This is a genomic window from Methylosinus sp. (assembly GCF_036560965.1).
In the GTDB taxonomy this organism is placed as follows: domain Bacteria; phylum Pseudomonadota; class Alphaproteobacteria; order Rhizobiales; family Beijerinckiaceae; genus Methylosinus.
In genome coordinates this window covers 55,206-110,672 of record NZ_DATBQF010000011.1, presented here as the reverse complement: position 1 = coordinate 110,672, position 55,467 = coordinate 55,206, and the positions used below count along the sequence as shown (strand labels likewise).

At 65.7% G+C, this 55,467-nt stretch carries 52 protein-coding genes, 1 tRNA gene and 1 pseudogene (2 of these 54 running past the window's edge); 17 read left to right on the top strand and 37 right to left on the bottom strand.

What is annotated here, in order from left to right:
* Positions 1–117, bottom strand: the start of a protein-coding gene (gene xth, locus VIF40_RS03040; RefSeq protein ID WP_331936043.1) for an exodeoxyribonuclease III. It extends 660 nt beyond the left edge of the window; the window shows 117 of its 777 coding nt (coding positions 1–117); it begins with the start codon at positions 115–117; the stop codon falls past the left edge of the window.
* A 186-nt stretch (positions 118–303) separates the two neighbouring features.
* Between xth and VIF40_RS03035 the strand changes: the two genes are divergently transcribed.
* Positions 304–921, top strand: a complete 618-nt coding sequence (locus VIF40_RS03035) for an HAD family phosphatase (RefSeq protein ID WP_331936042.1) — start codon at positions 304–306, stop codon at positions 919–921.
* A gap of 28 nt (positions 922–949) precedes the next feature.
* On the opposite strand, the gene pyrF is transcribed toward VIF40_RS03035, so the two are convergent.
* The 5 genes from pyrF to dnaK form a co-directional block, all read right to left on the bottom strand.
* The gene (pyrF, locus tag VIF40_RS03030; RefSeq protein ID WP_331936041.1) at positions 950–1,660 is read right to left on the bottom strand and encodes an orotidine-5'-phosphate decarboxylase; all 711 of its coding nucleotides are present in this window, start codon (positions 1,658–1,660) and stop codon (positions 950–952) included.
* A gap of 103 nt (positions 1,661–1,763) precedes the next feature.
* Entirely contained in the window at positions 1,764–2,372 is a 609-nt protein-coding gene (locus VIF40_RS03025) for a class I SAM-dependent methyltransferase (protein WP_331936040.1), read from the bottom strand.
* Between the two features lie 100 nt (positions 2,373–2,472).
* Positions 2,473–3,594, bottom strand: coding sequence for a molecular chaperone DnaJ (gene dnaJ / locus VIF40_RS03020; RefSeq protein WP_331936039.1), 1,122 nt, complete (start codon positions 3,592–3,594; stop codon positions 2,473–2,475).
* 151 nt (positions 3,595–3,745) lie between these two features.
* Positions 3,746–4,465, bottom strand: coding sequence for a flagellin (locus VIF40_RS03015; RefSeq protein ID WP_331936038.1), 720 nt, complete (start codon positions 4,463–4,465; stop codon positions 3,746–3,748).
* A 276-nt stretch (positions 4,466–4,741) separates the two neighbouring features.
* The gene (dnaK, locus tag VIF40_RS03010) at positions 4,742–6,649 is read right to left on the bottom strand and encodes a molecular chaperone DnaK (protein WP_331936037.1); all 1,908 of its coding nucleotides are present in this window, start codon (positions 6,647–6,649) and stop codon (positions 4,742–4,744) included.
* A gap of 366 nt (positions 6,650–7,015) precedes the next feature.
* Here dnaK and VIF40_RS03005 point away from each other — a divergent pair, with 366 nt between their 5' ends.
* The 4 genes from VIF40_RS03005 to VIF40_RS02990 all read left to right on the top strand — a co-directional run bounded on the left by VIF40_RS03005 (position 7,016) and on the right by VIF40_RS02990 (position 12,602).
* Entirely contained in the window at positions 7,016–7,606 is a 591-nt protein-coding gene (locus tag VIF40_RS03005) for a phosphatase PAP2 family protein (RefSeq protein ID WP_331936036.1), read from the top strand.
* Positions 7,607–7,756: 150 nt separating this feature from the next.
* On the top strand, positions 7,757–8,848 hold the full coding sequence (locus VIF40_RS03000) for an efflux RND transporter periplasmic adaptor subunit (RefSeq protein ID WP_331936035.1): 1,092 nt from the start codon (positions 7,757–7,759) through the stop codon (positions 8,846–8,848).
* 11 nt (positions 8,849–8,859) lie between these two features.
* Complete coding sequence (locus VIF40_RS02995; RefSeq protein ID WP_331936034.1) at positions 8,860–11,997, top strand: efflux RND transporter permease subunit; 3,138 nt, start codon at positions 8,860–8,862, stop codon at positions 11,995–11,997.
* Positions 11,994–12,602 carry a TetR/AcrR family transcriptional regulator gene (locus VIF40_RS02990; RefSeq protein ID WP_331936033.1) on the top strand — a complete coding sequence of 203 codons (609 nt, stop codon included), beginning with the start codon at positions 11,994–11,996 and terminating at the stop codon, positions 12,600–12,602. The genes VIF40_RS02995 and VIF40_RS02990 overlap by 4 nt, the downstream gene beginning before the upstream one ends.
* A gap of 120 nt (positions 12,603–12,722) precedes the next feature.
* Here the strand turns inward: VIF40_RS02990 and VIF40_RS02985 are convergent, their stop codons facing one another.
* From VIF40_RS02985 to VIF40_RS02960, 6 genes are all read right to left on the bottom strand, one after another.
* Complete coding sequence (locus tag VIF40_RS02985; protein ID WP_331936032.1) at positions 12,723–14,600, bottom strand: tetratricopeptide repeat protein; 1,878 nt, start codon at positions 14,598–14,600, stop codon at positions 12,723–12,725.
* 161 nt (positions 14,601–14,761) lie between these two features.
* Positions 14,762–15,961: an ADP-forming succinate--CoA ligase subunit beta gene (sucC, locus tag VIF40_RS02980; protein WP_331936031.1), complete on the bottom strand. Its 1,200-nt coding sequence runs from the start codon at positions 15,959–15,961 to the stop codon at positions 14,762–14,764.
* Between the two features lie 86 nt (positions 15,962–16,047).
* Positions 16,048–17,010 carry a malate dehydrogenase gene (mdh, locus tag VIF40_RS02975; RefSeq protein WP_331936030.1) on the bottom strand — a complete coding sequence of 321 codons (963 nt, stop codon included), beginning with the start codon at positions 17,008–17,010 and terminating at the stop codon, positions 16,048–16,050.
* A gap of 145 nt (positions 17,011–17,155) precedes the next feature.
* Positions 17,156–17,578, bottom strand: a complete 423-nt coding sequence (locus tag VIF40_RS02970) for an EVE domain-containing protein (protein ID WP_331936029.1) — start codon at positions 17,576–17,578, stop codon at positions 17,156–17,158.
* Positions 17,578–17,865 carry a YciI family protein gene (locus VIF40_RS02965; RefSeq protein WP_331936028.1) on the bottom strand — a complete coding sequence of 96 codons (288 nt, stop codon included), beginning with the start codon at positions 17,863–17,865 and terminating at the stop codon, positions 17,578–17,580. Before VIF40_RS02965 ends, VIF40_RS02970 begins: the two co-directional genes overlap by 1 nt.
* Positions 17,866–18,044: 179 nt before the next feature.
* A complete protein-coding gene (locus tag VIF40_RS02960; protein ID WP_331936027.1) occupies positions 18,045–18,911 on the bottom strand; it encodes a hypothetical protein in 867 nt (288 codons plus the stop codon).
* Positions 18,912–19,268: 357 nt separating this feature from the next.
* On the opposite strand from VIF40_RS02960, the gene VIF40_RS02955 reads away from it, so the two are divergent.
* Complete coding sequence (locus tag VIF40_RS02955; RefSeq protein ID WP_331936026.1) at positions 19,269–20,324, top strand: 30S ribosomal protein S2; 1,056 nt, start codon at positions 19,269–19,271, stop codon at positions 20,322–20,324.
* Between the two features lie 188 nt (positions 20,325–20,512).
* Positions 20,513–21,436, top strand: a complete 924-nt coding sequence (gene tsf, locus VIF40_RS02950; protein WP_331936025.1) for a translation elongation factor Ts — start codon at positions 20,513–20,515, stop codon at positions 21,434–21,436.
* 170 nt (positions 21,437–21,606) lie between these two features.
* Here the strand turns inward: tsf and VIF40_RS02945 are convergent, their stop codons facing one another.
* Positions 21,607–22,233, bottom strand: coding sequence for an outer membrane protein (locus VIF40_RS02945; RefSeq protein WP_331936024.1), 627 nt, complete (start codon positions 22,231–22,233; stop codon positions 21,607–21,609).
* 334 nt (positions 22,234–22,567) lie between these two features.
* Here VIF40_RS02945 and VIF40_RS02940 point away from each other — a divergent pair, with 334 nt between their 5' ends.
* Positions 22,568–23,155, top strand: coding sequence for a TetR family transcriptional regulator (locus VIF40_RS02940; protein ID WP_331936023.1), 588 nt, complete (start codon positions 22,568–22,570; stop codon positions 23,153–23,155).
* Here the strand turns inward: VIF40_RS02940 and VIF40_RS02935 are convergent.
* From VIF40_RS02935 to VIF40_RS02920, 4 genes are all read right to left on the bottom strand, one after another.
* The gene (locus VIF40_RS02935; protein ID WP_331936022.1) at positions 23,131–25,125 is read right to left on the bottom strand and encodes a methyl-accepting chemotaxis protein; all 1,995 of its coding nucleotides are present in this window, start codon (positions 25,123–25,125) and stop codon (positions 23,131–23,133) included. The two genes, VIF40_RS02940 and VIF40_RS02935, sit on opposite strands and share 25 nt — an antisense overlap.
* 200 nt (positions 25,126–25,325) lie before the next feature.
* Complete coding sequence (locus tag VIF40_RS02930; RefSeq protein ID WP_331936021.1) at positions 25,326–26,771, bottom strand: hypothetical protein; 1,446 nt, start codon at positions 26,769–26,771, stop codon at positions 25,326–25,328.
* Between the two features lie 42 nt (positions 26,772–26,813).
* Positions 26,814–27,461, bottom strand: a complete 648-nt coding sequence (locus VIF40_RS02925) for a class I SAM-dependent methyltransferase (protein WP_331936020.1) — start codon at positions 27,459–27,461, stop codon at positions 26,814–26,816.
* A 159-nt stretch (positions 27,462–27,620) separates the two neighbouring features.
* A complete protein-coding gene (locus VIF40_RS02920; protein WP_331936019.1) occupies positions 27,621–29,819 on the bottom strand; it encodes a glycosyltransferase family 2 protein in 2,199 nt (732 codons plus the stop codon).
* Positions 29,820–30,058: 239 nt separating this feature from the next.
* Between VIF40_RS02920 and VIF40_RS02915 the strand changes: the two genes are divergently transcribed.
* On the top strand, positions 30,059–30,712 hold the full coding sequence (locus VIF40_RS02915) for an ABC transporter ATP-binding protein (RefSeq protein ID WP_331936018.1): 654 nt from the start codon (positions 30,059–30,061) through the stop codon (positions 30,710–30,712).
* A gap of 8 nt (positions 30,713–30,720) precedes the next feature.
* Positions 30,721–31,995 carry a lipopolysaccharide biosynthesis protein gene (locus VIF40_RS02910; RefSeq protein WP_331936017.1) on the top strand — a complete coding sequence of 425 codons (1,275 nt, stop codon included), beginning with the start codon at positions 30,721–30,723 and terminating at the stop codon, positions 31,993–31,995.
* A gap of 7 nt (positions 31,996–32,002) precedes the next feature.
* Here the strand turns inward: VIF40_RS02910 and rfbA are convergent, their stop codons facing one another.
* The 4 genes from rfbA to rfbB are packed head-to-tail and all read right to left on the bottom strand — an operon-like array spanning position 32,003 to position 35,444.
* Positions 32,003–32,869, bottom strand: coding sequence for a glucose-1-phosphate thymidylyltransferase RfbA (rfbA, locus tag VIF40_RS02905; RefSeq protein WP_331936016.1), 867 nt, complete (start codon positions 32,867–32,869; stop codon positions 32,003–32,005).
* A gap of 25 nt (positions 32,870–32,894) precedes the next feature.
* Positions 32,895–33,803 carry a dTDP-4-dehydrorhamnose reductase gene (gene rfbD, locus VIF40_RS02900; protein ID WP_331936084.1) on the bottom strand — a complete coding sequence of 303 codons (909 nt, stop codon included), beginning with the start codon at positions 33,801–33,803 and terminating at the stop codon, positions 32,895–32,897.
* 7 nt (positions 33,804–33,810) lie between these two features.
* The gene (gene rfbC, locus VIF40_RS02895; RefSeq protein WP_331936083.1) at positions 33,811–34,368 is read right to left on the bottom strand and encodes a dTDP-4-dehydrorhamnose 3,5-epimerase; all 558 of its coding nucleotides are present in this window, start codon (positions 34,366–34,368) and stop codon (positions 33,811–33,813) included.
* A 23-nt stretch (positions 34,369–34,391) separates the two neighbouring features.
* A complete protein-coding gene (rfbB, locus tag VIF40_RS02890) occupies positions 34,392–35,444 on the bottom strand; it encodes a dTDP-glucose 4,6-dehydratase (protein WP_331936015.1) in 1,053 nt (350 codons plus the stop codon).
* Positions 35,445–35,851: 407 nt separating this feature from the next.
* Between rfbB and VIF40_RS02885 the strand changes: the two genes are divergently transcribed.
* Together VIF40_RS02885 and VIF40_RS02880 are read left to right on the top strand one after the other, a co-directional pair.
* The gene (locus tag VIF40_RS02885) at positions 35,852–37,078 is read left to right on the top strand and encodes a TCR/Tet family MFS transporter (RefSeq protein WP_331936014.1); all 1,227 of its coding nucleotides are present in this window, start codon (positions 35,852–35,854) and stop codon (positions 37,076–37,078) included.
* A gap of 75 nt (positions 37,079–37,153) precedes the next feature.
* Positions 37,154–38,392 carry a M48 family metallopeptidase gene (locus tag VIF40_RS02880; RefSeq protein ID WP_331936013.1) on the top strand — a complete coding sequence of 413 codons (1,239 nt, stop codon included), beginning with the start codon at positions 37,154–37,156 and terminating at the stop codon, positions 38,390–38,392.
* A 3-nt stretch (positions 38,393–38,395) separates the two neighbouring features.
* Here VIF40_RS02880 and phhA read toward each other — a convergent pair whose 3' ends face one another.
* Together phhA and VIF40_RS02870 are read right to left on the bottom strand one after the other, a co-directional pair.
* Positions 38,396–39,262 (bottom strand): phenylalanine 4-monooxygenase, encoded by an 867-nt coding sequence (gene phhA / locus VIF40_RS02875; RefSeq protein ID WP_331936012.1) that lies wholly within the window; start codon positions 39,260–39,262, stop codon positions 38,396–38,398.
* Between the two features lie 71 nt (positions 39,263–39,333).
* Positions 39,334–40,701 (bottom strand): tryptophanase, encoded by a 1,368-nt coding sequence (locus VIF40_RS02870; RefSeq protein WP_331936011.1) that lies wholly within the window; start codon positions 40,699–40,701, stop codon positions 39,334–39,336.
* A gap of 101 nt (positions 40,702–40,802) precedes the next feature.
* Between VIF40_RS02870 and VIF40_RS02865 the strand changes: the two genes are divergently transcribed.
* Both VIF40_RS02865 and VIF40_RS02860 read left to right on the top strand, forming a co-directional pair.
* Complete coding sequence (locus VIF40_RS02865) at positions 40,803–41,534, top strand: cytochrome c biogenesis CcdA family protein (RefSeq protein WP_331936010.1); 732 nt, start codon at positions 40,803–40,805, stop codon at positions 41,532–41,534.
* Between the two features lie 5 nt (positions 41,535–41,539).
* Positions 41,540–42,265, top strand: a complete 726-nt coding sequence (locus VIF40_RS02860; protein WP_331936009.1) for a class I SAM-dependent methyltransferase — start codon at positions 41,540–41,542, stop codon at positions 42,263–42,265.
* Between the two features lie 185 nt (positions 42,266–42,450).
* On the opposite strand, the gene VIF40_RS02855 is transcribed toward VIF40_RS02860, so the two are convergent.
* Together VIF40_RS02855 and VIF40_RS02850 are read right to left on the bottom strand one after the other, a co-directional pair.
* Entirely contained in the window at positions 42,451–42,756 is a 306-nt protein-coding gene (locus VIF40_RS02855; RefSeq protein ID WP_331936008.1) for a hypothetical protein, read from the bottom strand.
* 195 nt (positions 42,757–42,951) lie between these two features.
* Positions 42,952–43,416: a hypothetical protein gene (locus VIF40_RS02850; protein ID WP_331936007.1), complete on the bottom strand. Its 465-nt coding sequence runs from the start codon at positions 43,414–43,416 to the stop codon at positions 42,952–42,954.
* A 194-nt stretch (positions 43,417–43,610) separates the two neighbouring features.
* Between VIF40_RS02850 and VIF40_RS02845 the strand changes: the two genes are divergently transcribed.
* The gene (locus tag VIF40_RS02845; protein WP_331936006.1) at positions 43,611–43,880 is read left to right on the top strand and encodes a hypothetical protein; all 270 of its coding nucleotides are present in this window, start codon (positions 43,611–43,613) and stop codon (positions 43,878–43,880) included.
* 136 nt (positions 43,881–44,016) lie between these two features.
* Here the strand turns inward: VIF40_RS02845 and VIF40_RS02840 are convergent, their stop codons facing one another.
* Together VIF40_RS02840 and VIF40_RS02835 are read right to left on the bottom strand one after the other, a co-directional pair.
* On the bottom strand, positions 44,017–44,226 hold the full coding sequence (locus VIF40_RS02840; protein WP_331936005.1) for a cold-shock protein: 210 nt from the start codon (positions 44,224–44,226) through the stop codon (positions 44,017–44,019).
* Positions 44,227–44,479: 253 nt separating this feature from the next.
* A complete protein-coding gene (locus VIF40_RS02835; RefSeq protein WP_331936004.1) occupies positions 44,480–46,183 on the bottom strand; it encodes a DEAD/DEAH box helicase in 1,704 nt (567 codons plus the stop codon).
* Between the two features lie 264 nt (positions 46,184–46,447).
* Here VIF40_RS02835 and VIF40_RS02830 point away from each other — a divergent pair.
* Positions 46,448–46,622: pseudogene (locus VIF40_RS02830) on the top strand (helix-turn-helix transcriptional regulator); the annotation flags it as partial.
* Between the two features lie 239 nt (positions 46,623–46,861).
* On the opposite strand, the gene VIF40_RS02825 reads toward VIF40_RS02830, so the two are convergent.
* The 6 genes from VIF40_RS02825 to VIF40_RS02800 all read right to left on the bottom strand — a co-directional run bounded on the left by VIF40_RS02825 (position 46,862) and on the right by VIF40_RS02800 (position 50,304).
* Positions 46,862–46,937: transfer RNA gene (locus tag VIF40_RS02825), tRNA-Lys, on the bottom strand.
* A 112-nt stretch (positions 46,938–47,049) separates the two neighbouring features.
* Positions 47,050–48,117, bottom strand: coding sequence for a GTPase ObgE (obgE, locus tag VIF40_RS02820; protein ID WP_331936003.1), 1,068 nt, complete (start codon positions 48,115–48,117; stop codon positions 47,050–47,052).
* Positions 48,118–48,130: 13 nt separating this feature from the next.
* Positions 48,131–48,733 carry a GNAT family N-acetyltransferase gene (locus tag VIF40_RS02815; protein WP_331936002.1) on the bottom strand — a complete coding sequence of 201 codons (603 nt, stop codon included), beginning with the start codon at positions 48,731–48,733 and terminating at the stop codon, positions 48,131–48,133.
* 195 nt (positions 48,734–48,928) lie between these two features.
* Positions 48,929–49,198, bottom strand: a complete 270-nt coding sequence (rpmA, locus tag VIF40_RS02810) for a 50S ribosomal protein L27 (protein WP_331936001.1) — start codon at positions 49,196–49,198, stop codon at positions 48,929–48,931.
* A 150-nt stretch (positions 49,199–49,348) separates the two neighbouring features.
* Positions 49,349–49,666, bottom strand: a complete 318-nt coding sequence (gene rplU / locus VIF40_RS02805; protein ID WP_331936000.1) for a 50S ribosomal protein L21 — start codon at positions 49,664–49,666, stop codon at positions 49,349–49,351.
* A 239-nt stretch (positions 49,667–49,905) separates the two neighbouring features.
* A complete protein-coding gene (locus VIF40_RS02800) occupies positions 49,906–50,304 on the bottom strand; it encodes an ArsR/SmtB family transcription factor (protein ID WP_331935999.1) in 399 nt (132 codons plus the stop codon).
* A gap of 82 nt (positions 50,305–50,386) precedes the next feature.
* On the opposite strand from VIF40_RS02800, the gene VIF40_RS02795 reads away from it, so the two are divergent.
* Entirely contained in the window at positions 50,387–51,136 is a 750-nt protein-coding gene (locus VIF40_RS02795) for a glucose 1-dehydrogenase (protein WP_331935998.1), read from the top strand.
* A gap of 103 nt (positions 51,137–51,239) precedes the next feature.
* Here the strand turns inward: VIF40_RS02795 and VIF40_RS02790 are convergent, their stop codons facing one another.
* The 4 genes from VIF40_RS02790 to rfbF form a co-directional block, all read right to left on the bottom strand.
* Complete coding sequence (locus VIF40_RS02790) at positions 51,240–51,734, bottom strand: sigma-70 family RNA polymerase sigma factor (RefSeq protein WP_331935997.1); 495 nt, start codon at positions 51,732–51,734, stop codon at positions 51,240–51,242.
* 834 nt (positions 51,735–52,568) lie between these two features.
* Complete coding sequence (rfbH, locus tag VIF40_RS02785; protein WP_331935996.1) at positions 52,569–53,939, bottom strand: lipopolysaccharide biosynthesis protein RfbH; 1,371 nt, start codon at positions 53,937–53,939, stop codon at positions 52,569–52,571.
* Positions 53,936–55,051 carry a CDP-glucose 4,6-dehydratase gene (gene rfbG / locus VIF40_RS02780; RefSeq protein ID WP_414684745.1) on the bottom strand — a complete coding sequence of 372 codons (1,116 nt, stop codon included), beginning with the start codon at positions 55,049–55,051 and terminating at the stop codon, positions 53,936–53,938. The genes rfbH and rfbG overlap by 4 nt, the downstream gene beginning before the upstream one ends.
* Positions 55,033–55,467: the 3' portion of a glucose-1-phosphate cytidylyltransferase gene (rfbF, locus tag VIF40_RS02775; RefSeq protein ID WP_331935994.1), read on the bottom strand. It continues 339 nt past the right edge of the window; only the last 435 of its 774 coding nucleotides appear in the window; its start codon lies beyond the right edge, outside the window; it ends in the stop codon at positions 55,033–55,035. Before rfbF ends, rfbG begins: the two co-directional genes overlap by 19 nt.

Genomic DNA, 55,467 nt, shown 5'->3' with positions numbered 1-55,467 from the left:
GTCCTCGCATTTGATCTCTTGCAGGCACAGCACGTCCGGCGCGACCTCGCGCAGATAGGCGGTGAGCGGCTCCAGCCGCTGGCGGACGGAATTGACGTTCCAAGTGGCGATGCGCAAGGCGGGCTCCCGGTCATGGACCGGACCTCGTCATAGCGCGCGCGCCGATGGAATGGAACGCTCCTCGCCGAAAGCGTTTGGGCGATCGGGTGAACGAGAAGCGGCGCCCGGCCGAAAGCGCGGCGCATCATCGAATTGCTGACACAGGCCTTCGCTATAGGCGCGCGGTGAGCCCGGAGCCCCCGAATGTTCGTGAAATCTCGCGTCACCACCGTCGTCTTCGACATCGGCAATGTGCTCGTCGATTGGAATCCGCGCTATCTCTATCGCAAGCTGTTCGACGACGCCGAGGCGATGGAGCGCTTTCTCGGCGAGATCTGCACGTCGGATTGGAATCTCGAATTGGACCGCGGGCTGCCTTTCGCCGAGGCGGTCGCCGAGCGTGTCGCGCTCTATCCCGAGTTCGCCGATCTCATCCGCGCCTATGACGCGCGCTGGAGCGAGATGATCGCCGGACCCATCGCCGGGACGGTCGCTCTGCTGGAGCGGCTCGCCGAGCGCGCGACGCCGCTCTATGCGCTCACCAATTTCTCGGATGAGAAATATGGGGAAACCTATGAGCGCTTCGGCTTTTTCCGGCGCTTCGCCGGCGTCGTCGTCTCGGGCCGGGTCAGGCTGCTGAAGCCCGATCCCGCCATCTATCGTCTATTGCTCGAGAGCCATGGGCTCGATCCGGCGGCCTGTCTGTTCATCGACGATTCGCTCGCCAATGTGGAGGGCGCGCGCGCTGTGGGAATGCATGCTGCGCATTTCGAGAGCCCGGACCAGGTCGAGCGGACGCTGATGGAGCTGGCGCTGCTGTGAAGGACGGCGAGCCTTCGGGCTCGCACCGTCACGCCTCGAGAGTGGCGGCGATTTCCGCGATGATTTGCTCCGCGGCGGCGCGCGGATCGTCGGCCTGCGTCACCGGCCGGCCGACGACGAGATGGTCGGCCCCGGCGGCGATCGCCTCTCCCGGCGTCATGACGCGCTTCTGGTCGCCGAGCGCGGCGCCGGCGGGACGCACGCCCGGCGTCACCAGCGCCATCTGCGGCCCGACCAGCGCGCGAATCGGCGCGACCTCCTGCGGCGACAGGATCAGCCCGTCGATCCCGGCCGCTTTCGCCTGGGTCGCCCGCCGCGCGACGAGCTCGGCGACGCCGATCGAATAGCCGGCCTCGGCGAGATCGGAATCGTCATAGGAGGTCATCACCGTGACCGCGAGCAGCCGCAGGCCGGCGCCCTCCGCGCCCTGGCGGGCGGCGCGCATTGTCTGTGGAAAACCGTGAATGGTGAGGAAATCCGCGCCGAGCCGGGCGATCTGCCGCGTCGCCCGCTCGACCGTCTGGCCGATGTCGTGGAGCTTCAGATCGACGAAGACCTTTTTGTCCTTCGCCGTCAGCTCCTCGACCAACGGCAGGCCGCCGCCATAGGCGAGCTCCATGCCGATCTTGTAGAAGGCGACCGAATCGCCCAGCCGCGCGACCAGCGCGCGCGCCGCCTCCACGCTGTCGACGTCGAGCGCGACGATCAGCCGATCGCGGGACGACGATTCGCTGGTCATTTTCGTCTCCTCCTGGCCGTCGTCGCGAGAAGCCCAGCGGCGACGCGATCCAGGGGGCGCCTCGCGGAGCCGGATTGCTTCGCCGCGCTCGCGAGGACGCTGTTCAGCGCGCCCGCTTATAGACCCACACGCGCGCCGGCGGCAGGTTCAGCCAGATCGGGGCGAGGCCATCGGCCGTATAGGCCGCGCGATTGGCGTGGCGCTTCAACGGCATGGGCGAGACCCATAGGCTATAGGTGAATTGGACGAACACGCCCCCGGGCGCGATCATCTCGAAGGCTTCGTCGAACAGCCGCAGACGGTCGGCCTCCGGCTGGTTGAGCAGCGGCAGGCTGGAGATGATGGAGGCGATCGGCCCCTCGATCTTGCCCGCGAGCGTCTTTTTCAGCCCATAGGCGTCGCCCTGCACGACATTCACGCCCGGAAAGCGCTTGCGCAGCAGATCGCAGAACTTCGTCTCATATTCGACGAGGATGAGCCGCTCCGGCGCGACGCCGCGCTCGAGCAGCGCCTGCGTCACCGGGCCTGTGCCCGGCCCCAGCTCGACGATGGGCGCGTCGCCGGAAATGTCGACATGGCTGGCCATGGTCTTGGCCAGAACCGGGCCCGAGGGCGAGACCGCGCCGACGAGGCGCGGATTCTCGATCAGGGAGCGAATGAAACGCGCATTATCGGCAAAGGCGTTTTTCGGGGGCTCGAGATTCTGTAGCACGCTCGGATTGCCTCTCAATCGTTTCGGCGGCGCGACCTTGGTATAACAAGGCCGATCGGTCAATGGCGCGCATCGCTCGCCCGCTTGCTCTCGTGGTCGCTTATTTGCCGAACAGCTCTTTCATCCGAGCGAAAAAGCCGGTCGCCTCGGGGTGGGTGTGGTGGGAGGACTCCTCCTCGAACTCGGTGAGCAGCTCGCGTTGGCGCTTGGTCAGGCTCTGCGGCGTCTCGACGCTGATCTGCACATAGAGATCGCCCGATTCGCGCCCGCGCAGCAAGGGCATGCCCTTGGCTTTCACCTTGATCTGCTTGCCGGTCTGGGCGCCCTCGGGAATTTTGATCTCGGTCTCGCCGCCGTCGATCGTATGCACGGTGATCTTGCCGCCGAGCGCGGCTCGCACCATGGAGATGGGCACGCGGCAATAGAGATCGGCGCCGTCGCGCTGGAAGAAGCTGTGCGGCTTCACCGACAGGAAAATATAGAGATCGCCGGCCGGCCCGCCGCGCATCCCGGCCTCGCCCTCGCCGGCGAGGCGGATGCGCGTGCCGTCCTCGACGCCGGGCGGCACATTGACGGAGAGCGTGCGCTCGATCGTCGCGCGGCCGGTCCCCGCGCAGACGGAGCAGGGGTTGTCGATGACCTCGCCGCGGCCCTGGCAGGTGGGGCAGGTGCGCTCTATGGCGAAGAAGCCCTGCTGGGCGCGCACCCGGCCATGACCGGCGCAGGTGGGGCAGGTTTTGGGCTTGGAGCCCTTTTTGGCCCCGGTGCCGCCGCAGGCCTCGCAGGAGATGGAGGTCGGCAGCTTCAGCGTCGCCGCCTTGCCGTGGAAGGCCTCCTCCAGCGAGATTTCCATATTGTAGCGCAGGTCCGAGCCGCGCTCGCGGGCGCTGCCGCGGCCGCCGCCGCGCCGCCCCATCACCTCGCCGAAGAGATCGTCGAAAATATCGGCCATGGAGGCGGCGAAGCCGTCGCCCGCGCCGAAGCCGCCGCCGCCCTGCTCGAAGGCGGCGTGGCCGAAACGGTCATAGGCGGCGCGCTTCTGCGTGTCGGAGAGGCATTGATAGGCCTCGTTGACCTCCTTGAAGCGCGCCTCGGCGTCGGCGTCGCCGGGATTGCGGTCCGGATGATATTGCATCGCGGCCTTGCGAAAGGCGATTTTCAGCTCGACCTCGGTCGAGGTCTTGGCAACGCCGAGAGTTTCGTAGAAGTCGCGTTTGGACATGGGTCAGTCGATAGGTCTTGGGGAAGGCGTCCTGCCGGCGGGATGCGCCGAGGATCGCAGACTGCGGATATAGGAACTCGGGAAATTTGTTACCACGGTTTTGCGGGCGGTCCAAAGTCGAGTTGTGGCCCCTCGGCTCTTTCGCGGCCGCTCACGCGGTCTGGAACAGCTGCAGAACGATCTGGCTGTTCTGATTGGCGATGGACATGGACTGAGCGGCGAGCTGCTCGCGCGTCTGCATGGCCCGCAGGCGCGTCGACTCCTCATTGGCGTCGGCGTCGACGAGCGAGCCCACGCCCTGGTCGAGCGCCTCGCCCAGCGAGCGCATGAACGCGCGCTGAGAATCCACCATGTTCTTTGTCGAGCCGAGCCGGGTCGCATAGTCGGTGAGATTGGAGATCGCGAGATCGGCCGCGGTCAACGTATTCGTATAATGGCCGCTCGCCAGCATTTCCGCATAATGCGAGCTATTGGCGTCCACTATATTCGCGAAGCCATAATAGAGCGAGGCGTTGCCGCCGCCGGTGGCGATGCTGTAGCCGACGGCGTCCGGCAAATAAGAAAACGATCCCGCGCCCGCCGGATCGTTTTCGGTGGTCCAGGTGAACGTGTTGAAAATATCGTTGTCGGTCGCGGCGAGAATGCCGGTGTCATAGCTATTGTGGAAGGTTCCGCCCGTTCTGGTCGTCCCGCTCACCTCTTTCACCGCGAAGAGCTTCGTCGGCGTGAAATCGAGGCCCGCCAGCGTCGAGCCGGCGCCCTTGCCATCGGCATAGCCGGTCGTGAATTGAACATCGGACTGCGATCCATCGAGCAGATTGACGCCGTCGAAGGAAGACGCCGAGACGATCGACCGGATCTGCGCGCTCAATCCGATGAGGGACGTGGCGATCTTGCTGGTGTCGGCTCGAGGCGCCGGGCGAGCAAGCGGGAGAGGGTTGTCTTGCCCGATCCGGGAAGGCCGCTGAAAACGACGAGCATGAGACGCCCACCCGGAAAATCGACGCTCACCCGCCAGCGTGGGTCGGATGAGGGGCGCCGCGAGAGCTCAGCGCGTCGTCGAATGTGGGCGGGACCCTCATCCGATCCCGCTTCGCGGGGCCGCCTTCTCCCGCGAGCGGAGAAGGCGGCGCCCTTTTCTGCAACCTTACTTCTTCTTCTCGTCGCCGCCGACTTCCTTGAAGTCCGCGTCGATGACGTCGTCCTGCGCATGCGTCTCGCCGCCGGCGCCGGGCGCGGCGCCTTCGGCCTGCTGGGTCTTGTACATCGCCTCGCCGAGCTTCATCGAGGCCTGCATCAGCTCATTGCTCTTGGCCTTGATGGTCTCGACATCCTCGCCCTCGAGAGCGGTCTTCAGGGCGGCGATGGCCGCCTCGATCGCGCTCTTGTCGGCCGCGGACACCTTGTCGCCGAATTCGGCGAGCGACTTCTCGGCCGAATGCACGGCCGCCTCGCCATGGTTCTTCACATCGACGAGCTCGCGGCGCGTCTTGTCCTCCGCCGCATGCGCCTCGGCGTCCTTCACCATTTTGTCGATGTCGGCGTCCGACAGGCCGCCGGAGGCCTGGATGCGGATCTGCTGCTCCTTGTTGGTGGCCTTGTCCTTCGCCGTCACATTGACGATGCCGTTGGCGTCGATGTCGAAGGTCACCTCGACCTGCGGCAGGCCGCGCGGCGCCGGCGGAATTCCGACGAGGTCGAACTGGCCGAGCAGCTTATTGTCCTGCGCCATCTCGCGCTCGCCCTGGAAGACGCGAATGGTGACGGCGGTCTGATTGTCCTCGGCCGTGGAGAACACCTGGCTCTTCTTGGTCGGGATGGTCGTGTTGCGGTCGATGAGGCGCGTGAACACGCCGCCCAGCGTCTCGATGCCGAGCGAGAGAGGCGTCACGTCGAGCAGCAGAACGTCCTTCACATCGCCCTGCAGAACGCCGGCCTGCACCGCCGCGCCGATGGCGACCACCTCGTCCGGGTTGACGCCCTTGTGCGGCTCCTTGCCGAAGAACTGCTTCACCACCTCCTGCACCTTCGGCATGCGGGTCATGCCGCCGACGAGCACCACCTCGCCGATCTCGGCCGCCGAGAGGCCGGCGTCCTTGAGCGCCTTGCGGCAGGGCTCGATGGTGCGCTGGATGAGATCGTCGACCAGCGCCTCGAATTTGGCGCGGGTGAGCTTCAGCGTCAGATGCTTCGGGCCCGCGGAGTCGGCGGTGATGTAGGGCAGGTTGATCTCGGTCTGCGTCGCCGAGGAGAGCTCGATCTTCGCCTTCTCGGATGCTTCCTTGAGGCGCTGAAGGGCGAGCTTGTCCTTCGTCAGGTCGATGCCCTGCTCCTTCTTGAACTCGCCGGCGAGATATTCGACGAGACGGCTGTCGAAGTCCTCGCCGCCGAGGAACGTGTCGCCATTGGTCGACTTCACCTCGAACACGCCGTCGCCGATCTCGAGGATGGAGACGTCGAACGTGCCGCCGCCGAGGTCATAGACCGCGATCGTGCCGGCGCCCTTCTTGTCGAGGCCATAGGCGAGCGCCGCCGCGGTCGGCTCGTTGATGATGCGCAGCACCTCGAGACCGGCGATCTTGCCGGCGTCCTTGGTGGCCTGGCGCTGGGCGTCGTTGAAGTAGGCGGGAACGGTGATGACCGCCTGCGTGACGGTCTGGCCGAGATAGGCCTCGGCCGTCTCCTTCATCTTCTGCAGGATGAAGGCGGAAATCTGCGAGGGCGAAAACTGCTTGCCGTCCGACTGCACCCAGGCGTCGCCATTGGGGGCCTTGACGATCTTATAGGGGACGAGGCCCATATCCTTCTTGGTCATCGGATCGTCGAAGGAACGACCGATGAGTCGCTTGATGGCGAAGAAGGTGCGTTCCGGATTGGTCACCGCCTGACGCTTGGCGGGTTGGCCGACGAGACGCTCTCCGTCCTCTGTGAAAGCGACGATGGACGGCGTCGTGCGCGCGCCTTCCGCGTTCTCGATGACCTTGGGGCTCGACCCTTCCATCACGGCCACGCAGGAATTGGTCGTGCCGAGGTCGATGCCGATGATTTTAGCCATATCGCCGTTCCTTTCGTTCATTCGAAATCGCCGGGTCCCGAAGCGGCCCGTATGTCGCCGATCCTTCGGCGGCTCGCATTTTCAGCCCGCCGCGCATCGGCTGTTCACCGTCCCTTCAGATCGTAATCGGCCTGCATCGGCGCAAGTGCGTGGGGCGTAGAGAGTGCGCGGGGCATATAGAATGAAGCCTCCGGCGGCGGCAAGCTCCGTCGCGGCCGGGATTTTCCGCCGTCATGCCGCCGTTTTATCGTTCGGGCCCGCTTTCGCTTATTCTCCTGCGAGCGATTCGCGAAGCGAAGGCCGGCCGCCGCCGGCGCGGCCTCGCTCGCGTTCCATTGCGAACTCTCGCTCCGAGCAGGCCGACGCGTGCAGCTGCAGTCGATCGAACCAATCCTCCGCGCGATCGTCGTCTTCGGCGACGCCGGCTTCGTCTTGCCGGCGAGCGGGGGGCTCGCCGCGGCTCTTTGGGCCGCCGGCGACCGCCGCGCCGCGGTCGCTTTCCTCGCAGGCGTAGCGGTCTGCGGCGTGGCGGCGACGCTCGCCAAGATTTTCTCCATGGCCTTCGGACCTCCGCCGCTGCACAGCCCCAGCGGCCACGCCGCGCTCGCGGCGGCCTTCTTCCTGCCGCTCTCCGCAATTTTCATGCGCGTTCGCGAAAAGTGGATCGGAATCGTCGCCGCGGCGCTCTGCGCGGCCGCGGCCGTGCTCGTCGCCATCGGCCGGGTGGTGCAGGGCGCGCATACGGAGGCGGAGGCTTTTGCTGGGTTTTTCATAGGCTTGGCTGCGTTCGGCGTGTTTCTCTGCGGTGCGCCAGCGCGGCTTTCGATCAGCGCTCCGGCGCTCGTCATTCTGTTTGCCGCCGCGGTCGCGCTCCAAGCCTATACGGGCCTCAGCATCGAGGTGGAGGGGCCGCTCGAGCGCATAGCGACACGCCTCGCGCAAATGTTGTCGCTCTAGCTCCATCTCTCCTGTCTGTTTCCCTTGGGCTTTCGAAAAGAGCCGCCGCGCCGCGCGAGAATGACGGCTGACGATATTTGATTTTCGTCACGAACCATGCGATTCGACTTAGTCATATCGGACTGGCGCCTTTGGCGGAGAAACGCCGCAATGCAGAAGAGTCGAGCGTTATTGCGGTCCGCATCGGCCTTATGCGTTCTTCTGAGTCTTTCCGCCTGTAACAATTCCGGCGGCGGCAAGGACGAGCGCCCGGCGCGTGTCGTGCTCGTCGCGCCGGTGCATTTCGCCCCGCGCGCGCAGACGCGCCAATTCGTCGCCGCCATCCGCCCGCGCGTCGAGACCGACCAATCCTTCCGCGTCGCCGGCAAGGTCGTGCGCCGGCTCGTCGAGAATGGGCAGAGCGTCAAGGCCGGCGATCTGCTCGCCATTCTGGACGAGGCCGATCTGCGCCTGCAGAAGGAGCAGGCCGAGGCGGAGCTCTCCGCCGCCCGCATGGCGCTGGAGCAGGCCGCCGCCGACGAGCGCCGCGCGCAGACGCTGCGCAAGGACGGCTGGACCGCTCAGGCGGCGCTCGACAGGCAGAAAGCCGCCGCCGAGGAGGCGCGCGGACGCCAGCAGCGGGCGCTCAGAGCCGTCGAGCTCGCCAAGAACGCGTTGGACTACGCCTCGCTGCGCGCCGATTCGGACGGCGTCGTGACCGCGACCTTCGTCGAGCCCGGGCAGGTGGTCGGCGCCGGGCAGGCGGTGATGCGCGTCGCCCGCGCCGGCGCGCTCGAGGCGGTGGTTTCGCTTCCCGAGGCTTTCGCCTCGCTCGCCGGGGCGGGGGAGGCGAGCCTCTTTCTGTGGTCCGAGCCCGCCAAGCTCTATCGCGCGACATTGCGCGAGCTCGGCGCCTCCGCCGACGCCGCGACCCGCACCTTCTCGGCGCGCTATTCGATCGCCGGAGCGGACGCCAAGGTCGGCATCGGCATGAGCGCGACCTTGACGCTGGCGAGCAAGGAGCAGGGCGCCGCCGCCGCTCTGCCGCTGGCCGCGCTCTTCGACCAGGGCTCCGGCCCCAGCGTCTGGAAGGTGGAGGAGGGCGGCAAGCTCACGCTCGCGCCGGTCTCCGTGCTGCGCTACGAGGCCAAGACGGCGCTGGTCTCCGCCGGCGTCGCGGAAGGGGACCGCGTGGTCGTGCTCGGCGCCCATAAGCTCGATTCCGGCCAGCGCGTGCGTCCGGTCGACGCCGAGACGCTGTGAGGCGCGCGGAAATGAGCTTCAACCTTTCGCTCTGGGCCGTCAAACGTCAGACTCTCACGCTGGCGCTGATCATCGCGGTCGCCATCGCCGGCGTCTACTCCTACCTCCACCTCGGCCGCGCCGAGGATCCGTCCTTCACCATCAAGGTCGCCAATCTCACGGCGATCTGGCCCGGCGTCACCGCGCTGGAGATGCGCGATCAGGTCGCCGACCGCCTGGAGAAGAAGCTTCAGGAGCTTCCCTATCTCGAGAAGATCGAGACCTATGTGAAGCCGAGCTTCCTCGCCATGCAGGTGACCTTCAAGGACACGACGCCGCCCGCGCAGGTGCCGAGCCTGTTCTATCAATTGCGCAAGAAGCTCCACGACATTCAGCCGGAGCTGCCGCAAGGCGTCATCGGCCCCGACGTCAATGACGAATTCGGCGATGTCGACGCGGTCCTCTACGCCGTTCACGGCGAGGAGGCCGATTATCACCAGCTCGACCGCGTGGTGGAGATGTTCCGCCAGCGCCTGCTGGAGACGCCGGACATCGTCAAGGTCAATGTCTATGGCGTGCAGGATCGCAAAATTTTCGTCGAGTTCAGCCAGGCCAAGCTCGCCAATCTCGGCGTCACGCCGCAGGCGCTGTTCGAATCGCTCGCCAAGCAGAATGCGGTGAACGCCGCCGGCGTCTTCGAGACGCCCGCCAATCGCGTGCCCTTGCGCGTCACCGGCGCGCTGAAGGGCGCCGAGGCCATCGCCGCGACGCCGGTCGAGGCGAACGGCCGTGTGTTTCGCCTGGGCGACGTCGCCGATGTCGTGTCCGGCTTCGAGGACCCGCCGAATTTTCTGGCGCGCTACAAGGGCGAGCCGACGATCGTCGTCGGCGCGGTGATGGCGAAGGGCGGCAATGTCCTGACGCTCGGCAAGAACCTCGAGACCACCATGGCCGAGGTCCGCGCCGAGACGCCGGTCGGCATGGAGATCACGCAGATCGCCGATCAGCCGAATGTCGTCTCCCATGCGGTCGGCGAGTTCACGCGCTCCTTCGTCGAGGCGCTGGTCATCGTGCTCTTCGTGAGCTTCGTCTCGCTCGGCTTTCGCACCGGAGTCATCGTCGCTCTGTCCGCGCCGCTGGTGCTCGCGGTCGTCTTCGTCTTCATGAACGCCTTCGGGGTCGATCTTCAGCGCATCTCGCTCGGCGCGCTGATCATCGCGCTCGGCCTGCTGGTCGACGACGCCATCATCGCCGTCGAGATGATGACGGTGAAGATGGAGCAGGGCGAAGATCGCATCAGCGCGGCGACCTTCGCCTGGAGCTCCACGGCCTTTCCCATGCTCACCGGCACTCTGGTGACGGTGGCGGGCTTCATGCCGGTCGGCTTCGCCGCCTCCTCGACCGGCGAATATACGGGCTCGCTGTTCTTCGTGCTGGCCGTGGCGCTCATCGCCTCCTGGTTCGTCGCCGTTCTGTTCACGCCCTATCTCGGCGTGAAGCTGCTGCCGGATTTCTCGCGCCATTTATCGAGCCATGCGCATCACGATCCGGACGCCATTTATTCGACGCCCTTCTATCGCGGCCTGCGCCGGCTGGTGACCTGGGCCGTCGACAATCGCCTCCTCGTCGTCGGCGCGACGGCCGGCGTCTTCGCGGCGGCGCTGATCGGCTTCACCCATGTGCAGAAGCAGTTCTTCCCCGTCTCCGAGCGGCCGGAGCTGTTCTTTCAGCTGCGCATGCCGGAGGGCTCGTCGATTCTCGCCACGGCCGCGGCGGTCGAGCAGGCCGAGACGCTGCTGAAGGGTGACGAGGACGCGGTCCATTACACGAGCTATATCGGGCGCGGCCCGCCGCGCTTCTGGCTCGGCCTCAGCCCCGCTCTGCCGAACGAGGCCTATGCGGAGATCGTCGTCGTCGCCAAGGATCTCGAGGCGCGCGAGCATTTGAAGCAGAAATTGACGAAGGCGCTGGACGAGGGCGCCGTCTCGCAGGCGCGGGCGCGCGTCGATCGTTTCAATTTCGGTCCGCCGGTCGGCTTTCCGGTGCAGTTTCGCGTCATCGGGCGGGACCCGATGGAAACGCGCGCCATCGCCTATCGCCTGCGCGATCTGATGCGCGAGGACAAGGCCATCGTCGAGCCGCATCTGCAATGGAACGAGCAGACGCCCGCCGTCCGCCTCGTCATCGATCAGGACCGCGCGCGGGCCCTGGGCCTGACGCCGCAGGAGGTCGCGGGCCGCTTGCAGATGCTGGTCTCGGGCGTGACGATCACCAGCCTGCGCGACGGCATCGATCGCGTCGACGTCGTCGCGCGCGCCACGCCCGCCGAGCGCGGCGATCTGGGGCGGCTCGAGGATATGGTGATCGTGACGCGCTCCGGCGCGCCAGTGCCCGTCTCGCAGATCGCCAAGATCGTCTATGAGCATGAGGAGCCGATCATCTGGCGGCGCAATCGCAACATGCTCGTCACCGTGCGCGCCGATGTGAAGGACGGCGTTCAGGCGCCGGATGTGACCAATCGCATATGGGCGCGCCTCGGCGAGCTGCGCGAGCATCTGCCGCCGGGCTATCGGATCGAGATCGGCGGCGCGATCGAAGAGTCGGCCAAGGCCAATGCCTCGATCGCCGCCGTGGCCCCGGTGATGATTCTCGTCATGCTGGTCATCGTGATGTTCCAGCTGCAGGATTTCACCCGGCTCGGCCTGGTGATGATGAGCGCGCCGCTCGGGCTCATCGGCGCGTCGCTGGCGCTCAATCTGGCGGGCGCGCCTTTCGGCTTCGTCGCTCTGCTCGGCCTCATCGCTCTGTCGGGCATGGACATGCGCAATTCGATCATCTTGGTCGATCAGGTGCGCCAGGACCTCGAGAAGGGCGCCAATTATCGCGAGGCCATCATCGGCGCCACCGTGCGCCGCTCGCGGCCGGTGGCGCTGACGGCGCTGGCCGCCATTCTCGGCATGATCCCGCTGACGCATTCGCTGTTCTGGGGGCCGATGGCGCTCACCATCATGGGCGGGCTGTTCGTCGCGACCTTCTTGACCGTGCTGTTCCTGCCGGCGCTCTATGCGCTGTGGTTCCGCCGCCGGCTCGGCGATGTGCTGGTCGAGACGCCGCCGCCCGCCCCCGCCGAATTCGCCTACGCCGATCTCGCCGAGAGGGCGGCGGAATGAGCGGGAGCGTCGCGCCGGCCGTTGCGCGCAGCGCAGAGCAGCGCGCCCGCATCGTCGCGACGGCGGAGCGCCTGTTCCGGCTGATGGGCTTTCAGAAGACGACGGTCGCCGACATAGCGCGAGAGCTCGGCATGTCGCCGGCCAATGTCTATCGCTTCTTCAGCGCCAAATCGGAGATCAACGCCGCCGTCGCGCGCCTGCTGACGGGAGAGGTGGAGGCGGTCATCGACGCTATCGCCGATGGGCCGGGCACGGCCGCCGAGCGGCTGCTGTGGCTGGTCGAGACCAATGAGGCGATGAATCGCGAGCGCTATGTCGATGATCGCAAGCTGCACGACATCGTCGAGGCGGCGATGGCCGAGCAATGGCCGATCATCGGCGAGCACATCGCCCATATCGACGCGGCGATCGAGCGGGTCATCGCCTCCGGCATGGAGGCTGGCGAATTTCGGCGCGGCGACGCGCATCTCACAGCGCGGCTCGTCTATTCGGCCTGCATCCGCTATTGCCATCCGCGCATGCAGGTGGAATGCGCCGACCCCAGCGCGCCGAGCGCGGCGCAGATGATGGCTTTCTGCCTGACGGCGCTGCGCGCCGGGCGGTGAAGCGGGGCTTCTCGCGCAAAGCTGGATATGAGCGAGCCTCTAAGGCTCGCGGTCCAAAGCGCGCCCTGGACCGCGAGCCTTAGAGGCTCGCATCACGAGAGTCGGCCGAGCTGAAAAAGCTCAGCCGCCGTTCTTCTTCTTGGTCAGATCGCTGGCGATGGGCGAGGCGTCGCTCAGCCCTTTGTCGATCTTCTCGAGGATCTTCGGCAGATCATCGGGATCGGGGCTCATGTCGCGCGCATGGTTCCATTGGAAGCGCGCCTCGAGCTTGCGATTGACGCGCCAATAGGCGTCGCCGAGATGATCGTTGATCACCGGATCGGAGGGCTTGAGATCGACCGCCTTCTCGAGCTCGCGCACCGCCTCCTCATAGCGGCCGAGCCGATAATAGGCCCAGCCGAGACTGTCGACGACATAGCCGTCGCGGGCGCGCAGATCGACGGCGCGGCGCAGCATCTTGAACGCCTCGTCGAGATTGACGCCCTGATCCACCCAGGAGTAGCCGAGATAATTCAAAACCAAAGGCTGGTCCGGATAGAGCTCCAGCGCCTTTTTGAGGTCGGCCTCGGCGGTCGGCCAGTTCTTGCGGCGCTCATTGGCGATGCCGCGATAATAATAGAGCAGCCACTGGCTCTTGTCGGCCTGCGGCTGGAGGTCGAGCACCTTTGTGTAGGTGGTGACCGAATCGGCGAACAGCTTGCGCGAGCGCTGAATATTGCCGAGCGCGGTCAGCGCCTCCTGATCCTTTGGATTGTCGGCGATGACGGACTGAAGGTGGTCGGTCGCCTCCTTGGTCTTGCCGAGCGTCTCCAGCAGCAGCGCCGCCTGCACATCGGCGTTGACGCGCAGCGGGTTCTCCTTCGGCACGCTGTCGTAGAGATCGATGGCGATCTCCTCCTGCTTCATGCGCTCGTATATGTCGGCGAGCGTGATCGTCGCCAGCGCATTGTCGGGCGCGAGGAAGAGCGAGAGGCGCAGATAGATCAGCGAGGCGAGCTCGTCGCCCTGCCGTCCGCCGATCGCGCCCAGACCATAGAGCACTTCCGCCGCGCCGGCGTCGGCGTCGCGCACGAAGGGGGCGAGCGGCTTGCCGGCGTCGATATCGGCGATCGCCGCGGTGACGATCGGATGGCGCGGGGCGAGATCGTCGAAGGCGCGATAGACGCGGCGCGCCTCCTCGCGGCTGCCATGCGCGACGAGGAAGCGCGCATAGGCGTCGACGAGCCGCAGCGTGTTGCGCTCGGAGCCATAGGCGGCCTTGAAGCGCTTCGTCGCCTCGGCCTTGTCGCCATTCTTCGCGGCATCGACGATCAGCGCCGCGTGATAGTCGCGGAAGACGGCGAAAGCGTCTTCCTTCAACTTGTCCGCCGTGGCCAGCGCCTGCTTGGTCTCGCCGGCGCCGGCATAGGCCCAGGCGGTGAGCAGGGTGGAGGTGACGTCGTGCTTGCGGTCGAGTCCGCCCTTGGCGAGAACCGTGCGGGCGCGGGCGAATTTCCGGGCCTTTATCGCCTCGACGCCGAGCGTCAGATTGGCGAGGCCATTGGTCTTGTCGAAGGCGGCGACGCGGGCGGCGAGAGTGAAGGCCTCCTGCATGTTGCCATTGGCGAGAGCGGCGACGAAGGCGCGCTCGGTCAGCTCGCGATTGCGCGGATCATTGCGCAGCGCCTCGCGGAAAAATGTGGAGGCGGCGAGCGTGTCGCGCTCCGCCCCGGCGACGATCGCGGCGAGATAATTGCCGGACGCGCTCTCGCCGACCTCGAAGGGCGTGGCGATGGAGAGGCTGGTCTCGCGGGCGTGGGCCAAGCCTTTGCCGACAAAACCGCCTTTGCCGACAAAACCGCCCTTGCCGACGAAGCCCCCGTTGACGAGGCCCTTGCCGACAAAATCATCGGCTCCGAGCGAAAGTGCGCAAAACGCCGCCGCGGCGCAGGCCGCGCGGGTCGCGAAAGAGCGAACGCGGCGCCGTTTCGGCGTATCGGACGAGAAAATTCTGTTCACGTGCTGTTTCCCGCAATCGGCCGCAGCGGCGCGGCGCCGGATCACCTCGAAAGAGGTCGCCGAGCGCCACCATCATGCGGGAAGATGGCTGTTTTGAGCCGCCCCCGCAAGTGCGAATTATCCCAGCAGGGACGGCCGCCGCATCACTCGAAAGCGCCGCGTCAGCTTCGTCCGCGCACGGCGGCCACGATTTTCTGCGCGGCGTCGTCGAGGTCGTCGGCCGAAATCACGTCGAGGCCCGAATTGGAGACGATCTCCTTGCCGAGCTCGACATTGGTGCCCTCGAGCCGCACCACCAGCGGCACGGCGAGGCCCACCTCCTTCACCGCGGCGATGACGCCCTCGGCGATGACGTCGCAGCGCATGATGCCGCCGAAGATGTTGACGAGAATGCCCTTCACCTTGGGGTCGGCGGTGATGATCTTGAACGCCGCGGTGACTTTTTCCTTGGTCGCGCCGCCGCCGACATCGAGGAAGTTGGCGGGGTTCTCGCCATAGAGCTTGATGATGTCCATCGTCGCCATGGCGAGGCCGGCGCCGTTCACCATGCAGCCGATGGTGCCGTCGAGCGCGATATAGGCGAGCTCGTATTTCGAGGCCTCGATCTCCTTCTCGTCCTCCTCGGTCTTGTCGCGCAGCGCGACGACGTCCGGGTGGCGGTAGAGAGCGTTGTCGTCGAAGGACACCTTGGCGTCGAGGCAGCGCAGGCGCCCGTCCTTGGTGACGATCAGCGGATTGATCTCGAGCAGCTCCATATCCTTGGCCACGAAGGCCGTGAAGAGCCGCTCGGTGAGCGAGACCGCCTCTTTGACGAGCGGGCCGGTGAGGCCGAGAGCGTCGGCGACGCGGCGGCCATGATGCGGCAGCACGCCGGTCGCCGGATCGACGGAGAAGGTCACGATCTTCTCGGGCGTCGCATGGGCGACGGCCTCGATATCCGTGCCGCCTTCGGTCGAGACGACGAAGGAGACGCGCGAGGTGGCGCGGTCGATCAGCAAGGAGAGGTAGAATTCCTTGTCGATGTCGGCGCCGTCCTCGATATAGAGGCGGCTCACCTGCTTGCCGGCCTCGCCCGTCTGCACGGTGACCAGCGTCGCGCCCAGCATTTCCTTGGCGTAGGTCTCGACCTCGTCGAGCGAGCGGGCGAGGCGCACGCCGCCCTTGTCGCCGGCGGAGGCCTCCTTGAACTTGCCCTTGCCGCGGCCGCCGGCGTGGATCTGCGCCTTCACCACATAGACGGGGCCGGGCAGGCCGCTCGCCGCCTGGCGCGCTTCGGCCGCCGCCAGCGCCGGGGCGCCTTCGGCGACCGGAGCGCCGAACTCGCGCAGAATGGCTTTGGCCTGATATTCGTGGATGTTCATCGTTCGTCGATCCTGATGGTTGCAGCGCCACGACGCCCCCCGAAAGGGGCGGAACAACGGCCCCTTCGCGTGGGTTGCGCGGCGGGTTACGCGAAGGCCGGGTCGAGCGCCTTGCTGGCGGCGATCAGCGTTTGCACCGAGGCCACCGATTTGTCGAACATTTGCCGCTCGGCCGCGTCGAGCGATATTTCGAGGACGCGCTCCACGCCATTCGCGCCGATGACCACCGGCACGCCGACATAGAGTCCGCTGACGCCGTATTGGCCGTCGAGATAGGCGGCGCAGGGCAGCACGCGGCGCTTGTCCTTCAGATAGCTCTCGGCCATGGCGATGGCCGCGGAGGCGGGCGCGTAATAGGCCGAGCCGGTCTTGAGCAGGCCGACGATCTCGCCGCCGCCCTTGCGCGTGCGGTCGACGATGGCGTCGATCCTCGCCTGCGTCGTCCAGCCCATGGCGACGAGATCGGGCAGCGGAACGCCCGCCACTGTCGAGTAGCGCACCGAGGGGACCATGTCATCGCCATGCCCGCCGAGCACGAAGGCGCTGACGTCCTCGACCGAGACGTTCAGCTCCTCGGCCAAAAAGAAGCGGAAGCGGGCCGAATCGAGCACGCCGGCCATGCCGACGACCTTATTGGTCGGCAGTCCGCTCGCCTTCTGCAGCGCCCAGACCATGACGTCGAGCGGATTGGTGATGCAGATGACGAAAGCGTCCGGCGCATAGGTCTTGATGCCGGCGCCGACCTTGGAGACGACGCCGAGATTGATGGTGAGCAGATCGTCGCGGCTCATGCCCGGCTGGCGGGGCACGCCGGCTGTCACGATGACGACGTCGGCGCCGGCGATCGCCGCATAGTCGGTGGCGCCGGCGATGCGCGCGTCGAACCCCTCGATCGGCGAGGATTGGGAGAGGTCGAGCGCCTTGCCCTCGGGAACGCCGCTCGCAATATCGAACAATACGACATCGCCGAGCTCCTTGAGGCCGATGAGATGAGCCAGCGTGCCGCCGATATGGCCGGCGCCGATCAGGGCGATTTTCTTGCGCGCCATCGTTTCTCCTATGGGCGTGCCTGGAATTAAACTGCTAGCGCGCTTTTCCGCGTCTGAAAAGGCGCGATTCGCCTCTAACGAAGCTTCGCACGAAAATTGAGCAAGAACACGGGCGGACGCATCGCGGCTGCGAAATTGGGCTTTCCTAGAGCGCGTCCACGCCGCCGAGCGAAAGGATGAGCTTCCACTCCTCCTCGGCGACCGGCTGCACCGAGAGACGAGAATTATTGACCAGCACCATTTCGGCGAGGCGCGGATCGGCCTTGATCTGCGCGAGCGAGATGGGCGTCTTCAAGGGCGCGACCGCCTTTATGTCGACCATGCCGAATTTGCCGCTCTCGTCGGTATGGTCGGGATAATACGTCTTGATGACTTCCACCACGCCGACGACGGCCTTGTCCTCGTTGGAATGATAGAAGAAGCCGCGCTCGCCGATCTGCATCGCCATCAGCTGCTTCTTGGCGAGATGGTTGCGCACGCCGTTCCAGAACGTGCCCTTCGCGCCGGCCGCGACCTGCTGGTCCCAGGACCAGGTCTTGGGCTCGCTCTTGAACAGCCAATGCGCCATCAGAGCTCGGCCCCGACCACGCGTTTCCACGGCTTGATCTCGACGCTCGAGAAGAGGCCGGCCGCGGCGTAAGGGTCCTCGGCGAGCAGCGCCTGCGCCGCCGCTTCATCCGCCGCCTCGACGATCAGCAGCGAGCCGACGGGCTGTTCGGCCGCATCGAGAAAGGGACCGCCGAGCTTCACCTGCGCCGCATGAGCGGCGAGAAAGGCGAGATGCGCCTCGCGGGTGGCGAGGCGGAGCGCGACATGATTCGGCTTGTCCAGGCAGAGGGCGACGAAGAGCGGCAAAGCGGCCTCGTGAAAAGGGAAGCGGCGACGGGGCGGTGATTAGCAGATTGCCGGGGGGAGGTCGACAGAATTGGGCGCGCGACTCCCTCTCCCGCTCGCGGGACAAGGTGGCCCTCGCTTAAGCGGGGGTCGGATGAGGGTCAGGGCCGTCACCTCCAGAATGGCGCGTCAAACGATTGTTATGACGTTCGGTTTTGATACGCCGCTTGCATCAGTTCTTTCAGTAGCTCGTGGTTTTTCGCGATATCGCTTTCATGTAGGGAAAGCCTGTAGGCTCCCCATCTTGTCGCATACTCGAGCGCCTCAATACCTGCTTTTTCAATTTTGGTGTCGACCTCGTCTGTGCGAGGAAGTTTGACTTCGAAATTGAGCCAGCTTTTTTTGGGACGGAATATAGCAAAATTGAATGGTTGGCCGTCTTTGGAAAGACCAATATAGAATTTGTTGTATTTTAGCTCTAAAGATGGCTCGATTTCCCGCGCGATAGAGAGCATTTCATCAGCCAGTTTAACCGTGCTTTTTGTTCCCCGTTTCTCCCAATACGATCGGTCTGTCGGCGCAGCTTTGGCGTCCTCATCATCATCTACGACACCTCGCGATAGCTCATCCATTACCTTGGTGAATACAAGCGTCGTATGACTTCCCACCTTCAACGCCTGCATTTGGAGGGCGATGAGAGGGATCGCTCCATTGAATAAGGCGACGACGTTGAGGAAGCGGCTCGTAATGTCTTCGGCAATTAGTACTGCGCAGTGCTCATATTGAGGGTAGCGCTTTCTCTCTATGTCCCAATATTCAATAGTCCTGATAATATGAGCTTCGTCCGTCGCGCCGAGCTGAATTTCCACTTCATATCTCTTCATTTCAAGATCTTGAAGCAAAAGGTCAAGCCGTCCAGCTCGAGGTTGTACGCGCTCTTTGTCTCGGAGGACTAGCTCGCCGAGCCCGAGAATCGTCGGATCAGACGCTATGAGGTTTTGGATCCACCTCTCATTCAGCTCTTGATGTGATTTCAGATGGATGCGTTCTGATCGCACAAATTCCATTTTTCTGCCCCGTCAATAATTTCGGGCATTGTTTCACGGCATGATTAGCGGGTGCAAAGAGTTTTGCGCACGGCCTTGCTCGGCTACCGTGAATGAGCGCCATCAAATCCAAGGTGGCGCCCCACTGGAACTCGCCCTCGTGCTTCGCGACGGCGGCTTCTCCTCCTCGGCTCGAGGGCGAGGGCGCTGGCCTTTTCGCATCTGCCCACCCCGGCTTGCCCCCACCGCCGTTCTCGCCTATAAGCCGCGCCATCCCACAGGCGAAAGTCTTACGGCTCCTGCTTCAAGGCGCCGTTCCGGTGGCCGGTTCTCCGGCTTCTCCACGCTTTCGCCGAGGCTAGAACCGGAGAAAAAACAATGGCGCTTCCCGATTTCACCATGCGCGGCCTGCTCGAGTCCGGCGCTCATTTCGGCCACCAGTCGCATCGCTGGAACCCGAAAATGGCGCCCTTCATCTTCGGCGCCCGCAACAATATCCACATTATCGACCTCGCCCAGACGGTGCCGTTGCTGCATCAGGCGCTGAAGGTCGTCTCCGACACTGTCGCGCGCGGCGGCCGCGTGCTGTTCGTCGGCACCAAGCGCCAGGCGCAGGACCAGATCGCCGACTCCGCTCGGCGCAGCGCGCAATATTTCATCAACTCCCGTTGGCTGGGCGGCACGCTCACCAATTGGAAGACCATCTCCGGCTCCATCCAGCGCCTGCGCAAGCTCGACGAGCAGCTCGGCGTGGGCGCCGGCGGCGTCACCAAGAAAGAGCGCCTGCTGCTCACCCGCGAGCGCGACAAGCTCGAGAAGGCGCTCGGCGGCATCAAGGACATGGGCGGCACGCCCGACCTCATCTTCGTCATCGACACCAATAAGGAGCAGCTGGCGATCAAGGAGGCCAACCGCCTGAAGATCCCGGTGGTGGCGATCCTCGACACCAATTGCGATCCGGACGGCATCACCTTCCCGATCCCCGGCAATGATGACGCCGGCCGCGCCATCGCGCTCTATTGCGATCTCATCGCTCGCGCGGCGATCGACGGCATCTCGCGCAGCCAGGGCCTGTCGGGCATCGACATCGGCGCCATGGAGCAGCCGACGGCGGAGCCGGCGCTCGGCCGCGTCCACGCCGATCTGCGCACGTCCGAGGAAGTCGCCGCCGATGCGGTCGTCGAGCTCGATGTCGCGCTCGAGCCCTTCGAGCTGCTCACCGCCCCGCGCGGCGCGCCGGACGATCTCGCCAAGCTGCATGGCGTCGGCCCGCAGCTGGTCAAGAAGCTCAATGACGGCGGCATCTTCCATTATTGGCAGATCGCGTCCATGGCGCCGGCCGATGTCGAGAAGCTCGACCTCGATCTGAAGCTCAACGGGCGCATCGCGCGCGACGGCTGGGTCGATCAGGCGCGCTCGCTGGCCTCCGCCTGATTTCGCGCCAGAGCGCTTTCCGATCGAACGGAATCGTTCGATCGATCAGAATCGCTCCCGAACAGAAAATCGCGAGCGTCATTCGATCCGAGTGGATCGGATGACGCTCCAGCGTCACATTCACGAAAGATTATCGCGCCGGCTCCCAAAGGGGCCGGCGTTAGCTCTAGCTAGAGGTGTCTAACCCCATGGCCCAGATCACCGCCGCTCTCGTCAAGGAACTGCGCGAGAGCACGGGCGCCGGCATGATGGATTGCAAGGCCGCCCTCAACGAGACCAATGGCGATATCGAGGCGGCCGTCGACTGGCTGCGCAAGAAGGGCCTCTCCAAGGCCGCCAAAAAGTCCGGCCGCGTGGCCGCCGAGGGTCTCGTCGCCGCGATCGTCGAGGATGGCGTCGGCGTCGTCGTCGAGGTGAATTCCGAGACCGACTTCGTCGCCCGCAACGACGACTTCCAGAAGCTCGTCAATAATATCGCGCGAGTCGCGCTGGAGACCGGCGCCGCCGACGCCGGGGAGCTCGCCGGCAAGGCCTATCCGGGCGGCGGCACGGTCGCCGACGCCATCACCAGCGGCATCGCCACCATCGGCGAGAATCTGACGCTGCGCCGCGTCGCGCCGCTGAAGGTGGAGGGCGCGGTCAATCGCTACGTCCATACGCAGATCGCCGACGGCCTCGGCAAGATCGCGGTGATCGTCGCGCTCGAGTCGAAGGGCGACAAGGACGTGCTCTCGACTCTCGCGCGTCAGATCGCCATGCATGTCGCTTCGGCCAATCCGCTGGCGCTCGACGCCTCCGGTCTCGATCCGGCGACGGTGGAGCGCGAGAAGGCGTTGCTCGCCGAGAAGAACGCCGGCAAGCCGGCCAATGTGCTGGAGAAGATCATCGATTCGGGCCTCAAGACCTATTACAAGGAGGTCTTGCTGCTCGATCAGGTCTCGAATCACCCGGATCACGGCGGCAAGACCATCACCCAGACGCTCAAGGAGCATGAGGGCAAGGCCGGCGCGCCCGTCACGATCAAGGGCTTCGCCCGCTATGCGCTCGGCGAGGGCATCGAGAAAGAGACCAGCGATTTCGCCGCGGAAGTGGCGGCGGCCGCCAAGGGCTGATCGCTCTCGAGAATTCCCCGGCCGCTGCGGCGGCCGGGAGCCGGTCTCCGGCCAGCCGATCTTCCAAAAGAAAAAGGCGAAGCGGACCAATGGTCGCTTCGCCTTTTTTGATTTTTACGCCGGCTATCCCGCGTCCGCATGGCCCCGGGAGGGGCCATGCGGCGTCGAGGCTAGAACAGGTTGAAGTGGTAGTTCACGCCGGCGCGGACCGTGTGGAACTTGGCGCGCTGCGGGCCGATGGCGAAGCCGCCATTGTTGGTGAGGTCGGTGTAGAGATACTCGACCTTGGCCGACCAGTTCGGCAGGAAGGCGTATTCCACGCCGCCGCCGGCGGTCCAGCCGGTGCGGGTGTCGCTGCCGAAGGGCGTGTTCAGCTCGCCATAGGCGAAGCCGCCCGTGCCATAGACGAAGAGCTTCGACTCGAGCAGGGCGAAGCCGGCGCGGCCGCGCACAGTGCCGAACCAAGGCAGGCTGGCGTTGCCGAAGCCATTGTTGGAGCGCAGGCTCGTGCCCTGGAAGTCGGTCTCGATGCCGACGACGAAGAGCGGCGAGATCTGGTAATTATAGCCGATCTGGCCGCCGCCCACGACGCCGCTGACGTCGCCGCCGAAGCTGTTGTCGGCCTTGAAGCCGCCGCCGACATTGAGGCCGACATAGGCTCCCGTCCAGGAGAAGACCGGCGGCGGCGGCGCGAAGGCCGGCGCGTCCTTGCGATAGGGCAGATCCGCCGCGTGAGCGGCGCCGGCGCAGAGAGCGGCGGCGACCGCGAGAGCCGAAAGGCTGTTCTTGATATGCATGAAACCTCCGAGGTGCGTTGAAAGAAACGCTTCAGTCGCCGCCCTCGACTTGAGCGAAGCTATGAGGCCGAAATGCATCGAATCGGCCCGGTTTGTCAACCATCGTTGATATCTGCGGCGAACCCGCCCCGAGCGCGTCGGACGTGGCGTCCTGTCGAGCCCTGCGTGGGTTCACCATGCGGATGACGAGCGTGACCTTGGCCTGCGAAAGGTTCACATTTCCCTAATAGGTAAAATCCCGCACAATTTTGGCGTTATTTCGTCAGGCCGCGTGATTGACGATTGACGGCGCCGCGCGCTCCGCCAATTGTGATTACATATCGAAGGATTCTCGATGCGGCCGGAAAATTCGGAGAAGCGCTCGGGTGACGCGACGCGACGGCGCATCCTCGCCGCGGCGATCGCGCGTTTCGCGCACGCCTCCTATGAGGAGGTGAAGCTGCGCGACATTGCGGCGGATGTGGGCGTCGATGTGGCGCTCGTGCATCGATCCTTCGGCTCCAAGGAGCAGCTGTTCGCCGCCGCGGTCGTCGAGGCCTGTCCCTCGGCGCTTTTGTCGCAGGACCGCGGCCGGCTGAGCGGCTTGTTCGCGAGCTTCGCGCTCGAATCGCAGCAGCATGACGGTCTGCATATTTTCGTTCGCTCGCTGACCAGCCCGCTGGCGCGCGATCTCATTCGCGCCTGCTGCTATCGGGATTTCATCGGGCCGCTCGCCGCCAAGCTCGACGGGCCGGACGCTCAGCAGCGGGCGGCGCTGTTCGTCTCCTGCCTCATCGGCTTCTCGATCTTGCGCGAGGTGCTGCGGGTCGAGCCGCTCCTCGCCGGGCAGGACAGCGGGCCGCTGATCGAGCGTCTCCTCGCCGCCTGTCTCGACGACGCCGCGCCGCTCGCTGCCGATCAGAACGCCTCCCAATCGTCCTGAGCCGCCTGCGGCTTGCGCTGGGCGGCGCCGCGTCCGGCGACGGCGACCGTCTTCAGCGCGGGCCGCGGCGCATGGGCGGGCGCGGCGCCGAGCCGGAAGCTCGCGACGGATCGCGTCAGCCCCTCCGTCTCCTTGCGCAGGCCGTGGCTCGCCGCGGTGGTCTCCTCGACCATTGCGGCGTTCTTCTGCGTGTTCTGATCCATCTGCGTGACGGCGGCGTTGATCTCGGCGAGGCCGGTCGCCTGCTCGCGCGCGCCGGCGGCGATGTCGGTGACCACCTTGTCGATCTCCGCCACCTGGGCGACGATCCGCTCCAGCGCCCTTCCGGTCGCGCCGACGAGATCGACGCCTTGCTCGACCTCTATCGTCGAAGTGGAGATGAGCCCCTTGATCTCCTTGGCGGCCTCGGCGGAGCGCTGCGCCAGCGCGCGCACTTCCGAGGCGACGACCGCGAAGCCCTTGCCGGCCTCGCCGGCGCGCGCCGCCTCGACGCCGGCGTTGAGCGCCAGCAGATTGGTCTGGAAGGCGATCTCGTCGATGACGCCGATGATCTGGCCGATCTGCTGGGAGGATTTCTCGATCCGGCCCATGGCGTCGACCGCCCGGCGGACGATCTGGCCGCTCTTCTCGGCCTCGGTCTTGGTGGCGCCGACGATGTCGCTCGCATGGCCCGCGCCCTCGGCGCTCTTCTTCACCGTGGTGGTGATCTCCTCCAGCGCGGCGGCCGTCTGCTCGAGGCTCGCCGCCTGCTGCTCGGTGCGGCGCGCGAGATCGTCCGCGGCCACGGCGATCTGGCCGACCCCCGAGCCGAGGGCGTGCGCGCCGCCGGCAACGACCGCCAGCGCCGTTTCGAGCTGGCCGATCGCCGCGTTGAAATCATTCTGCAGGCCGCGATAGGCGGCGGGCATGTCCTCGGCGAGGCGATAGACGAGATCTTTGGAGGCGAGCTTCTCGAGCCCCTTGCCGATCGCCCGCAGCGCCGCCTCGCGCTCTCTGTCGGCGAGCGCCTGCTCGGCTCTGCGTTGCGCCTCGGCCTCGTCGCCGCGGCGCTTCGCCTCGGCGGCGCGGGCCTCGACCGCCCGCAGCTCGAGCGCATTGCGCTTGAATGTGTCGAGGGCTTTCGCCATCGCCCCCACCTCGTCGCCGCGTCCGACGCCCTCGACGGCGACGCTCAGATCGCCTCCGGCGATGGCGCTCATCTGCCCTGTCAGCCGCGCGAGGGGCGCTCCGATCTTGCGGCTCGCCACGAAGATCGCGGAGGCGCCGCCGCCGACCAGCGCCAGCGCGCCGACAATGAGCATCGTCCAGATCGTCTGCTGGGTCTGACGACGCAGCTCGTCGCCGACGCGCTGATTGTCGTTCAGCACCGTGGCGTTGTATGTCTTCATATCGTCGGTGAGCTTATCGAGCTGCATGTCGACGCCGCGCATGATCGCCATGCATTCGGCGAGCGCGTCGAGCTCATGCGGCCGCAGGCGCGAGCCGACCTCGACGCCCGGTATGTCCTTGGCGATGCGGACCGCCGGCCCGGCGGCCTCGATGATCTTGTCGATCCGCTCATGGAAGGTCTCGATCGCCGGAGCGCGCGGCGGATCGAGCTGCGCCGCCGCGTTCGAATGCCCGTCGATGCGCTCGCGGGCGCTGTCGAAATTCGTCTCGGCGATCTTGAACAATTCGGTGTCGGATTCATACGCGATCATCGAATGGACCGCATAGCCCACCTCGATCGCGGTGCGGTTCATTCGCAGCAGCCTCGCCAGCGCGGCGTCGGAATGTTCGGTCAGATATTGGTAGCGGCGGCCGAGATCGTCGATCCGATGGACGCCGAGCGCCGTCACGCCGAGGAACAGCAGGCAGGTGAGGGCGAGCGGCAGGAGGCTCTTGGTCGTGAGTTTGAGATCGTCGAAGCGCATCGAGGAACGGTCCTTCGAGACGGAGCAGGGACGCGCGCCGCCGCCAGGCAGGCGCATTCGCTCCGCGGTGAAAAGGGGGCGATCGCCGACGCGCGCGGACAATTTCCGGCGGGCGTCATGCCTTTGGTCGACGGAGCCAATGTCGACGCTAGGCCCGGAAAGTTTCAGAAATACCAATGGCTTTGACAAGTCGGCGCCGATTTCGACGTTTCGGGGCGCCTGCGACAAGAGGACGCGGGGCGCGACGAAGGGCGTCGTCAGGCGTCCGCGTCGCGCTCCGGCGCGGCCCACAATTCCTCGGCGTAGCCGCGCCTGATCCAGCTGCGGAAGCGGTAGCGGCGTCTAAAGCCGTAATCGGGCAGCAGCGCGCCGACCACGGACTGCCGGCCGGAGGCGTCGACCTCCCGATTGGCCTCCTGATTGACGCTGAGCAGCAGCGGGGCCCAACGACCGATCCGCGCGAAATAGCTGCGGCATACGGCGTCGCCCATCTCGGGAAAGGAGTCGCAATTGACGATGATGTCGCTGTCGATGACGGTGGTGTCGTCGATCTGCGGCGCGAGGACGAGGTCGACGCCCTCGCCGCGCGACGGCTCGCGAGGGTGGCGAAATTGCACGGGCGCCTCGGGCAGGGCGCGGCGCAGCGCGAAGAATTGCATGGCCGCGACGGTCGGCAGGTCGACGATCGTGTAATGGCGCGCGCCGGCCAGCAGCGCATAGCGCGCCGCCTTGCCGAAGCCGCCGCCGATCTCGCAGATCTTCGGCCGCGCGACGCCGCTCGCCTCGATCGCGCGCATGGCCAGATAGAGCGCCTGAATATCGCGTCCGTGCAGGACGTTCTCGCCCATCCCTAGTCCATAGAGCCCGTCGAAGACCGCGGGCGGCGTGATCGAAAAGCCGAGCGCATCCTCGATCTCGGCGACGAGACGCCGCGAGGAGGCGACGAGCGTCTCGCCGACGTAATCCTGCTCGGCGCATTCCACCCGGGCGAGGCCGATATATTGCGCGAGCGAGGCCAGCATGTCGTGGAACGGCGCCACGGCGGCCCGGCGACCCTCCGGCGAGGCGGCGAGAAAGTCCTGGTAGGCGCGCACGCCCTGCTCGAGCCCGGTGGCGGCCGAGGATTTCTGCACGTCGACGAGACATTGCGCGAGGGCGCGCGGATCGCCGCCGTCGAGAAGGCCGAGGAGCGGCCGATGGCGGTTGGAGACGATGTCGGTCCACATGGCGCCGCCGCCGCCCAGCTGCCGCCCGCCCGCGCCGCCGGCATGGCGCGTCCAGGCGCTCTGCAGCTCGGCGGCGATTTCGACGTCGCGGTCGTCGACCGCGCGAAGCGACAGCGTCGCCTCCAGCCGCGGCAGGCCGCGTCGCGTGGCGTTGATCAGCCCGTCTGCGAAGGTTCCCCGGCCCGAGCTGTCGAGCAGCCAGAAACCCTCGCCGCGCACGCGCGCAGCCAGAGTCTCGTCCGGATAGTCGCCGTCCGGCAGATCGAAATGAAAGCCGTAGCGGCCGTCGCCGAATCCGGCTTGCGCCAGATCCTCGCGCAGCGCGTCGGCGCGCGCGACGCCGATGATCGCTCCGGCGGAGCAGATCTCCACATCGAAGCGATCGCGCGTCCGCAGGCGATCATAGACCCAGCCGGAAACCCGCCCGCCGCTCGCGCGGTCGATATAGCCCGAGAATTCCCTTTGACGCTTGCGCATGAAGAACATCGGCCGTGCTCCATTGCCGCGGGCGGCAGGTCGTCATTTGCGCGCAAAAATCGAAACCGCGGAAGAGTGGCCGCGCTCCGCCTCGCGAATGTCTGAAAATCCGGCTTCTCGCAATGTTTCGATCAGATCGCGACGCGAGAGCGGCGCCGTTCCGGTTATTTGCGAATGGATGAAGACGGCGTCGGCGCGGCGCGCGAGCAGCGCGACGCTCGCGAGCGGATCGGCGAAACGATGCAGCGCTTCGCAGGCGACGACGAGATCGTAGCGCGCGTCCGTCTCGCGCAGAAATCCGTCCAGATCGCCGAGCCGGAAGCGCGTGCGCGAGAGGCGCATGACCTCCTTGGCGACGAGGCAGCGTATGAATCCCGCGCGGCTCGGCTCGATCGCGTCCACGCGCGCGCCCGCGGATTCGAGAAGGAAGCTATGGCCCGCTTCGCCGGGCGCGAGCTCGAGCACCGAGCGGCCCTCGAGCGAGCCGAAACAATCGATCGCCCATCGAATGCGCGCGTCGTCATAGGCCGGGACCTCGCCCGCCGAGACATCGCAATGGGGCGGAAAGGCGCAGCGCCAGTCGCCGATCGCATCGACGGCGTTCTGTAGACGCGGAACGGTCGACACATAGGTGTCGAAAACGTCCGCCGAGCGGCGCTTCGGCAATTTGTCGCGCAGCTTCCTCAGCATCGGTCCGATCGTCCCTCGTCGATTGTTCGTCGGGCGCGACATTCGATCGCCCGAACCGGGCCGTTCGAGCAGAAAGCGCTTCCGGCTGCGTGGCGCGCCCCGGGACGGGGCGCGATGGACTACGCTGTCGCGGCGCATTTGGCAATCGCGCGACGTCGTTCAAACGCGGAAATGCCGTCCCGGCGGAAGGCTGCTCAGCAGTTGCAAGCGCGGCGCGGCATTGTCGCGGCTGTACCAGGGGTTGAAAGCCGGGTCCACATAGTCGACCAGTCCGTATTTCTTGCGCAGCGTGTCCTGCTCGCGTCGAAAGCGGGCGATATTGGCGTTGGTCTCGTCGCTGCCACGGCTCGCCGATTCATGATGATAGAGCGTCGCGAAGGGCGTCCATACGACGCGAAAGCCCGCGCGGCCGGCGCGCATGCAATAGTCCGTGTCATTATACGCGATGGCGAAATTCTGCTCGTCGAGCGCGCCGACCGCTTCGAGACAAGCGCGTGTGATCAGCATGCAGGCTCCGGTCACCGCGGCCAGCGATTGGCGGACTTCGAGCCGTCCCATGGGGCCGGGATAATCGCCGGGCATTCCGCAGAACCAATGTCCCGCCACCGAGCCGAGGCCGACGATGACGCCCGCATGCTGCAATGTCCCATTGGGATAGAGCAGCCGCGCGCCGACGACGCCGGTCGACGGATAGGCGAGGCACGAGACCATCTCCTTCAGCCAGCCCGCGTCGATGACTTGAATGTCGTTGTTGAGCAGCAATATGCAGTCGCCGCGCGCCGCCCGCAGGCCGCGATTGACCTGCCGTGCGAAATTGAACGTCTCTTCGACGATGTCCACCGAAAAGAAAGGGCAGGCGGCCTTCGTCCGTTCATAGAGCTCGAGAACGCGGCTGTCCTGCGTGCCATTGTCGACGACGATGATCTCCAAATTCGGATAGTCGGTCCGGCGCAGGAGATCGTCGAGCAGGCGCGTGACGAGCGAGAACGAATCGCGGCTCGGCACGACGATGGAGACGAGCGGCCTGGCGTCGTTTTTCGGGTCGAGCCGCACGCGATGCAGATCGGCGTTGAGCGCCGGCTCGACGATCGCCGGCGCGCCGCCGACAGAGTAATTCTCCGCGAGAGAGCGGCGCGCGCTCGTCGTGGCGCGGTCGAGGAAGCTCACCGAATAGCTCTTGCCGTCGCGTCGCCAGAGATAGGCCGGATAGGGAAGATGGACGAGCTCCTCCGTCGCGAGGCCGCGCGTGTAACGCAGCAGCAGATCATAGTCCTGCGAGCCGTCGAAGCCCTGACGCAGTCCGCCGAGCGCCAGCAGCCGCTCGCGGCGATAGAGCGAGAGGTGATTGACGTAATTGACGCCGGAGAGCAGCACCGGGTCGAAGGCGGGCTTCAGCGAATAATGCTTGGGCTGCAGCTGCGCGTCGGCCACGATCTCGTCGGTGAAGACGAATTGCGCGCCAGGCGTTCGCGCGATCGTCTCCAGCAGCGCGTCCACGGCGTAAGGCGCGAGCGCGTCGTCGTGGTCGATGAAGCCGACCCACTCGCCGCGCGCCGCGGCGAGCCCGCTATTGGTGGCGGCGGCGATGCCGCCATTCTGCGCCGCGCGCAAAATCGTCACATTGGGCGCGCCGCGATGACGCTCGAGCCAGTCGATCGTCTCGCGCGACGTCGAGCCGTCGTCGGAGAGGATCAGCTCATAGGCGCCGGCTCTCTGAATACGAAAGGAGTCGAGCAATTGATCGAGATAGAGCGCCGGCGCGTCATAGACCGGCGTGACGAAAGAAAGAGCCGGCCTGTCGTCGGCCCAGGGCGGAGCGCCGGCGAATCGGTCGTTCGCCATGGCGATCACCTGCTCGAAATGCGGCGTCGCGCCGCGCACTCTGGCGACGCGCGCGCCGACGCCGGAAAGCTCGGGCGCGCCCGGCCGCGCTATGACCTCGCAGAGCGGCGCCGCGCGCTCGCCCCTGGCCGCCGCGCGCAGTCTTTTGCCGACGAAAGCGCGCACGGATTTCTCGTCATAGGCGACAAAGGCGCGAAAGCAGAAACGCGAAGGGTAGGAGGAGGGATCGAAGCGGACCTTGTGGACGCGGCCGAAACTGCGGAGCGACACCACATAGACGCCATTGCGGGTGTGCTTGAGCTCGATCTCCTCGTCCGGCTCGAAACCCTTGCCGAAATCGATATAGATGCGGGGGTCGAGCGTCTGATCGGCGTCGGCGACCTCGAGGATGATATAGGCGGCGCGCAGCAACCGCGGCGCGAAGACGAAGAGCGGATCCGCATCGACGCCCTGCCAGCTCTCCCAACCGAGCCGGCGCAGGCCGGAGCGGCGCACAGAAGGAATTCTCAGCAACAAGGCCCGGGCTTTCCAAAAGTGAGAGGCGGAGGTCGGTTCCGAGGTCGTATAGTCGAGCCGCGGCGCCTTGGCCATAGAGCGCGAGCGGACGACAGGATGGGCGGCGCGTAGGGAGTCCGCGCAGGCCAAAAGTGGCGAAAATAGGCCGACGCGCGCGCGTGGACGAGGCGGGCGCGCTGCGCTATAAGGACCGCGGTTCATGTCGTTGGCGGCTCCGGGCGAGACCGACTTAAGAGAAGATGATCCAGCTTTTAGACGTCTTCAAATTCTATAAGACCGAGCGGCACTCGAAGATCATCCTGGACCATGTGTCGATGGTCTTCGATACGAGCTATTCGTACGGCTTGCTCGGCGTCAACGGCGCCGGAAAGTCGACGACGCTCAAGATCCTCGCCGGCACCGAATTGCCGAACTCCGGCAAGGTGCGCCGCACCGTGCGCGTGTCTTGGCCGCTCGGCTTCGGCTCGGGGTTCCATCCGTCGATGACCGGCCGCGAGAATGTGCATTTCGTGGCGAGGGTCTATGGCGCCGATCCGCGCAAGACGGCGATGTTCGTCGAAGAGTTCTCCGAGCTCGGCGATTATTTCGACGCGCCAGTCAAGACCTATTCGTCCGGCATGGGCGCGCGCCTCGCCTTCGGCATGTCGATGTCCATCGAATTCGACGTCTATCTCATCGACGAGATCACTGGCGTCGGCGACATGAGATTCCAGAAGCGGTGCCAAGAGGCCTTCGACCAGCGGCGCAAGAATTCGAGCGTGATCTTCGTCTCGCATTCGATGCAGGCGGTCAGCGATTATTGCGATCGCGGCGGCGTGCTCGTCGACGGCCGTCTCTTCATGTTCGACACCGTCGCCAAGGCGATCGAAATGTACAATCGCTTGAACAGATAGGGGCGAGGATGGACGAACCTCCGAAATCTCCCGAGCTTCGCACGATCAATGCGCTGGAACGCGCCGAGGCCGTGTCCCGCTTCCTGTCCGAAGCCGCGCGGCGCGCGCGATTTTCGGCGCGCGCGCGCGGCGCCTATCAAAAATCCAGCTTCGCGGAGCGCCGCGGCGCCAAGGCGATGCGCATTGCTTTTCTCGTCCTGCTGGTCGTGATGGTGGCGATCCCCAATTTTGTGGGGGCGGTCTATTACGGTCTGCTCGCTTCCGATCAATATGTCGCGGAGGCGAAATTCACCGTGAGCAGCGCGGCTATTCCGAAACTCGATGGACTGGGCTCCGTGACCGGCCTGCCGCAGATGATGATCTTTCAGGATTCGATGATCATCGTCGATTATGTCGAGAGCCGGTCGATGGTCGAGCAGCTCGAGCGGCAGGTCGATCTGCGCGAGCTCTATGGCTCCGACCGGATCGACTGGTGGGCGCGATTCCAGAAATCGAAATCGATCGAGAAGTTTACGGCCTATTGGAAGAAGATGGCTTCGGCGACGATCACCTTACCGTCCGGAATCGTCACGCTGACGGTCCGCGCCTTCTCGCCCGCCGACGCCAAGAGCATCGCCGACAGGGTCGTCGCCGATTGCGAGACTCTGGTCAACGACCTCAATGAGCGGATGCGGCAGGATACGGTCCGCGCCTCCGAGCAGGATCTCGCGCGCGCCGGCGAGCGGCTCAAGGTCGCGCGGGTGAATTTGGAGCGTGCGCGCAATGCGGAAGGGCTGATCGACGTCCGCCAGACGAGCAAGTCGCAGAGCGAGGTGCTCTCCGGGATCGAATCCGATCTGCTGAAATATCAGCAGGAATATCTCACTCAGTCGCGCTATGTCGACGAGAGCGCGCCGCAAATGCGCGTGTTGAAGCGGCGCATCGAATCGCTCGAGAAGCAGGTCGCCGATCGCAAGTCGGAGATCACCGCGCGCGAGGAGCTGGGGCTCGACGCGCTCGCGCGGAAAACGCTCTCCGGCAAGATGACGACCTTCGCCAATCTCGACCTCGAGCATAAGATCGCCGAGACGAGCTATGAGATCGCGACGGCCTCGCTCGACGGCGCGCGCCTGCTCAGCGAGCGCAAGCTGCTCTATCTCCATCAGATCGAGTCGCCGGCGCTGCCGGAGGAGGCGCGCTATCCGCGGCGGTGGCTCTATTCGGGCATCTTGCTCGCGGCTTCGCTGGCGCTCTATGGCGCCGTCGTCGGCCTGATCGCCTTCGTGCGCAACAATATGGCCTGACGCGCGATCAGCGCTCGCGGGCCACCTGCGCGAGATAGGCGCCATATTGGCTCTTGGCGAATTTCTGCGCGGCGGCGCCCAGCGCCTCGGCGTCGATCCAGCCCTGGCGGAAGGCGATCTCCTCGAGGCAGGCGATGCGCTGACCCTGACGAAGCTCTATGGCGCGGACATATTCGGCCGCCTCCAGCAGCGAGGCGGGCGTGCCCGTGTCGAGCCAGGCGAAGCCGCGTCCCAATCGCTCGACGGTCAATTCGCCGCGCTGAAGATAGATGTTGTTGAGATCGGTGATCTCCAATTCGCCGCGTGGCGAGGGTTTCAGATCCGCCGCGAAATGCGGCGCGCGCTCGTCGTAGAAATAGAGGCCGGTCACCGCCCAATTGGACTTGGGCGCCTTCGGCTTTTCCTCGAGCGATAGCGCGCGGCCCTCGGCGTCGAAATCGACGACGCCGTAACGCTCTGGATCGGCGACATGATAGGCGAAGACGGTGGCGCCGCGGCCGCCCTTGGCGTTGGTCAGCGATTCGGTGAGGCCGTGGCCGTAGAAGATATTGTCGCCGAGCACCAGCACGGAGCTCTGCCCTTCGACGAAGCTCGCGCCGATGATATAGGCCTGCGCCAGCCCGTCCGGACGCGGCTGGACGGCGTAGGTGAATGACACGCCCCATTGCGCGCCGGAGCCGAGCAGGCGCCGGAAGGCCGTTTCGTCGTCCGGCGTCGTGATGACGAGAATCTCGCGCACGCCTGCGAGCATCAGCGCGCTCAGCGGATAATAGACCATCGGCTTGTCGTAGACCGGTAGCAATTGCTTGGACACGGCGAGCGTCGCCGGGTGAAGGCGCGTGCCGCTGCCGCCAGCGAGAATAATTCCACGCATGATCTGATCCTCCATGATCCGATCTTCAATGAATGGGGCCGGCCAGCAGCCGGTCGACGCAATATGCGAGCGAGGCGCGCCAGTCGGGCAGAGCGACGCCATGGACGCGCGAAAGCTTCGCGTTGTCGAGGCGCGAATTGGCCGGGCGTCGCGCCGGCGTCGGATAATCGGCGGTCGTGATGCGGCGAACGCGCACCGGCGCGCGGCCGTGCTCTGTGGCGCGCGCGAAGATCGCCTCGGCGACATCGGCCCAGCTCGCTTCGCCCGCGCCCGTCATATGGAACGTCCCGCGCAGCTCCGGCGCGTCGTCGCGACACAGGCGCGCCGCGACGAGGAGCGTCGCATCGGCGATGTCGAGCGCGCTGGTCGGATTGCCGAGCTGATCGGCGACGACGCCGACCTCCTCGCGCGTCTCGCCGAGCCGCAGCATGGTGCGCACGAAATTCGAGCCGAACGGGCTGTAGACCCAGGCCGTGCGCAGGATCGTGGCATTCGGGCAGAGCGCTGCGACGCGCCTCTCGCCCTCGAGCTTGGAATGGCCATAGACGCCGAGCGGCGCGGTTGCGTCGTCCTCGCGATAGGGACGCGTGGCGGTGCCGTCGAACACATAATCGGTCGAAAAATGGATGAGCGGAACGCCGAGCTCGGCTGCCGCCTCGGCGACATGGCCGGCGCCCTCGCCATTCACGCGCATGGCGAGGGCTTCCTCCTGCTCGGCCTTATCGACGGCGGTATAGGCGGCGGCGTTGACGATGACGTCGCAGCGCGCCTCGCGCAATGCGGCGCGCACGCTCTCGCGATCGGAAAGATCGAGAAGTGGCCGGCCGAGCGCGACGATCTCCGCCTCGCCCGTCGCGCGGTCGCGCAGGCAAGAGACGCGCTCGCGCAGGCAAGAGACGATCTGGCCCTGCGTTCCGGTGACGGCGATGCGCATCATCGCCTCAAGCGAATGCGTCGGAGAGATCGCGCAGCCGTGGCCAGCGGCGATCCTTGTCCGACAGAATGACGCGATCGGGCGTGACCGGCCAGGGGATGTCGAGATCCGGATCGTCGAAGGCGAGCCCGCGATCATGCGGCGCCGAATAGAAATTCGTGACCTTATAGACGACTTCCGTATCGGGCTCGAGCGTGCAGAAGCCATGCGCGAAGCCGATGGGAACGAGCAATTGCCGCCAATTTTCCGCGGAGAGCTCGACCGCGACATGGCGTCCGAAGGTCGACGACGCGCGGCGAATGTCGACGGCGATGTCCAGAACGCGGCCGCGCGTGACGCGCACCAGCTTGTCCTGCGCGAAAGGCGCGGTCTGGAAGTGCAGCCCGCGGAGGACGCCGACATTGCATGAGAGCGAATGATTGTCCTGCACGAAGCAGAAAGGCGGCAGGCCGCGCTCCTCCCAGCGCCTCTGATTATAGCTCTCGGAAAAAAAGCCGCGCGCGTCGCCGAACCGGTCCGGCGTGACGATCTTGACGCCCTCGAGCGCCGTGTCTTCGACTTTCATCATGCCCTCTTCGGCGGAAGGCGTCAGGCGACGCAGCCGAGACGCTCGCCGCGATATTTGCCGGAGCGGATCGCTTTCCACCACTCCTCATTGTCGAGATACCAGCGCACGGTTTTATGAAGCCCGCTCGCGAAGCTCTCCTGTGCGCGCCAACCGAGCTCGCGCTCGATCTTCGAGCAATCGATCGCATAGCGCAGGTCATGGCCCGGCCTGTCCTGGACGAAGGCGATCAACTCGCGATAGGAGCCGCGCGTGCGCGGTTTGATGTCGTCGAGACTGTCGCAGATCGCCTGCACCACCTCTATGTTGCGCATTTCCGAGCGGCCGCCGACATTATAGGTCTGGCCGACGACGCCCGCGCGCGCGACGGTGAGCAGCGCCTCGGCGTGATCCTCGACATAGAGCCAATCGCGCACATTCTCGCCGCGCCCATAGACGGGCAGCGGCTTTTCCTCCAGCGCATTGATGATGGTGAGCGGAATGAGCTTCTCCGGGAAATGATAGGGCCCGTAGTTGTTGGAGCAATTGGTGACGAGCGTCGGCAGGCCATAGGTCTCGCGCCAGGCGCGCGCCAAATGGTCCGAGCCCGCCTTGGAGGCCGAATAGGGCGAGTTGGGCGCATAGGGCGTGTCCTCGCGGAACAGCCCCTCGGCCCCGAGGGCGCCGAAGACCTCATCGGTCGAGACATGCAGAAAGCGAAAGGCGGCGGCTTTCTCCGCGCCGAGCCGGCGCCAATAGTCGAGCGCGGCGGCGAGCAGGGTGAAAGTGCCGACGACATTGGTCTCGACGAAGGCGGCGGGGCCGTCGATGGAGCGATCGACATGGCTCTCGGCGGCGAGATGCATCACCGTATCGGGCTGGAACGCCTCGAAGGCGGCGGCGACGGCGGCGCGGTCGCATATGTCGGCGCGGCGGAAGGAATAGCGCGGATCGTCGGCGATGGGCGCGAGCGAATCGAGATTGCCGGCATAGGTGAGCTTGTCGAAGACGAGCAGCTCATGCGGCGTCGTCTCGATGATGCGGCGGGCGACGGCCGAGCCGATGAAGCCGGCGCCGCCGGTCACGAGCACGCGCATCCTATCGATCGATCCGTCGGGGATGGGCGGGGCTCGTCGCTCTCGCGTCGAGGAAGCAAAAGGAAAGACGCATCCGCGTGAAACACCCTGTTCCTGGTCGCGAGGCCGGATCGTCGCGAGGCCGGATCGCGCCGTCTTCGACGCCGAATGATTTTTATCCCAATCCACGCCTATTGAAAGATCGCGCGCCCCCTGTCAACTCCGGCTCGTTCCACCGTTCTGGGGCGATTGTCATAACTCATTGTTTTACAATATATTATAAGCCTCTCGGCAGGTGGCCGGCGGCGCCGGGGCCTCGGCCGGGAAAAATTGGAGTCGTTCCAGACTCCTTGCGTGGGACGGCGGTTTCGGGCTATCCCGCGATAGGTCGGGCGGCGATGAATCGCGGCCGTACGAAAGAGTAATCGATGTTTCAGCGTCCCGGCAAGGCGGCCTTCGCCTTCATCTTGGTCACCGTCGTGCTCGACATGCTGGCGCTCGGCGTGATGATCCCGGTGCTTCCCAAGCTCATCGTGGAATTCGAGGGCGGCGATCTCCAGAGCGCGACGATCGCGACGGGCGTCTTTGGTTTCGCCTGGGCCTTCATGCAATTCCTGTTTCAGCCCGTGCTCGGGGCGCTGTCCGACCGTTTCGGCCGTCGGCCCGTGGTGCTGCTGTCCAATCTGGGCATGGGGCTCGACTATGTGTTCATGGCGCTCGCGCCCTCCTTGCCCTTCCTCTTCATCGGCCGGCTGATTTCGGGCCTGACGGCGGCGAGCGTCTCGACGGCGACGGCCTACATCGCCGACATCACCGAGCCGGAGAAGCGCGCCGGCCGTTTCGGCATGATCGGCGCGGCTTTCGGCGTCGGCTTCATCCTCGGCCCGGCGCTCGGCGGCGTGCTCGGCAATTACGGCTTGCGCTATCCGTTCTGGGCGGCGGCGGCGCTGAGCCTCCTCAACGCGGCTTACGGCTATTTCATCCTGCCGGAGTCGCTCGCGCCGGAGAAGCGCACGAGCGCGATTCTGTGGCGCAGCGCCAATGTGCTGGGCTCGCTCGATTTTCTGCGCCGCGACCGCTCGCTCGGCCTGCTCGCCGTGGCGATCTTCCTCTCCTATCTCGCGCATGAGTCGCTGCCGAGCCTCTTCGTGCTCTACACCGAATATCGCTATCATTGGGATGCGGCGACGACCGGCTGGGCGCTCGCCATCGTCGGCGTCTCGCAGACGGTGGTGTCCGGCGGATTGGTGCGGCCGGCGGTCAAGCGTTTCGGCGAGCGGGCGACGCTCGTCGTCGCTCTGGCGGCCGGGGCGCTGGGCTTCGCGGCCTACGCCTTCGCGCCGACGGGCGGGATCTTCATGGCGGCGCCGCCGCTCATCGCGCTCTGGGCCATGGCCAATCCGGCCTTTCAGGGCTTGGCGACGCGTTTCGCCTCGGCCTCGGAGCAGGGGCGGCTGCAAGGGGCGCTGTCGAGCCTGCGCGGCGTCTCGGGCATGGTCGGGCCATTGTTCTTCACGCAGATTCTCTCCCTCTCGATCGGCGCCGGCAGCTTTCCGGGGGCCGGCTATTTCGTGGCGGCGCTGCTGCTCGCGGCGAGCCTCGTCGTGGCCCGCAACGCCGTGAGCGCCGCAGCGGCGGAGCCCGCCTCGGTCTGACGTCGCATTCCGCCGCGCGGCCGCTTATATTGATCCCGAACCCCGGCCCGGCGGCCGGCGGTTTCGGAGATGCGCATGAGCCTCGTCGCAACGTCGGTCTATCTCGCCATTCTCGCCTCCGCGGCGCTGGGCGTCTATCTGAAGACCCGCCAGAGCCGCGCCGCGCGCGCCGATCGTGAGACGCCGCCGCCCGAATTCGCCGCGACGGTCACTGTCGACGAGCATCGCCGCGCCGCCGATTACACGGTGGCGCGCATGCGCCTCTCCGTCGCCGAGACCGTGTTCGACGCGGCGCTCGCCCTCGCCTGGCTCGCCCTGCTGCTCGGACCGCTCTATGGGCTGCTCGCGCAATTCATCGCGCCGGGATTGACGCTCAGCGTCGCCGTCGTCGTCGCCGTGGCGATCGTCGACCATCTGCTGCGCCTGCCCTTCTCGCTCGTTGAGACCTTCGGCCTGGAGACGCGTTTCGGCTTCAACCGCTCGACGCTGACGATGTTCTTCCTCGACGAGGCGAAAGGCGCGGCGCTCTGGCTGCTGTTCTTCATGCCCTTGCTCTATGGTCTGTTCCTCGCGGCGCGCGTCTCGCCGGACTATTGGTGGCTCGCGGGCTTCGTCGCCGCGCTGGCGCTGCTGCTGGCCATGACGTTGATCTATCCCACCTTCATCGCGCCTCTGTTCAACGATTTCGCGCCGCTCGAAGATGCGGCGCTGAAGGCGCGCATGGAGGAATTGCTGGCGCGCTGCGGATTTCAATCGGGCGGGCTGTTCGTCATGGACGCCTCGACGCGCTCCACCCATGGCAACGCCTATTTCTCCGGCTTCGGCAAGGCGAAGCGCATCGTCTTCTTCGACACATTGCTGCGCAAGCACAGCGCGGACGAGATTCTCGCCATTCTCGCGCATGAGCTCGGCCATTATAAATTCGGCCATGTGCGGCAGCGGATGATGCAGGCGGCGGCCTTTCTCTTCATCGGCTTCGCGGCGCTGCATCTCGCCTTCGCCCGGGGGCTCGGCGACGCCTTCGGCCTGCCGAATGATCCGGGCGTCATCTTCGTCATCGCGCTGACGGCGGCCGCGCCCATTCTCCATCTTCTGTCGCCGCTGACCAATTTCCTGTCGCGCCGCGCCGAATTCGAGGCCGACGGCTTCGCCAGGTCGATCTATGGCAAGGAGCCCATGGTCAGCGCGCTCACCAAGCTCTCGCGCGACAATCTCGCCACGCTGACGCCGGACCGGCTCTATGCGCTGTTCTATTATTCGCATCCGCCGGCGCCGATCCGCATCGCCGCGCTGGAGGAGGCGAGGGGCGGCTGACGGTCAGGCGGCGTGCGCCTTGCCGCGGAAATAATGGAAATCGCCGCGCGTGATCAGCATATCGCCGGGCGCGATCTCATGCGGCTCGAGATCAGCCTCCGTCCGCAGCCGGTCGTAGAGGGGGACGAAGTCGCGGTAGCAGGCGTCGAGCAGGCGCTCGAACCCATCGACGACGAAATAGCACTGCTGAAAATCGTCGATGATGTACCGCGCGCGCATCACCCGCTCGAGATCGAAGGCGATGCGATTGGGCGATGAATCCTCGATCGAGAAGATCGTCTCGGCCGGCGAGGAGAGAATCCCCGCGCCGAAGATGCGCAGCCCCGCCGGCGTCGCCAGCAGCCCGAACTCGACCGTATACCAATAGAGCCGCGCGAGATTGGCGAGCTGGCCGCGCGCCAGCGCCCGCCGTCCGCCCTCGCCATAGGCCTGCAGGAAGCGCGCGTAGACCGGATTCGCGAGCAATGGGACATGGCCGAAGATGTCGTGAAAGACATCCGGCTCCTCCAGATAGTCGAGCGCCTCCTCCGGGCGGATGAAGGCGCCGGCGGGAAAGCGCCGATTGGCGAGATGCTCGAAGAAAACATCGTCCGGCACGAGGCCGGCGACCGCGACGACACGCCAGCCGGTCAGAGCCGCGAGCCGCGCGCTCAGCGCGTCGAAATCGGGAACGCCGTCCGGCGACAGCTTCAGCGCGTCCATCGAGGCGAGATATTCGTCGCAGGCGCGGCCGGGCAGCAGCGCGGCCTGGCGGGCGTAGAGCCGGCGCCAGCGGTCGTGCTCGGCCGCGCTGTAGGACGGCCAATCCTGGTCGATCGTCCAATCGGCGCGGCGTGGCGCGTCGGCGTAGCGGTTCTCGTCTCGCTCCATGCCGCCCTCCTCGGGAAAAAGCCGGGACTCGCCAGAGATAGATAGGTGCGCGCATTCCCTGCGCAACGCGGTCAGGCGGGCGCGAAATGCGCGGTGAAATGGCGCAGGAAGGGCGCCTGCCGCACGATGCGAAACGGCGGAATGGCGGCGCGCGCGCGGAACACATTCTCGATCGTCTCGATCACATAGTCGAAATGGCTCTGCGTGTAGACGCGGCGCGGAAAGGCGAGACGCAGCAGCTCGCGCGGCGCCGGGGCTTCCGTTCCGTCCGCATTGCGGCGGCCGAACATCACGCTGCCGAGCTCGACGCCGCGCACGCCGCCCTCGAGATAGAGCGCGGCGGCGAGGCCGATGCCGGGAAAATCCGCCGCCGAAAGATGCGGACAGAATCCGGCCGCGTCGATGAAGACGGCGTGGCCGCCCGCCGGCCGCACGATCGGCACGCCGCGCTCTATGAGCCGCGAGGCGAGATAGTCCACCGTCGCATGGCGATAGCGTTGGTAATCCTCCTCCAGCGCCTCCTCGAGCCCGACGGCGATCGCCTCGAGATCGCGTCCGGCGAGGCCGCCATAGGTCGGAAAGCCTTCGGTCAGGATCAGGAGATTGCGGAAATCCTCCGCCCAGCCGTCGTCGTTGCAGGCGAAGAATCCGCCTATGTTGGCGAGCCCGTCCTTCTTCGCGCTCATCGTCGCGCCGTCGCAGAGCGAGAACATCTCGCGCGCAATGTCGATGAGCGCGCGATCGGCGTAGCCTTCCTCCCACAGCTTGATGAAATAGGCGTTTTCGGCGAAGCGGCAGGCGTCGAGCACCAGCGGAACTCCGCGCCGCGCCAGCAGAGCCTTGGCCTCGCGAATATTGCGCAGCGAGACGGGCTGGCCGCCGCCGGTATTGTTCGTCGCCGTTATCATGCAGAAGGGAATTTTCTTCCCGTCGCGCTCCAGCGCGCGCTGCAGCGCTTCGAGATCGATGTCGCCCTTGAAGCGCGTTTCCGCATAAATGTCGGCCGCCTTGGCGCTCGGCAGATCGAGCGCGGTCGCGCCGACATATTCGACATTGGCGCGCGTCGTGTCGAAATGGCTGTTGTTGGGGACGATGTCGCCCGGCTTCAGTCGCGTCGCAGCGAGAATGCGCTCCGCCGCGCGGCCCTGATGCGTCGGAAAAATATGCTTGAAACCGGTGATGTCGCGAATGGTTTTCTCGAAGCGTCGCCAGGACCTGCTTCCGGCGTAGCTTTCGTCTCCCATCATGAGCGCGGCCCATTGCCGGTCGGACATGGCGCCTGTGCCGCTGTCGGTCAGAAGATCGATGGTGATGTCCTCGGCGTCGAGCAGAAACACATTGCAATGCGCCGCCGTCAGCCGCTCCTCGCGCCTCGCGCGCGTGGTGATCGGCAGAGCTTCGGTCATTTTTATGCGGAAGGGCTCGATGATGGTGCGCATGTCAGCCTCGTCGTCGAGTGAGATAGGGCGTGCGGCGCCACGGCGCTTTGCGTAATGTCGCCCGGTGTGGCAAAAACGTCGGCGCGAAAAGAGGAGACCTCATGGCGGCCGACGTCACTTTTCCTGCCGCAGCGGCGGCGGGCCTGCTCTCTTTCCTGAGCCCCTGCGTGCTGCCTCTGGTGCCGCCCTATCTCACCTTCATCGCGGGCGCGAGCCTCGAGGAGCTGACGGTCGTCGGCAAATCGCGCGCGCGTCGCGACGTTTTCATCGCCTCGCTGCTCTTCGTCGCCGGCTTCTCGACCGTGTTCGTCGCGCTCGGCGCGACCGCGAGCGTGTTCGGCAAAGCGCTGCGCGCCAATCTGGAAATATTGTCGATCGCCGCCGGCGTCGCCATCATCCTCATGGGGCTGCACTTCCTCGGCGTGTTCAAGATCGGCCTGCTCTATCGCGAGAAGCGTTTCGAGGTCGGCCGCCCGGTCGGGCGTCTCGGCGCTTATGTGATGGGCCTCGCCTTCGCCTTCGGCTGGACGCCCTGCATCGGGCCTATTCTCGCGGCCATTCTCGCCGTCGCCGGCTCGCAGGAGACTGTGGCCAAAGGCGCCGTGCTGCTCGGCGTCTATTCCGCCGGACTGGGCCTTCCCTTCCTCGCTGCGGCGGCGGCGATAGGGCCGTTCATGGGCTTCATGCAGAAGTTCAAGAGGCATTTCGGCAAGGTGGAGAAAGTCGTCGGCGCGCTGCTGGTGCTGACGGGCCTGGCGTTTCTCACCGGCGGGATGCAGAGCTTCTCCTTCTGGCTGCTGCAGACCTTTCCGGGTCTCGCGAATTTCGGGTGATCGCCATGTCACAGCGCATCGATGAAAATCTCTTCACCGGACCGATCGGCGCCGAATACCGCATGCTGGAGCTCATCTGCCCCAATGCGGCGCTGCTCGCCCGCCGCGTGGCGGAGCGCGTCGCGCATTGGCGCGAGGGCGTTGCGCTCGAGGGTCTGGAGATCGGCTGCGGCACCGGCGTGAGCACGCTGCCGCTGGTCGCTGGCCGCGACGATCTTCATGTCACCGCCATCGACAGCGCCGGCAAGATGCTGGATCAGGCGAGGTCCAATCTCGCCGATTTCGTCGCGGCCGGCCGCGTCCAATTCGTCGAGGCCGATGCGCTCGGCTTTCTTCGCGGCCTTCCCGACGCCAGCCTCGACGTCGTCTCCTCCAATTACGCGGTTCACAATTTTCTCGACGATTATCGCCGGGAATTTCTCACCGAGATTTTCCGCGTGCTGAAGCCGGGCGGCCTTTTCGTCAATGGCGACCGCTATGCGATGGACGACCGCGCCGCGCATCTTTCCGCGACGCAGGCGGAGGTGCGGAGCTGGTTCGCCAAGCTCGGGGCGATCGGCCGCTATGATCTGCTCGAGGATTGGATCGCGCATCTCTTCAGCGACGAATCGCCCGAGCATGTGATGTATCTGGCGCCGGCGCTGGAGCGCATGGCGGCGGCAGGCTTCGCCGATATTCGCGTCGAATATCGCGAAGGGGTGGACACGCTGCTGACGGCGGTCAGGCCGTGACGGGTCCCACAAAAGAAAAACGCCGGACGTACCTCCGGCCCGGCGTTAGAGCCCTCGCTGGCGTGTAGCCGTCGATTGCCCTTCTCGAGAATTAGCGTTCGGTCATGACCAGACAATGACAGCAGCGCCGCGCCTCGAGCGAATTCTCGCGCGGGCGGTCACGGCGAGCGGCCGCTGCGGCCGTCTCACACCACGGCGAGGCGCTCGGCCAGCTCGGTCACATCGTCCCAAGTCAAATGATGGGCGCCGTCCGCCGTTTCCACATGAACGCCGTCTTGCCGGACCGCCGCCGAGAATTCTCCGTCGCCTCCGAGCGGGCTCAGATAGAGGAAATCGACGCGCCGCCAGTCGAAGGCCACCGCGGTGAAATTGCGCGACAATGTCCGGCCCTCTTCGAGCGTCAGGTCGAAATAGACCCGCTCGCTCAACATCATCCGCAGCATTTCGCCGAACAGCCGATGCGACACGCGTTTGACGAGGGGATAATCCATAGGCCTTCGCTCGATCTCGTGGCCGGCACCGCCTCGAGCGCCAGCGCTCTCCGGCGGCGGCCGCAGCGATCGGCGCTCTTTGGCCGGCAAGCAGGAGCCACGTCCGCTCGGAGGAGAAACGAAGCTATGGCTCCCGTAAAAACAAAGCAACGCTCATGCCAATGGACATGAGCGTCGGAGCGCTCGATCACGCGGCTAGAGCGTGCGAACGTCCTCGGGCTTCGCGATGAACTCCAAACGATCGGCGCGATCGAAGTCCGCCGCCGGGATCTCGAACACGAAGCGGTTCGGATACCAGAAATTGGCGTAGGGCAGGAACAGGCTGCTCGAGGACAGGCTGGCCAATTGCTCCGAGCCCGCGAACAGAGCCGCCTCGAAACCGACTCCGTTCGTCGGCGCCGCCGTATTGTCGCCGAACACCTCGAACTGGACGAAGACCTTGGCGGTCGTGACGTCGGCCTCGAGCGTCTTGATCCCGATGACCCGGAGATCCTGGAAGCGGCGGCCGATTGCGCCGTCGGTCAGAAGTTGCGGAAACTCGTGCGCGCGCCCCTTCTTGACCGCGGCGGCGTCGTCCAATGGCGCCCCCAGATCGGCTAATCCGGTCGGCTTCGCGGGCGCCAAGGTCACGTTGGCGCGGGCTTCTTGCAATGAAGGCAAGATCGGCTCCTTGTCGTTTTCGATGGTGGAGACCCGGCCGAATTCCGGGTCGGACCGCCCGACGCATTTTGCGCGCCAAATCGCCGTCCGCGCCGCTGCGGAGCGGGCAGGGCGGTCGAATCGACTATATGTTCGCGTTCCCCGACGGTCGGGGCGCGCCGAGACGGACTTTCGCATTCAGCATGAGAACCGACATGAGGACGACCTATCTCGCGCGCGTCACCGCGGCGGATCACGAGGAGCTGCGGCGCCTGGTCGACAATTACCCGGCCGATTCCTACGAAAAATGGCTCTTTCTCCAATCGAAGGAGATTGGAAATTGGGAGAGGAGCGGATGGAAGGTCGTCCTGATCGACGTCAGCGCCGACGACTTCCTGCGCTATTGCCGCGACACCAGGGCGAGCCCGAATTTTCATACCTTCAGGGCGATCGCCTCCGCCAAGGCTATCGGAAAATTCAATTGATTTTCAGAGGATCGGAGCCGGATCGCGCCAGCCGCGGCGGGGCCGGCGTCGAAAAACGATCCCGCACGAAAAAAGGCCGCCGATTACGGCGGCCTTCTTCATGAGCGGTCGCGACGGATAGCCGTCACGAATGGCGTCAAAGCGCCTTCAGCTGATCCGCAGAGGACTTGCCGGAGCGGCGGTCCTGCGTGATTTCGTAGCTCAGCTTCTGACCTTCGTTGAGATCGCGCAGACCGGCGCGCTCGACGGCGCTGATGTGGACGAAAACGTCGCTTCCGCCGTCATCCGGCTGAATGAAGCCGAAGCCCTTTTGCGAGTTGAACCATTTGACGGTGCCGTTAGCCATGTCTCTCTCCAAGCAAGTTCAGGAGAAGGCCCGCATGCGCGGGGCCGGGTCGATCGATGTTTGGAAGAGTTCGTCAGCGGCCTCGTTTCCGAAGCATGTCCAAGTCGTTCAGGCCGAAAAATCGATGGGCGACGATAACGATGTAGCGGGCCGACGGCAAGAGCGGACACGCGTTCTGCGGTCAAATCTTCACGAATTCCGAGGCGGATGGCTTCAGCGAAAGCGTGTCGGCCCCCGTTCTTCGTGAGCGTGGCTATTGCGATCGGGGGCGCCGCTCGGCGGTTGGACGCTTCTTGGGCCTTCCGGCCTTCTTCGCCGGCGGCTCGAAGCTCGCCTGATCGGCATCGGCGTTCAGCCGTTCGACGCGGATGTTGTCGCCGCCCGGGCGCCGCATATCCCGCAGAAAATTCGCCGCCACCGCTTCCGCGACCTCGACTTTCGTCTCGTGCTCGAAGATTCGAATCGCGCCGACATCCTGCCGCGTGATGTTGCCTTTGCGGCAGAGCATCGGCAGCAGCCATTTCGCATCGGCGTTCTTCGAGCGACCGATATCGAGCCGGAACCACGCCTTCCCGCCCGCCAGAACAGAGCGTGTCGGTCGCTCGCCCCGCGCCGCCTTGCCGGGTTTCTCCGCGCGCGCGGGCTCCTCGCCGGGGTCGATCACATCTTCCACCGCCGGAAGGCGCGACCGGTAGATCTTGACCAGAGCGGCGGCGATTTGCTCGGCGGAGCGCTCGGCGAGCAGAAGCCGCGCCATCCGAACGTCCTCCTCCTCCGGCGGCGCCGTCAGCAGCGGATCGCTCAGCAATCGCTCCTGATCGAGCTTGCGGATATCGTCCATCGTCGGCGGCCTCGTCCACCAGGCGCGCACGCCGGCGTCGCGCAGCAATCGTTCGGCGCGGCTGCGTCGAGAGGCCGGCACCAGCAGCGCGCTCACGCCCTTGCGGCCGGCGCGGCCGGTCCGCCCGCTGCGATGCTGCAAGGTCTCGGCGTCATTCGGCAGCTCGGCGTGGACGACCAGCCCGAGATTGGGCAGATCGATGCCGCGCGCGGCGACGTCGGTCGCGACGCAAACGCGCGCGCGGCCGTCGCGCAGCGCCGCCATCGATTGGTTGCGCTCATGCTGGCTGAGCTCGCCGGACAGCAGCACGGCGGAGAAGCCGCGCTCGAGCAATGTCGCCTGCAAATGGCGGACGGCCTCGCGCGTGTTGCAGAACACGATCGCCGTCTGCGCCTCGACGGAGCGCAGCAGATTGACGACCGCGTGCTCCGTGTCCTTGGGCGCCACGCTGATCGCGCGATATTCGATATCGGCGTGACCGCGCTCGCCGCCGGCGACCTCGATTCGCAGCGCGTTTCGCTGATAGCGGCGGGCGAGATTGGCGATGCCCTTCGGCATGGTCGCCGAAAACATCAGCGTGCGGCGGCCGGCCGGCGCGGAATCGAGAATGAACTCCAGATCCTCGCGAAAGCCGAGATCGAGCATCTCGTCGGCCTCGTCGAGCACCACCGCGGCGAAGCCGGAGGTGTCCAGTCCGCCACGCTCGATATGATCGCGCAGGCGCCCGGGCGTGCCGACGACGATATGCGCGCCTTCGGCCAGCTTGCGGCGCTCGAGCCGGGCATCCATGCCGCCGACGCAAGTGACGAGCCGCGCGCCGACATAGAGGTAGAGCCATTCGAGCTCATGCGCGACTTGCAGCGCGAGCTCGCGCGTCGGCGCGATGACGAGCGCGAGCGGAACGCCGGCTTCGGCGATCTCGGCGTCGCCGACGATGGTCGGGGCGATCGCCAATCCATAGGCGACGGTTTTGCCGGAGCCGGTCTGCGCCGAAACGAGAATGTCCCGCCCCGCGGCTTCGTCGGTCAGAACCGCAGACTGAACGGGAGTGGGATCGGTGTACTGCCGTTCGGCGAGGGCGCGGGCCAGTGCTGGGCTTGTTTCGAAGAAGGACATTAGTGCTGATTGCTCTTTCCCGCAGCCGCTCGTGACGAAAGGTTCGCCGATGGCGCAATCCGCGATCGATTATGAGGTTTACGTCATCCGACCCGCCGACGCCATAGCGTGGACGCCTTCCATTGTCGCGGCGCAGACGGGAGAATCGACGGTGCGACCAAAATATAGCGGGTCTTCGCGCCTGGCCCATGCCGCTGTCGGATGATGGAGATGCGCCCCCGCGTCCATGCGACGCGATCGCGCGCTCCTCGCGCCGCTATTGGCGTCCATCAAATCGTACTCGGCAAGCGCGCGATCACGGCCGACGCCGATTTGCGCCTGGCGCGCTATTTCGGCACATCCGAGGGGTTCTTTCTCGGCTTGCAGACGGACCACGATCTCATGGAGCGGCGTCGGCAAGTCGGCCCGGACCTCGAGGATCGAACCGCGCGCCGCCTGAACGAGCCCGTCGCTCGAAAGCGATCGCGCTCGGGCGACGACGCGCTCGCGTCGATGCGCAACGGCGCGGCGATCACGTAACCCGTTCGAGGACTGAGAGAGATATCGCGCGTCAGAGGCCTACGGTCGGATTTGGCGGGCGCGACGCGCGATCTGCGACCCATGCGCAACCCGAGGCTGCAAAGGCCGCCGCGCCGTGGGGCGGCGCGTTATGCTCGTCAGATTTTCCTCTCGGAAAAATGGTGGGCGCACAAGGGCTCGAACCTTGGACCCGCTGATTAAGAGTCAGCTGCTCTACCAACTGAGCTATGCGCCCGTCCGTTGCTTCGGCTGGCGCCGAATGAGCGGAACGAGGCGTGCAAATACCCAATGACATCGCTCATGTCCAGCTCCGAAAAGAAAAAATCGTCACATTTTCGTCTGAGCCTTCACGGGCGCCACTCCGGCGCGGGCTCGGCCGCCTGCGCTTCCTCGCGCGCCGCCGTCTCCTTGGCCGCCGCCAAAGCTCGCAGAGCCGTGGTCACGCCCTCGCCCGTCGCGGAGGACAGCAGAAGCAGGGTAGGGCGCTCAGCGGCCTCCGTAGGTCCGGCGGAGGCCATCGCGCGCTTCAGCCGCTCCTTCTGCTTCTTCAAATGCTCGGGGTCGGCCGCGTCGGTTTTCGAGAGCGCGACGATCTCCCGCTTCTCGTCGAGCTCGGCTCCATAGGCGGCGAGCTCGCGCCGCACGATCTTATAATCTTTCCCGGCGTGCTCGCCGGTGGCGTCCACGAGATGCAGCAGCGCGCGGCAGCGCTCCACATGGCCCAGGAATCGGTCGCCCAGCCCATGGCCCTCATGCGCGCCTTCGATGAGCCCGGGAATGTCGGCGAGCACGAATTCGCGCTCGTCCACCGCCACCACGCCGAGCCCGGGATGCAGCGTCGTGAAGGGGTAATCGGCGATCTTGGGCTTGGCGGCGCTGACGGTGGCCAGAAAAGTCGATTTGCCGGCGTTGGGCAGGCCGATCAGACCGGCGTCGGCGATGAGCTTCAGCCGCAGAATCAGCGTGCGCTCGACGCCCTCCAGGCCGGGGTTGGCGCGGCGCGGGGCGCGATTCGTCGAGGTGGTGAAATGCAGATTGCCGAAGCCGCCATTGCCGCCGCGCGCGATGACGGCGGTCTGTCCCACCTCGGTCAGATCGGCGATCAGCGTCTCGCCGTCCTCCTCGAGAATCTGCGTGCCGGCGGGCACTTTCAGCACGGCGTCGGCGCCCTTGGCGCCATGACGGTTCTTGCCCATGCCGTGCACGCCGGTCTTGGCCTTGAAATGCTGCTGATAGCGATAGTCGATGAGCGTGTTGAGCCCGTCGACGCAAATCGCCACCACATCGCCGCCGCGGCCGCCGTCGCCGCCGTCCGGCCCGCCGAACTCGATGAATTTCTCGCGACGGAAGGAGACGCAGCCGGCTCCGCCATCGCCCGAACGCACGTAGATTTTCGCCTGATCGAGAAACTTCATGACTGTTTCGAACTCATGTCGCTTGCAGCTTCGGACGTCGCGCGCCGAAGCTCGTCGGAATGGCGCCGCGCCGCAGGTCGAAAAGCTCCGCATCGACCTCGCCGCCCCGCGCCGGAGCCGGGAATTTGCCGCGTCCCGCGCGGGTGAAGCCGAGCTTCTCGTGAACGCGCAGCGAGGCGGCGTTGGTCGGCAGGGCCGAGGAGACGATGCGCTCTAGGCTCGTCATGCCGAAAACGACGTCGATGAAGGCGGTCGCCGCTTCGCTCATCAGTCCGCGTCCCCAATATGGCCGTCCCAGCCAGAAGCCGATCATGCCGGCCCCGCGCGAATTCGCGCCATGCACGCCGATCACGCCGATCGCCTCGTCCGCCTGGCGCTTCTGCGTCAAGGCGAGGGTGAGGCCGGCGCCGCTGGCGTTCTCGGCGCGGACGGCGAGAATGAAGGCCGCCGCGTGATAGGCCTCATATGGGTGCGGAATGCGCGCCGTCTTCAGGGCGACCTCCGGATCGCCGGCAAGACGGCAGATGGAGCCCTCATCGGCGGCGCGCGGCCAGCGCAGCCACAGCCTCGGGGTCTCCAATCTGAAAATGTCGTCGCGCGCAATTTCCGGAAACATCCGAGGCTCCATGGCGGCCAAGTGCGAAAAGAGGCCGAAAAATGACGAAGGGGAAGCGGCGTTCCGCTTCCCCTATCGACCCTTTGAGGCCTTTTTCCGGATTTCGCGCCTGGAGCGTCGCCTTATCGCGACTGCTCGAGGACCAAATCCGCCGGGGATCGAAACGCCGGCGGAGGGTCCTCGAAGATCCTCCGCCTATTCGGCGGCCGCGGCGACCGGCGGCACGACGGCTACCGAGGCGCGGCCGCCGCTCGATTTGAACAGGACGACGCCGTCGACGAGAGCGAACAGCGTATGGTCCTTGCCGATGCCGACATTGCGGCCGGGATGCCATTTGGTGCCGCGTTGACGCACGATGATATTGCCGCCGATCACGGCCTCGCCGCCGAACTTCTTCACGCCGAGACGGCGACCGTCGGAGTCGCGACCGTTGCGCGACGAGCCGCCCGCTTTCTTGTGAGCCATTGTTCTCGCTCCCGATTCTCGAACCGAGCCGGCTTGCCGGCGGCTCGGGGCCGCGCTCGGCGGCCGCTGAATTGCTGCGCGCGCCGCTCTCACGGCGCGCATATTCCCTCTATACGCCGATCAGCGGCGTTTCGCCACGCCCCGCGAGGCTCAGGCGCCGGCCTCTATGCCGGTGATGCGCACGATCGTCAGATCCTGACGATGGCCGCGCTTGCGCTTGGAGTTCTGGCGGCGGCGCTTCTTGAAGGAGATCGTCTTGGGGCCGCGCGCCTGCTCGGCGATCTCGGCGGTGACGCTCGCGCCCGCGACGAGCGGAGCGCCGATCTTGGCGCCGGCTTCGGTCTCGACGAGGAGCACCTCGCCGAAAGTGATCTTGTCTCCCGCGACGCCCTCGAGGGCCATGACGGTTATCGTGTCTCCGGCGGCGACGCTATATTGCTTCCCGCCGGTCTTGATGACTGCGAACATCTCGTTGTCCTGTGTTCGTTCCGGCTCTGGCGGCGATCCGCCGGCCGGCTTTTTTGCAGTTGACCGGTTTTGCGCTTCGCTTCTCGCGCCGGATCATTGCCGACGCAAAAAGAAATCGCGGCGAAACCGCCGCGACGAAGCGAGACAGCCCTAAACGGGCGCCGGTCCATTGTCAATCGGATGTCGCAAGTCGATTCGGCCGAGCAAGTCGGTTCGGCCCGGCGCGCGAATCGGTCGGATCATCGCGCCTCGGAGCGCTCGGGATCGCCCGGAGCGTCCGCGCTCTTCGTCGCGGCGATCTCGGCCGCCTCGAGCTTCTGCCGTTCATAGGCGGAAATGATCGATTGCACCATCGGGCCGAAGCGCTCGGCGAGCTCCGCGCAGCGCGTCGAATTGATGAGCTCGACGCCGCGCCGCTCGCTGCGGACGAGTCCCGCCTCGCGCAGGATGCGGAAATGCTGCGAGAGCGTCGATTTGGCTAGCGGAGAGTCCTGAATATTCAGGAATTTCGAGCAGTTCTGGGCGCATTCGGAGGCCGCGAGCCGCGTGAAGATCTGCACCCGCACGGGATCGGCCAAGGCGTAGAGTATCGCCTCGACAGTGATCTCCTCGAGCCGCGGATGATGAAGCTTCCTCATGCGCCAATTTAGCACGAATTGACATTCGCGCATTAGTTCCGTATTCCTGAACTATTGAATTTAGCGCGAAAGGAGCGCGAGCATGGGTCGGCTTTCTGGAAAGATCGCGGTCGTCACCGGCGGCAATAGCGGCATTGGCCTCGCGACGGCGGAGCTATTCGTGAAGGAGGGGGCGCAGGTCGTCGTCACGGGCCGCCGAAAGGCGGAGCTGGACGCCGCGATCGCCCGCATCGGCGGCGGCGCCATCGGCGTGCAGGGCGACGTCTCCGCGCTCGCGGATCTCGATCGCCTCTATGCCGAGGTGAAGGAGCGCTTCGGCCGCATCGACATTCTATTCGCCAATGCCGGCGTCGTCCGGCTCGCACCGATCGAGGCTGTGGACGAGGCGCTGTTCGACCAACTGTTCGACATCAATGTCAAAGGCCTGCTGTTCACCGTGCAGAAGGCGTTGCCGCTGTTCTCGGACGGCGGCGCGATCGTGCTCAACTCCTCCATCGCCAATACGGTGGGAACGCCCGGCTTCGGCGTCTATTCGGCGACCAAAGCCGCGGTCCGCTCCTTCGCCCGCACTTGGACGAGCGAGCTGAGGGACCGCAAGATCCGCGTGAATGTGGTGAGTCCCGGGCCGATCGAGACGCCGATCTTCGACACGATGGGCCTCTCCACGCAACAGCACGACGAATTGGCGGAGCAATTGAAGACCAATGTGCCGCTCGGCCGTTTCGGCGCGCCCGAGGAGGTCGCCGAGGCCGTGCTGTTTTTGGCCTCCGGCGCGAGCAGCTATGTGGCGGGCGTCGATCTCTATGTCGACGGCGGGCTCGTGGCGGTCTGATCGACGCGCGAAGGGCGCGCGTCGACGATGGCCGAGCGCGCATGCTGTTCTCGAAAATTCACCGCCGCGCGATCGGATCGGCGATCGGCGGCGGTTCTTCCGGTCAAAGGCCGAGATCGCGTCTTATCTCGTCATTCGCCCTGGCGAGATGACGCTCGACGGTGCGCACGGATACGCCGACGCGCGCCGCGATCTCGGCGCTGGTCAGATGCTCGAGACGCTTCAGCAGAAAGATTTCCCGATAGAGCGCGGGCAAGCGCGCGAGCGACTCGCGCAGCTTTTGGAATTCCATCAGCGTGGCGACCGTGTCGCCGGAGTTGGATTGCTCGGCCTGATCGGCGCGCGCCGCTTCCTGGACATAGCGCGAGCGGATGCGATCCCGGCGTATCGAGTCGACCGAGAGATTGGCGGCGATGCGGAAGAGATAGGCGCGCGGGCTCTCCAGCTTGGCGACATCGACGCGCTGCAGCGCATGGAGATAAATGTCCTGCACGATGTCCTCCGACTCTTGCGCGCCGACGCGCCGACGGGCGAAGCGGCGCAGCGCCGGCGCATAATCCTGGTAGAGCGCATCGAGGACTTTCTCCGAGGAGGTCATCGCGCGGCCTCCGTCGTCGCGACGCGAGAAAGACGAGCGGCGGCGCCAATTCGTGGCTCTGGTTTCGACATTGGAAATCCCCTTCATCGAGGGCGGAGCTCCGTCGAGCTCGCATCGTTTTTGAAAAAAATGGCGAAGGTCGGCGCTGCGCGCGCAAGACATTGCGCGCGACAAATCTCTGGCCGTGCGACATCGTCCGCGCGGCGCGACATCGGGAGATGTCGCGCTAGGCAGGCTGCGGTCGCGGCTCGCGAATGGGAGAGAAGAGGGAGCTTTGAAAAAGGGTCAGATCGCCGGTGGGCCGCGCGCGACGAATCCGACGCTCGCCATGAGACGGCGAGCCGTCGATTCCCCCGGCCGGCGCAGGGGTGACCGCATCGACCAGCGATCGTGAAGCATGCGGGCGAAGGCCGCCTCGAGATATGCGGCGTCATGCGCCGCGCAGCCGAGCGCGCAACATTGGAGCGTGCGGCAATTGCGATCGTGGAGCGGTTCGCCGCCGCCGCCCATGGCGCTCGAAGCGCAAATCGAAGCGCGAGAGAGGCCCTGCTCGTCGAACGCCGAAGAGCGGAGATAGAGCAGCGATTGAAGGACGGTGGCGCAGAGCAGGATCGCGACGCTTCTCGAAACGTGGCGACTCGCGATTAAACTGCCGAAAATCCACTGCATGGAAAGGAGATATAACATCGACGCCACCCGTATGCAACTAATACATGTATTCACATTGGCGTCAACCTATGGACGAATTGCGTCGTCGTTACGACAAGCGGGCGTTGTTTCGATTGGCGTCGTCGTCGGAAATTCGCAGCGCGGCAAGCGCGTCGAGACGGCGCGTCAGGCGCCGCGCCAGCGTCCGGAATCGGCGACGAATTCGCCGATGGCGTCGGCGATATAGGCGATCTGCGCCTCGCTCAATCCGGGATAGACGCCGACCCAGAATGTGCTGCGCATGACGATGTCGGTCGCGGCGAGCGCGCCCGCGACGCGATGCGGACGATCCTTCATATAAGGCTGGCGCAGCAGATTGCCGCCGAACAACAGCCGCGCGCCGATGCGGCGCTCCGCGAGATGTCGCAGCAGCGCCTCGCGCCCGAAAGGCGCATCCTCCCGCAAGGTCAACGCGAAGCCGAACCAGGAGGGGTCGCTGCGCGGCGTCGCCTCGGGCAGGATGAAAATCGACTCCAGCGGCCGCAGCGCTTCCTTCAGCAGCGCGAAATTGCGCTTGCGCGCTTCAATGAAGCCCGGCAGGCGCTCCATCTGCGCCAGCGCCACGGCGGCCTGCATATCGGTGATCTTCAGATTATAGCCGAGATGCTGATAGACATATTTATGATCATAGCCGAAGGGCAGATCGCCGGATTGCCACTCGTAGCGCTTCTTGCAGGTGTCGTCCTTGCCCGGCGCGCACCAGCAATCGCGGCCCCAATCGCGGAAGGATTCGACGCTGCGGCGCAGCACGGAGCGCGAGGTGAACACCGCGCCGCCTTCGCCCATGGTGATGTGATGCGCGGGATAGAAGCTCAGCGTGCCGATGTCGCCGAATGTGCCGACATGGCGTCCGTCATAGAGCGAGCCGAGCGCGTCGCAGCAATCCTCGACCAACCACAGGCCATGCTTCTCGGCGATGCGCGTCACCTCGGCGAGATCGAAAGGATTGCCCAGCGTATGGGCGATCATGATGGCGCGCGTGCGCGGCGAGATCGCCGCCTCGACGAGATCGGCGCGGATATTATAGGTCGGTATGTCGACATCGACGAAGACCGGCGTCATCCCATTCTGCAATATGGGATTGAGCGTCGTCGGAAAGCCGGCGGCGACGGTGATCGCCTCGTCGCCGGGGACGAGCGCGCGCTCCTTCAGCAGCGGCGAGGTCAGCGCTGTGAGCGCCAGAAGATTGGCGGAGGAGCCGGAATTGGCGGTCAGCGCGTGGCGGACGCCGATGAAGTCTTCCAGCGCCTTCTCGAAGGCCGCGTTGAACCGCCCGGTGGTGAGCCAGAAGTCGAGCGCCGAATCGACGAGCATCTGCATCTCGCTCGCGCCATAGACCTTGCCGGACACCGGAACGGCGGAGGCGCCGGGCCGGAACTCCGGCGTCGCATGGGCGATCTCGGCGTAGCGGCCGACGAGCCGCAAAATCTGCTCGCGCAGCGCTTCCTTCTCGTCCGTCGCATCGGCGGGGGCTTGCAAGGCTGCGGGCGGGGTCATGAATGTGCTCCGGGCGCGCTCGCGCCGTCCATGCGTCTCGTATAGGCGTCGATCTGATCGAGCGAGATGGTCTCGACCGTCTCGCCGCGGCGACGGCGCGCGTCCCACTCGACGATCGCCGCCAGCGCCTCGTCGATCGACCATTGCGGGCGCCAGCCCAGCCGGCCGCGCGCCTTGGCGGAATCGAGCTTCAAGAGATGCGCCTCATGCGGCTCGTCGCCGCCGCCGCCGGTCCAGCCGGCGCCCTCGCCATAGGCGCGGCAGAGCGTGTCGGCGATCTCCGCGACCGTGCGCTCGCCAGAGGGATCGGGACCGAAGTTCCAGGCTTCGGCGAAGGGCGCGCCGTCGCTCCACAGACGCTCGGCCAGCGTCAGATAGCCGGCGAGCGGCTCCAGCACGTGTTGCCAGGGACGCACCGCATTTGGAAAACGTACGGCGACCGTCTCGCCGCGCTCCAGCGCGCGCAAAATATCGGGCACGAGGCGGTCCGCGGCCCAATCGCCGCCGCCGATGACATTTCCCGCGCGCGCCGTGGCCAGCGCGGCGCCGCGCGTGGGATGATCGGGCGTCGCGAAATAGGAATTGCGGAAGGAGGCGGCGATGAGCTCCGCGCAGCCTTTGCTGGCGCTATAGGGGTCGAAGCCGCCCATCGCCTCATTCTCGCGATAGGCCCAGGGCCATTCGCGATTCTCATAGCATTTGTCGCTGGTGACGATGACGATGGCGCGGGCCGAAGGCGCGTCGCGCAGCGCCTCGAGCAGATGCGCCGTTCCGAGCGCATTGACCTCGAAGGTCTCGATCGGATTGGCGTAGGAATAGCGAACCAGCGGTTGCGCCGCGAGATGGAAGACGATCTGCGGCTCGAACTCCCGCACCCTGCGCGCGAGCAGCGCGGCGTCGCGAATATCGCCGATGACGCTGTCGATCTTGCGCTCGAGGCCCGCCAGCGCGAAGAGGCTGGGATCGGTCGGCGGCGGCAGGGCGTAGCCCGCCAGAGTCGCGCCGAGCCGCGTCAGCCATAAGGAGAGCCAGCCGCCCTTGAAGCCGGTGTGTCCGGTGACGAGGACGCGCTTGCCGGCCCAAAAGGACACGTTCACGCCCAGACCTTCCAGGGCGCTTCGCCGCCGCTCCACAATTGCTCGAGGAAACGCTTGTCGCGCAGCGTGTCCATGCATTGCCAGAAGCCGTCGTGACGAAAGGCGCGCAATTGCCCATCGGCGGCGATGCGGACGAGGGGCTGCTGCTCGAGCGCGGTCGAATCGCCGTCGATATAGTCGAGCGCCTTCTTCCACATCACGAAGAAGCCGCCATTGATCCAGCCGCCGTCGCCGCGCGGCTTCTCGTCGAAGGAGAGAATGTCGTCGCCCTCCATGGTGACGGCGCCGAAGCGGCCGGGCGGGCGCACCACGGTCATGGTCGCGAGACGGCCATGGGCGAGGTGATAGTCGATCTCGCCGGCGATATCGATATTGGCGACGCCGTCGCCATAGGTGAGGCAGAAGGGCTCATTGTCGGGCAGATAATCGGC

What these genes read in the sequence shown, in the direction of transcription:
- VIF40_RS03035 (WP_331936042.1), top strand. Translation starts at nt 304, where the DNA reads ATGTTCGTGAAATCTCGCGTCACCACCGTCGTCTTCGACATCGGCAAT.
- pyrF (WP_331936041.1), bottom strand. Translation starts at nt 1,660, where the DNA reads ATGACCAGCGAATCGTCGTCCCGCGATCGGCTGATCGTCGCGCTCGAC.
- dnaJ (WP_331936039.1), bottom strand. Translation starts at nt 3,594, where the DNA reads ATGTCCAAACGCGACTTCTACGAAACTCTCGGCGTTGCCAAGACCTCG.
- dnaK (WP_331936037.1), bottom strand. Translation starts at nt 6,649, where the DNA reads ATGGCTAAAATCATCGGCATCGACCTCGGCACGACCAATTCCTGCGTG.
- VIF40_RS03000 (WP_331936035.1), top strand. Translation starts at nt 7,757, where the DNA reads ATGCAGAAGAGTCGAGCGTTATTGCGGTCCGCATCGGCCTTATGCGTT.
- VIF40_RS02995 (WP_331936034.1), top strand. Translation starts at nt 8,860, where the DNA reads ATGAGCTTCAACCTTTCGCTCTGGGCCGTCAAACGTCAGACTCTCACG.
- VIF40_RS02990 (WP_331936033.1), top strand. Translation starts at nt 11,994, where the DNA reads ATGAGCGGGAGCGTCGCGCCGGCCGTTGCGCGCAGCGCAGAGCAGCGC.
- sucC (WP_331936031.1), bottom strand. Translation starts at nt 15,961, where the DNA reads ATGAACATCCACGAATATCAGGCCAAAGCCATTCTGCGCGAGTTCGGC.
- mdh (WP_331936030.1), bottom strand. Translation starts at nt 17,010, where the DNA reads ATGGCGCGCAAGAAAATCGCCCTGATCGGCGCCGGCCATATCGGCGGC.
- VIF40_RS02970 (WP_331936029.1), bottom strand. Translation starts at nt 17,578, where the DNA reads ATGGCGCATTGGCTGTTCAAGAGCGAGCCCAAGACCTGGTCCTGGGAC.
- VIF40_RS02960 (WP_331936027.1), bottom strand. Translation starts at nt 18,911, where the DNA reads ATGGAATTTGTGCGATCAGAACGCATCCATCTGAAATCACATCAAGAG.
- VIF40_RS02955 (WP_331936026.1), top strand. Translation starts at nt 19,269, where the DNA reads ATGGCGCTTCCCGATTTCACCATGCGCGGCCTGCTCGAGTCCGGCGCT.
- tsf (WP_331936025.1), top strand. Translation starts at nt 20,513, where the DNA reads ATGGCCCAGATCACCGCCGCTCTCGTCAAGGAACTGCGCGAGAGCACG.
- VIF40_RS02945 (WP_331936024.1), bottom strand. Translation starts at nt 22,233, where the DNA reads ATGCATATCAAGAACAGCCTTTCGGCTCTCGCGGTCGCCGCCGCTCTC.
- VIF40_RS02940 (WP_331936023.1), top strand. Translation starts at nt 22,568, where the DNA reads ATGCGGCCGGAAAATTCGGAGAAGCGCTCGGGTGACGCGACGCGACGG.
- VIF40_RS02935 (WP_331936022.1), bottom strand. Translation starts at nt 25,125, where the DNA reads ATGCGCCTGCCTGGCGGCGGCGCGCGTCCCTGCTCCGTCTCGAAGGAC.
- VIF40_RS02930 (WP_331936021.1), bottom strand. Translation starts at nt 26,771, where the DNA reads ATGCGCAAGCGTCAAAGGGAATTCTCGGGCTATATCGACCGCGCGAGC.
- VIF40_RS02925 (WP_331936020.1), bottom strand. Translation starts at nt 27,461, where the DNA reads ATGCTGAGGAAGCTGCGCGACAAATTGCCGAAGCGCCGCTCGGCGGAC.
- VIF40_RS02915 (WP_331936018.1), top strand. Translation starts at nt 30,059, where the DNA reads ATGATCCAGCTTTTAGACGTCTTCAAATTCTATAAGACCGAGCGGCAC.
- VIF40_RS02910 (WP_331936017.1), top strand. Translation starts at nt 30,721, where the DNA reads ATGGACGAACCTCCGAAATCTCCCGAGCTTCGCACGATCAATGCGCTG.
- rfbA (WP_331936016.1), bottom strand. Translation starts at nt 32,869, where the DNA reads ATGCGTGGAATTATTCTCGCTGGCGGCAGCGGCACGCGCCTTCACCCG.
- rfbD (WP_331936084.1), bottom strand. Translation starts at nt 33,803, where the DNA reads ATGCGCATCGCCGTCACCGGAACGCAGGGCCAGATCGTCTCTTGCCTG.
- rfbC (WP_331936083.1), bottom strand. Translation starts at nt 34,368, where the DNA reads ATGAAAGTCGAAGACACGGCGCTCGAGGGCGTCAAGATCGTCACGCCG.
- rfbB (WP_331936015.1), bottom strand. Translation starts at nt 35,444, where the DNA reads ATGCGCGTGCTCGTGACCGGCGGCGCCGGCTTCATCGGCTCGGCCGTC.
- VIF40_RS02885 (WP_331936014.1), top strand. Translation starts at nt 35,852, where the DNA reads ATGTTTCAGCGTCCCGGCAAGGCGGCCTTCGCCTTCATCTTGGTCACC.
- VIF40_RS02880 (WP_331936013.1), top strand. Translation starts at nt 37,154, where the DNA reads ATGAGCCTCGTCGCAACGTCGGTCTATCTCGCCATTCTCGCCTCCGCG.
- phhA (WP_331936012.1), bottom strand. Translation starts at nt 39,262, where the DNA reads ATGGAGCGAGACGAGAACCGCTACGCCGACGCGCCACGCCGCGCCGAT.
- VIF40_RS02870 (WP_331936011.1), bottom strand. Translation starts at nt 40,701, where the DNA reads ATGCGCACCATCATCGAGCCCTTCCGCATAAAAATGACCGAAGCTCTG.
- VIF40_RS02865 (WP_331936010.1), top strand. Translation starts at nt 40,803, where the DNA reads ATGGCGGCCGACGTCACTTTTCCTGCCGCAGCGGCGGCGGGCCTGCTC.
- VIF40_RS02860 (WP_331936009.1), top strand. Translation starts at nt 41,540, where the DNA reads ATGTCACAGCGCATCGATGAAAATCTCTTCACCGGACCGATCGGCGCC.
- VIF40_RS02855 (WP_331936008.1), bottom strand. Translation starts at nt 42,756, where the DNA reads ATGGATTATCCCCTCGTCAAACGCGTGTCGCATCGGCTGTTCGGCGAA.
- VIF40_RS02845 (WP_331936006.1), top strand. Translation starts at nt 43,611, where the DNA reads ATGAGGACGACCTATCTCGCGCGCGTCACCGCGGCGGATCACGAGGAG.
- VIF40_RS02840 (WP_331936005.1), bottom strand. Translation starts at nt 44,226, where the DNA reads ATGGCTAACGGCACCGTCAAATGGTTCAACTCGCAAAAGGGCTTCGGC.
- VIF40_RS02835 (WP_331936004.1), bottom strand. Translation starts at nt 46,183, where the DNA reads ATGTCCTTCTTCGAAACAAGCCCAGCACTGGCCCGCGCCCTCGCCGAA.
- obgE (WP_331936003.1), bottom strand. Translation starts at nt 48,117, where the DNA reads ATGAAGTTTCTCGATCAGGCGAAAATCTACGTGCGTTCGGGCGATGGC.
- VIF40_RS02815 (WP_331936002.1), bottom strand. Translation starts at nt 48,733, where the DNA reads ATGTTTCCGGAAATTGCGCGCGACGACATTTTCAGATTGGAGACCCCG.
- rpmA (WP_331936001.1), bottom strand. Translation starts at nt 49,198, where the DNA reads ATGGCTCACAAGAAAGCGGGCGGCTCGTCGCGCAACGGTCGCGACTCC.
- rplU (WP_331936000.1), bottom strand. Translation starts at nt 49,666, where the DNA reads ATGTTCGCAGTCATCAAGACCGGCGGGAAGCAATATAGCGTCGCCGCC.
- VIF40_RS02800 (WP_331935999.1), bottom strand. Translation starts at nt 50,304, where the DNA reads ATGAGGAAGCTTCATCATCCGCGGCTCGAGGAGATCACTGTCGAGGCG.
- VIF40_RS02795 (WP_331935998.1), top strand. Translation starts at nt 50,387, where the DNA reads ATGGGTCGGCTTTCTGGAAAGATCGCGGTCGTCACCGGCGGCAATAGC.
- VIF40_RS02790 (WP_331935997.1), bottom strand. Translation starts at nt 51,734, where the DNA reads ATGACCTCCTCGGAGAAAGTCCTCGATGCGCTCTACCAGGATTATGCG.
- rfbH (WP_331935996.1), bottom strand. Translation starts at nt 53,939, where the DNA reads ATGACCCCGCCCGCAGCCTTGCAAGCCCCCGCCGATGCGACGGACGAG.